Annotated in this window: 28 protein-coding genes and 4 pseudogenes (1 of these 32 cut by a window edge); 22 read left to right on the top strand and 10 right to left on the bottom strand. The window is 61.9% G+C overall.

Annotated features, from left to right (window positions below):
* From RT21_RS08365 to RT21_RS08375, 4 genes and pseudogenes are all read left to right on the top strand, one after another.
* Nucleotides 1-28: the 3' portion of a DMT family transporter gene (locus RT21_RS08365; protein WP_046162361.1), read on the top strand. 872 nt of this gene lie to the left of the window's left edge; 28 of the gene's 900 nt are visible here — the last part of the coding sequence; its start codon lies off the left edge, out of view; the stop codon is at nucleotides 26-28.
* 471 nt (nucleotides 29-499) lie between these two features.
* A pseudogene (locus RT21_RS24390) lies at nucleotides 500-1,603 on the top strand (cache domain-containing protein); the annotation flags it as partial.
* A 345-nt stretch (nucleotides 1,604-1,948) separates the two neighbouring features.
* A pseudogene (locus tag RT21_RS24395) lies at nucleotides 1,949-2,467 on the top strand (methyl-accepting chemotaxis protein); the annotation flags it as partial.
* 188 nt (nucleotides 2,468-2,655) lie between these two features.
* A complete protein-coding gene (locus tag RT21_RS08375; RefSeq protein ID WP_045425545.1) occupies nucleotides 2,656-3,003 on the top strand; it encodes a cupin domain-containing protein in 348 nt (115 codons plus the stop codon).
* A gap of 212 nt (nucleotides 3,004-3,215) precedes the next feature.
* Here the strand turns inward: RT21_RS08375 and katG are convergent, their stop codons facing one another.
* Nucleotides 3,216-5,447, bottom strand: coding sequence for a catalase/peroxidase HPI (katG, locus tag RT21_RS08380; RefSeq protein ID WP_046162363.1), 2,232 nt, complete (start codon nucleotides 5,445-5,447; stop codon nucleotides 3,216-3,218).
* Nucleotides 5,448-5,761: 314 nt separating this feature from the next.
* Between katG and RT21_RS08385 the strand changes: the two genes are divergently transcribed.
* Entirely contained in the window at nucleotides 5,762-6,457 is a 696-nt protein-coding gene (locus RT21_RS08385) for a GNAT family N-acetyltransferase (protein WP_046162364.1), read from the top strand.
* A 278-nt stretch (nucleotides 6,458-6,735) separates the two neighbouring features.
* Nucleotides 6,736-7,179, top strand: a complete 444-nt coding sequence (locus tag RT21_RS08390) for a DUF2846 domain-containing protein (protein ID WP_046162365.1) — start codon at nucleotides 6,736-6,738, stop codon at nucleotides 7,177-7,179.
* Between the two features lie 201 nt (nucleotides 7,180-7,380).
* On the opposite strand, the gene RT21_RS08395 is transcribed toward RT21_RS08390, so the two are convergent.
* Both RT21_RS08395 and RT21_RS08400 read right to left on the bottom strand, forming a co-directional pair.
* Nucleotides 7,381-8,124, bottom strand: coding sequence for a class I SAM-dependent DNA methyltransferase (locus RT21_RS08395; RefSeq protein ID WP_046162366.1), 744 nt, complete (start codon nucleotides 8,122-8,124; stop codon nucleotides 7,381-7,383).
* A 172-nt stretch (nucleotides 8,125-8,296) separates the two neighbouring features.
* Nucleotides 8,297-8,929, bottom strand: a complete 633-nt coding sequence (locus RT21_RS08400; protein ID WP_046162367.1) for a TetR/AcrR family transcriptional regulator — start codon at nucleotides 8,927-8,929, stop codon at nucleotides 8,297-8,299.
* Between the two features lie 73 nt (nucleotides 8,930-9,002).
* On the opposite strand from RT21_RS08400, the gene RT21_RS08405 reads away from it, so the two are divergent.
* Both RT21_RS08405 and RT21_RS08410 read left to right on the top strand, forming a co-directional pair.
* Nucleotides 9,003-10,106, top strand: a complete 1,104-nt coding sequence (locus RT21_RS08405) for a DUF2855 family protein (RefSeq protein ID WP_046162402.1) — start codon at nucleotides 9,003-9,005, stop codon at nucleotides 10,104-10,106.
* A 110-nt stretch (nucleotides 10,107-10,216) separates the two neighbouring features.
* On the top strand, nucleotides 10,217-10,603 hold the full coding sequence (locus RT21_RS08410; RefSeq protein ID WP_046162368.1) for an ester cyclase: 387 nt from the start codon (nucleotides 10,217-10,219) through the stop codon (nucleotides 10,601-10,603).
* Between the two features lie 95 nt (nucleotides 10,604-10,698).
* Here the strand turns inward: RT21_RS08410 and RT21_RS08415 are convergent, their stop codons facing one another.
* Together RT21_RS08415 and RT21_RS08420 are read right to left on the bottom strand one after the other, a co-directional pair.
* A complete protein-coding gene (locus RT21_RS08415; RefSeq protein ID WP_046162403.1) occupies nucleotides 10,699-11,472 on the bottom strand; it encodes a type IV pili methyl-accepting chemotaxis transducer N-terminal domain-containing protein in 774 nt (257 codons plus the stop codon).
* Between the two features lie 253 nt (nucleotides 11,473-11,725).
* A complete protein-coding gene (locus RT21_RS08420) occupies nucleotides 11,726-12,109 on the bottom strand; it encodes a winged helix-turn-helix transcriptional regulator (protein ID WP_046162369.1) in 384 nt (127 codons plus the stop codon).
* Nucleotides 12,110-12,197: 88 nt separating this feature from the next.
* Here RT21_RS08420 and RT21_RS08425 point away from each other — a divergent pair, with 88 nt between their 5' ends.
* Nucleotides 12,198-13,259 (top strand): SDR family oxidoreductase, encoded by a 1,062-nt coding sequence (locus RT21_RS08425; protein WP_046162370.1) that lies wholly within the window; start codon nucleotides 12,198-12,200, stop codon nucleotides 13,257-13,259.
* A 78-nt stretch (nucleotides 13,260-13,337) separates the two neighbouring features.
* The gene (locus RT21_RS08430; RefSeq protein ID WP_046162371.1) at nucleotides 13,338-13,829 is read left to right on the top strand and encodes an RNA methyltransferase; all 492 of its coding nucleotides are present in this window, start codon (nucleotides 13,338-13,340) and stop codon (nucleotides 13,827-13,829) included.
* Between the two features lie 87 nt (nucleotides 13,830-13,916).
* Here the strand turns inward: RT21_RS08430 and RT21_RS24120 are convergent, their stop codons facing one another.
* From RT21_RS24120 to RT21_RS08435, 3 genes are all read right to left on the bottom strand, one after another.
* A complete protein-coding gene (locus RT21_RS24120; protein ID WP_254981026.1) occupies nucleotides 13,917-14,045 on the bottom strand; it encodes a hypothetical protein in 129 nt (42 codons plus the stop codon).
* 148 nt (nucleotides 14,046-14,193) lie between these two features.
* Entirely contained in the window at nucleotides 14,194-14,343 is a 150-nt protein-coding gene (locus RT21_RS23800) for a hypothetical protein (protein ID WP_164863223.1), read from the bottom strand.
* 144 nt (nucleotides 14,344-14,487) lie between these two features.
* Nucleotides 14,488-15,336, bottom strand: coding sequence for a CAP domain-containing protein (locus RT21_RS08435; RefSeq protein ID WP_046162372.1), 849 nt, complete (start codon nucleotides 15,334-15,336; stop codon nucleotides 14,488-14,490).
* A 160-nt stretch (nucleotides 15,337-15,496) separates the two neighbouring features.
* On the opposite strand from RT21_RS08435, the gene RT21_RS08440 reads away from it, so the two are divergent.
* The 7 genes from RT21_RS08440 to RT21_RS08470 all read left to right on the top strand — a co-directional run bounded on the left by RT21_RS08440 (nucleotide 15,497) and on the right by RT21_RS08470 (nucleotide 30,891).
* Nucleotides 15,497-16,198: a response regulator transcription factor gene (locus RT21_RS08440; protein ID WP_046162373.1), complete on the top strand. Its 702-nt coding sequence runs from the start codon at nucleotides 15,497-15,499 to the stop codon at nucleotides 16,196-16,198.
* Entirely contained in the window at nucleotides 16,198-17,529 is a 1,332-nt protein-coding gene (locus RT21_RS08445; RefSeq protein ID WP_046162374.1) for a HAMP domain-containing sensor histidine kinase, read from the top strand. The genes RT21_RS08440 and RT21_RS08445 overlap by 1 nt, the downstream gene beginning before the upstream one ends.
* Before the next feature lie 137 nt (nucleotides 17,530-17,666).
* A complete protein-coding gene (locus RT21_RS08450) occupies nucleotides 17,667-19,640 on the top strand; it encodes a ligand-gated channel protein (protein ID WP_046162375.1) in 1,974 nt (657 codons plus the stop codon).
* 189 nt (nucleotides 19,641-19,829) lie between these two features.
* Nucleotides 19,830-20,132, top strand: a complete 303-nt coding sequence (locus RT21_RS08455) for an iron transporter (protein ID WP_082082134.1) — start codon at nucleotides 19,830-19,832, stop codon at nucleotides 20,130-20,132.
* The gene (locus RT21_RS08460; protein ID WP_046162376.1) at nucleotides 20,129-21,697 is read left to right on the top strand and encodes a PepSY-associated TM helix domain-containing protein; all 1,569 of its coding nucleotides are present in this window, start codon (nucleotides 20,129-20,131) and stop codon (nucleotides 21,695-21,697) included. Before RT21_RS08455 ends, RT21_RS08460 begins: the two co-directional genes overlap by 4 nt.
* On the top strand, nucleotides 21,694-22,029 hold the full coding sequence (locus tag RT21_RS08465; protein ID WP_046162377.1) for a DUF3325 domain-containing protein: 336 nt from the start codon (nucleotides 21,694-21,696) through the stop codon (nucleotides 22,027-22,029). Before RT21_RS08460 ends, RT21_RS08465 begins: the two co-directional genes overlap by 4 nt.
* 315 nt (nucleotides 22,030-22,344) lie before the next feature.
* Nucleotides 22,345-30,891, top strand: coding sequence for a glycoside hydrolase family 94 protein (locus RT21_RS08470; protein WP_046162378.1), 8,547 nt, complete (start codon nucleotides 22,345-22,347; stop codon nucleotides 30,889-30,891).
* A gap of 366 nt (nucleotides 30,892-31,257) precedes the next feature.
* On the opposite strand, the gene RT21_RS08475 is transcribed toward RT21_RS08470, so the two are convergent.
* Nucleotides 31,258-33,381, bottom strand: a complete 2,124-nt coding sequence (locus tag RT21_RS08475) for a TonB-dependent siderophore receptor (RefSeq protein WP_046162379.1) — start codon at nucleotides 33,379-33,381, stop codon at nucleotides 31,258-31,260.
* Between the two features lie 335 nt (nucleotides 33,382-33,716).
* Between RT21_RS08475 and RT21_RS08480 the strand changes: the two genes are divergently transcribed.
* The 5 genes and pseudogenes from RT21_RS08480 to RT21_RS24405 form a co-directional block, all read left to right on the top strand.
* Nucleotides 33,717-35,717: a peptidase U32 family protein gene (locus tag RT21_RS08480; RefSeq protein ID WP_046162380.1), complete on the top strand. Its 2,001-nt coding sequence runs from the start codon at nucleotides 33,717-33,719 to the stop codon at nucleotides 35,715-35,717.
* Between the two features lie 162 nt (nucleotides 35,718-35,879).
* On the top strand, nucleotides 35,880-36,656 hold the full coding sequence (locus RT21_RS08485; protein WP_046162381.1) for a transporter substrate-binding domain-containing protein: 777 nt from the start codon (nucleotides 35,880-35,882) through the stop codon (nucleotides 36,654-36,656).
* Between the two features lie 209 nt (nucleotides 36,657-36,865).
* Complete coding sequence (locus RT21_RS08490) at nucleotides 36,866-37,276, top strand: septal ring lytic transglycosylase RlpA family protein (protein ID WP_046162382.1); 411 nt, start codon at nucleotides 36,866-36,868, stop codon at nucleotides 37,274-37,276.
* Between the two features lie 86 nt (nucleotides 37,277-37,362).
* Nucleotides 37,363-38,139, top strand: a pseudogene (locus tag RT21_RS24400) (PAS domain-containing protein); the annotation flags it as partial.
* A 99-nt stretch (nucleotides 38,140-38,238) separates the two neighbouring features.
* Nucleotides 38,239-38,676, top strand: a pseudogene (locus RT21_RS24405) (methyl-accepting chemotaxis protein); the annotation flags it as partial.
* A 159-nt stretch (nucleotides 38,677-38,835) separates the two neighbouring features.
* Here RT21_RS24405 and RT21_RS08500 read toward each other — a convergent pair.
* Complete coding sequence (locus RT21_RS08500) at nucleotides 38,836-40,026, bottom strand: sugar transporter (RefSeq protein WP_046162384.1); 1,191 nt, start codon at nucleotides 40,024-40,026, stop codon at nucleotides 38,836-38,838.
* Nucleotides 40,027-40,804: the final 778 nt, after the last annotated feature.

A 40,804-nucleotide genomic window follows, 5' to 3' on the forward strand; every position in this document is an offset into this window, starting at 1 on the left:
GAAGCCTTGCCTGGTAGCGGACAAGTGACCGGCAAGGGAGACGCCATAAGCGCCGGGTGCCGCCTTTAAGTCGCTGCGGGACCGCGACCACTCCGGCCGCAGATCAGCCGCAGATCAGCCGCCGATAAGCGCCGAAGCGCGGAAGACTGAGCAGCGACAGCGGATCAAGACTTCACAGACCGATACCACCGCCCCTGCAGAACTGCCAATGGCGTTTGGCTGATCGCCCGTGAGGTGACGTGCCTCGAAACACCCGGTGTCCCTGTAACCCGCGTCCTTGCGCAATAAAGCGCATTGGTCGGAAAAGTACGGGGCCACCTCAAGGCTTGACAGACCCGTGCCGATAACGTCTTGCCGGCCGCGACTCGCCAGCGATCGATTCGACGAGGAATCGGGCGTGCGCGGCCGCGAAGCGCACTGGATTGCGCGAGGGTTCCCCGAGGGACGAAGCGCAGGTCGGCGTGGACGTCTTGATGAACTGGCCAGAGGCCGTTTAACGATGAAAATAAAACACAAACTGCTAGCAAGCTTTCTGGTCGCGACGCTCGTTCCGGTCCTTGTCGTCGCCCTGTTCACCATCCGCAACGTAACCGAGGAGGCCAAGGTCCAGTTTCAGGAAAGCAGCAGCCTGGACGTCCAGCTGGTGAACAATACCTTCGTGACCCTGTTCGATTCGGTCAGCCATACCGTGTCGGCCATGGCCGACTTTGCCGCCGTCCGGGACACCGAGGCTGGCGAGCTGACCACCTACTTCGGGTCACCCAGCAAACCCGGCGCCACCGCCACGGCTAACGGCGGCCGCGAAAAACAGATCTTCGATTACTTCTCCGGTATCGGTAACAACAACCCGAACTTCGGCTACGTCTACATGGGCGACGCCCAGGGTGGCTACGTAGAGTGGCCGGGCACCGCAGACTACGGAGACTGGGACCCACGCGGACGTCCCTGGTTTACCCTGGGCAAGGACGCCAATTTCCAGCTGACGCGCCTGGATGGCTATTACTGGGAACCGGACGACGCCGTCTACGTGTCGGTGATTAAAGCGTTCAAAGACCAGGCTGGTAACTTCGCTGGGGTCGTGGCGACGGACGTGTCGCTCAAGGCACTGACCGACATGGTCCAGAAAACCCGCTTCGGCGAGACCGGTTTCTTCATGCTTGTCGAGAACAGCGGAACCTTGCTGGTCGACGGCCACCAACCCGAGAACAACTTCAAGAAGCTCAGCGAGCTGCCAGGCGATTACGTCGCGAACATCGCGAACACAGAGAACGGCCTGATCGAGGTAAACATCGATGGCGTCGACTATCTGGCCAACGTCTTCACCTCGCCGACCCTGGGCTGGAAATTCATCGGCTTCATGCAGGTCGACGAAATCCTGGCCGGCGCGCACAGGCTGGCCTGGCTGACGCTGGTGGCGTGCGCCGTGCTGGTGGTGTTGTTCGGTATCGCCGGGGTGGTATTTGCGAACCGCATCGTCACCCCGATCAATCTGGTCAAGGACGGGCTGCGCACAATCGCCCAGGGCGAAGGTGATCTGACCCACCGCCTCCCCGTGCTGGCGCGGGACGAAACCGGGGAACTGGCCAAGTGGTTCAACCAGTTCATCGAGTCGACGCAGTCGATGATCACCGTCATCAAGGACAACGCGGTGAGCATCGACAGCGTTTCAAGCCAGACCAACGAGCGCACCACCGCCATGTCGGACAGCTTGCAGCGCCAGTCGAGCGCGGTGGAGCAAATCGTCACCGCCGTCACCGAGATGGCCTCGGCGGCCAACGAGGTGGCGCATAACTGTGTCAAGACGGCGGAAGTCTCCGCGCAGGGTCTGGACGCAACGCGCAATGGCAAGGAGGTGATCGCTCGCAGTACCGTAGGGGTGAACGATCTTGGCGCCAGCATTCAGAGTTCGAGCAAGGTGATTCGAGAGCTCGAGCGCGAAACGGTGAGCATCAACACCATCCTGTCGAGCATCCAGCAGATCGCCGAACAGACCAACCTGCTGGCGCTCAACGCGGCCATCGAAGCGGCACGTGCCGGCGAACAGGGACGCGGCTTCGCCGTGGTGGCCGACGAGGTGCGTAATCTGGCCAAGCGCACTCAGGATTCAACCGGCGAAATCAACAAGATCCTCAACCTGCTGGTCAGCCGCATCAGCGAGGTGACCGCGAGCATGGATCGCAGCCTGACCGAATCGAGCAAAGCCATCGAGCTGTCCGGTGAGGTCATGGGAGCGTTCGAAGAGATCGAGAATGCAGTCGAGATGATCCGTGACATGACCACGCAGGTCGCCACTGCCACCGAGGAACAGCATCTGGTCACCGAGGACATCAACCGGAACGTGGTGGCCATCAGCGACGCGGTTGCCCAAGTGTCGAGCCAGGCCTCGGAGGTCGAAAGCTACTCCCAGCAGCAGCGGCAACTCAGCAGCGCACTCCGGCAGCTGGTCGGGCGCTTCCGCACGCAGTAACGCTTGAAGCGGCCAGCCCTTCGGGGCTGCCCCGCTCGGATGTGACAGGGTTACGCGTTGGCAGAAGACGACCGCGTGCCCAACGACGCTCCTTGCGCTGATGGGCATCCCGGCGTCGACCCCAGACAACCGGCAAAGGCAGCGGCGCCCTATGGTAAGCGCCCGATCACGTCTTACCCGGAGCGCCCATGGCCAACCCACCGATCACCGTACTGCGCGATACCCAGCCCATGCCTGTCGTCGATGCCTGCAAATGGGAGCGAATCGAAGGCGAGCCGCACACCGTCAACCTCAATGCCTACACCTCCGATGATGGCAGCAAAATCATGGGGACTTGGATTTGCACGCCCGGCAAATGGCGCGTGGAATACGTCAAATGGGAGTACTGCCACTTCCAGGAAGGCTACTGCATCATCACGCCCGACGGCATGGCGCCCATCCACCTCAAGGCGGGTGACATCTTCGTGGTGGAACCCGGCATGACCGGCACCTGGGAAGTCGTCGAGACCGTCCGCAAGTACTTCGTGTTTGCCTGAATGACCGTGCGCAGGACGCGCATCGACTCGGTGCTACGGCAGCGTCGGCCGAACAGCTGAGCCGTCCGCCAGCTGCGCGATGGGCGGGCCAGGACTGGACCGCCGGAAGGATCAAAAGAAGCCGCTCGCCGCAGGCAACCATTACAGTCGCCCGCTCTGCGTCGCGGTGCATGACAGCGTCGGCGGCGCCTCGAAGGCGTCGCCTTATTGCCTTACGCTGAGAGCTTCTGGCTGAAATTATCGGCAGGTTTGCCGATGTCGAGCCGGTCCGCGTTCATCACCTTGTCCCAGGCTTTGACGAAGTCCTGCACGAACTTCTCGTTGCCGTCCGCCATGCCGTAAACCTCGGCCTGCGCACGCAGCTCCGATTGCGCGCCGAAGATCAGGTCCACGCGGGTGGCGGTCCAGGTGGGCTGACGGGTTTTGCGGTCGAGCCCCTGATAGCGGTTCTTGTGCTCGGTTGCGACCCACTCGTTCTGCATGCCCAGCAGATTGACGAAGAAGTCATTGGACAGTGTCCCCACGCGGTTGGTGAAGACGCCCTCCTGGCCGCCGTCCGCATTGGTGCCCAATACCCGCATGCCGCCCACCAGCGCAGTCATTTCCGGCGCGCTGAGGCGAAGCAGGTGCGCCTTGTCGACCAGCGCTTCCTCGGGCGCCATGAAATGCGACTCGTGGTAGTAGTTGCGGAAGCCATCGGCGACCGGGCGTAGCGCTTCGAAGGATTGCGCATCGGTCCACTCTTCCGAGGCATCCATCCGACCCGGTGTAAACGGCACGGTGACGTTCACACCGCCATCCTGAGCCGCTTTTTCGATCGCGGCGCAGCCGGCCAGCACGATCAGATCAGCTATGGAGACCCTCTTGCCACCGGTTGCCGACGCGTTGAACTCGGTCTGGACCTCGGTCAGTTTTTCCAGCACACGAGCCAGCAGGGCCGGGTTGTTGGTTTCCCAATCTTTCTGCGGTGCGAAGCGGATACGCGCGCCATTGGCGCCGCCGCGCTTGTCCGAGCCGCGATAGGTCGATGCCGAAGCCCAGGCCACCGACACCAGTTCAGACACGGAAAAGCCCAATCCCAGAATCTTCTGCTTCAGCGCAGCGATATCGGCTTCATTGATCAGAGGATGGTCACACTCGGGAATCGGGTCCTGCCAGATCTGCGTTTCCTGCGGCACCAGCGGGCCGAGGTAGCGGCCAATAGGCCCCATGTCGCGGTGGGTCAGCTTGAACCAGGCCTTGGCGAACGCATCGGCGAATTCCTCCGGGTTCTCCAGGAAGTGCCGCGAGATCGGTTCGTAGATTGGATCGAAACGCAGTGCCAGGTCGGAGGTGAGCATGGTCGGCTTGCGCTTCTTGTTCGGATCGAACGGGTCCGGCATGACCTCCGGTGCGTCCTTGGCGACCCACTGGTGCGCGCCGGCCGGGCTCTTGGTCAGCTCCCATTCGAAGTTGAACAGGTTTTCGAAGAAGTAGTTGGACCACTGGGTCGGCGTCTGGCTCCAAATGACTTCGAGGCCGGAGGTGATGGCGTCTGCGCCCGCTCCGGTCTGGAACCGACTGCGCCAGCCCAAGCCCTGATCTTCGATCACAGCGCCTTCCGGGTCCGGGCCCAGCAGCGAGGGGTCGCCAGCACCGTGGGTCTTGCCGAAGGTGTGACCACCGGCGATCAGCGCGACGGTTTCGTAATCGTCCATCGCCATGCGGGCGAAGGTTTCACGAATGTCGATCGCCGAGGCTTTCGGGTCCGGGTTGCCGTTCGGGCCTTCCGGGTTCACGTAGATCAAACCCATTTGTACGGCGCCGAGACCCGGGTGCAACTGGCGTTCGCCGCTGTAGCGCTCGTCGCCCAGCCAGGTGCCTTCCGGCCCCCAGAAGAGTTCTTCCGGCTCCCAGGTGTCGGCACGGCCGCCAGCGAAGCCAAAGGTTTTGAAGCCCATGGATTCCAGCGCCACGTTACCGGTGAGCACGTAGAGGTCGGCCCACGAGAGGTTGCGCCCGTATTTCTGCTTGATTGGCCACAGCAGGCGCCGGGCCTTGTCCAGCGAAGCGTTGTCGGGCCAGCTGTTGAGCGGGGCGAAACGCTGTTGGCCACCGCCAGCGCCGCCGCGGCCATCGGTGATCCGGTAGGTACCGGCGCTATGCCAGGCGAGCCGGATGAACAGGCCGCCGTAGTGGCCGAAATCTGCAGGCCACCAGTCCTGAGAGTCAGTCATCAGGGAATGCAGGTCAGCGATCACCGCATCAAGATCGAGGGATTTAAACGCGGCCGCGTAGTCGAAATCGCCACCATAAGGATTGGAGCGCGGCGAGTGCTGGTTGAGGGAATTGAGGCTCAGTGCCTCGGGCCACCAGTCTTTATTACTCGGGCGTTTGCGTGGCGCACCAGCGCCGTGGCCGAACGGGCAGCCACCACCAGTGTTTTCTCCAGTTTCAGCATTCATATTCTGCTCCTTAGGGTTGTCGTTGACGCGTTCGAGCGCCGCTGAACAGAACTTAGCAAACAGCCCCAGGCAGTCTGAACGACATAATTAACGGATATTGTCGCCATAATCGTTAAAGCGCTTTGAACATGCTGCTATCAAGCGGCCTCATAGCGCGCCGCGACATGCAAAGCGGTGAACAGCATATTTGCCTATCGCCACGATAGGTTTGCCCTCTATGTCACTGCGGATAAGTGGGAATCCTTCTTCTGCGTCGTCGTTCACCTGTGACGCCCGGTACAATTCGGCGTTCCACCCCGTCCGGAGCCAAGCCTATGTTCACCCTCGCCCACCTGGATACCCCACCGCCGGAATCGATGGAGAGCCAGCTGCTGCAGATGGTGGTGGACTATCTCAGCGACATAAGCCCGGTTTCGCTTCCATCCAGCAACCCGCTGTATCAGCTGTACCAATACGTGGTGGGCTTCGAGGTGCATCGCTATCTGGACAGCATGGACGGCGCGCAGAACGGCAAGCCCGAACTGATCATGGCGCTGGACGCCGAAGACCCGGCGCGTCTGCTCGGCTTTGCGCTCTATCTGCCTTACGTGGACGACCCAGAGGCCAGTACGCTGCTCTATCTGGCGGTGCAATCGAGCCATCGCCGACAGGGCATCGGGCGGGCCATGGTCGAGGCGATGCTGGCGCGTTATCCGCATGGAGAAGTGGCGTGCGTGGCGAGCAAGGTGCCGTACTTTCAATCGCTGGGCTTTCAGCCGTTGGCGGCCCGTGGCCCTCAGGTCGTCATGAACACCCGGAGCCAGGCGTCCAGCGGTCTGGTGGCGGTGCAGGACCTGGTGCCCATTTTCCAGTCAGAGGAAGTTCGCCAGATTCATAACTATCTGGTCAAACAACACGGCGCCGAAGCCATGAGCGACGCGGAAAAAAGCCGCGATCAATTACTCGATGAGCTGGCTCAACAGGCGATTCATCTGACGCAGACGTCCTCGACGGCCAATCGTCTGCATTGATTTGAATGTGCATGCAAACCCATTTGCCGTACGGCTGTTTACTTTCCATCCGATGCACCTGACAGATGCTTTTTTAGAGGCTGGAATTAATTCCGGCCGCGGTCACTGTGCATCCCTCGCTGACTGGTTCACCGCCTATCCGGTCCCTCTGGAAAAACGTGATCCACAGCACCAAATCGATTTGCAAGCCTTGTCCGTATAACTTCCAAGGTTAATGTGCGCGCGCTGGCAATTTAATAGCTAACCAGCTTCAGCCTTACACTCAGGAACGAGTACATATGTTCAAGCACCTCATGATGAGCGCCGCAGCGCTGAGCTTCGCCGTACTGACCGGCTGCGCGTCGGTACCGATGGAATCCCCCGAGAAGGACCAGGCGTTCAAATCCTTCCCGGCACCACCGAAAGATCAGGCCGGTCTGTATATATTCCGTGACTCAATGCTCGGAGCCGCGCTCAAGAAGTCAGTGAAGATAGACGGAGAAGTCATCGGCGAAACCGCAGCAAACACTTACTTCTACCGCCTCGTCTCGCCGGGCCCGCATACGCTTGCCACCGAATCGGAATTCAGTGACAACCTGCTGGAGCTGAACGCGCAAGGCGGCAAGAACCACTATGTTCGCCAGTCAATCAAAATGGGAGTGTTCGTCGGCGGTGCCAAGCTGACCGAAGTAGCTGAAAGCGAAGGCCAGAAGGCCGTGGCGAATACCGAACTCGCTCGCTGACAGCCCCTATGAACGGTACGCAGGTGATTCAGTTTTCGACTTAGACAATCGATGAAAGCAGATGTAAAAGGCCCCGCAAATGCGGGGCTTTTTATTGTTGATATACAAGCATCGCGCGTTCCGAAAACTAGATGAACAGCTCCATCGTTGCAAAGCCTAACTTGGGTGCTAAACGGTAAACCTCACGTCAATGCCAGCCCGTTACGTCTTCACACAGGCAAAGATCGCGTTGCCGGACGTCCCGTTCCAGGGAAGGATCTTTTCGTAATCGTGCTCCAGCACATGCACGTCGAAGTACGGCTGCAACAGCTCGCTCAGCTCGGCGAAACTCACCGCCACCATGCGGTGCTCGTCGTGCCATGTCTGACTTTGCCCTGCTGTCGTTCTTTCGATCCGCAGTTTCAACAGCTGTTGCTCGCCCGCCCCAGCGTAGTGCCAACCCGAGCTGAAGCTGAACAACCCATCGGGGTGGTTCGCGTCGTGCGCTACGAATGACGCGTTGTCGATGGTGTGCTTGTCGACGGCGTTGAAGCAAAACAGCCCACCGGTTGCCAATGCGCCATGCACGCTGGCGATGCAGGCCTGCAATCGTGCGATTTCGGCACTGTAGTGAATTGAATACAAGAAGCAGGTGATCAGATCGGCTGGCTGAGCCACGGTGAAGCCGCACATGTCCTGACGTGAAAACTCAGCTTCCGGGCAGCGGACGGCCGCCCTGTCCAGCATGGGCTGATTGATGTCGAGCCCACTGCTCTGATAGCCAGCATCAAGAAAGTGCCGTACATGCGGACCTGTGCCACAGGCGAGATCCAGGTGACGGTTGCCGCCATTGCCGAGCAACTTTTGCAGACGATGAACACAGTGGCTTTGCGCGCGGTAGTCGATATCGGCGCACATGAGGTCGTAGTAACCCGACAGGTCGGTATAGATGGCGGTGCCGGGCATGATGGCCTGAGATGCGAGGGCTGGATGGGGCGCGCATATTATCCCGGCCGAATGGAAATCGCCTGGCAATTACGCACGAGCTGGCACGGCGGCCTCCCCGCCCTGCCGACGGCCAGCGCGCCCCGTTTGATTCCCCTTCAGTAAGTTTGCCCGGTCCAATGATCGATAGAGTTCAGACCGGGGCGACCGGCCCCGCGAGCCTGTCCAGGCACAGCTGTTCCATGCAGCGGGCCCAATCGCTCATCCGATCCGCTTCGAGCTGCACCAGCATCGCGTAGCGGCGTCCGCCCCATACCGAAAGATGAAGCGCTTCCAGGGTTGCAGCAGACGGGCGCGCCGGCAGGTCGGTCGCCGCGTCGATGACGCGTTGCCAGGCGCCCAATAGATCCTCATAGACCCGGCGCTGGTGCTTGGGCTCAGCCACCAGCGTTTCCAGTTCGAGCATGTCCGGGTGGAACCAGGGCAGCTGAGGCTCGGCCCCGGCCAAGGTGCGCACCAAGCGCCGGATGCGCTCGGGCCAGGCAAGGGCGACTGGCGCTACGGCTTGCGCCTCGATGGACTCCAGCAACTGCTCGACGCAATAGCGCACGTAGCCTGAGTGCAGCGCGTGTTTGCTGGGGAAATAGTCGTACAGGGTGCCGATGGCCACACCGGCTTCCAGGGCGACCGCCCGGGTCGTCAATCGAGACCAGCCGTCGCGCTGCCATATCCGAACATAGCTGTCGAAAATCGCCTGAACGGTGACCTTGGCGCGCTGCTGAGTGGGCCGTTTGAGCGGCTTGGCGCTTGGCAATCGTGTGTTCATGAAATCCGAACCCGGCGGAGAAACGAAAGGGCTACAGTCAATGCCGTCCATTTACGAACCCAAGGTGCCATCGATGAGCGTCATCCGCCAGTTGCAGAACAACAAGAAAAACATGGAGCAGACTCGCCTTCAGACCCTGGCGATGCCTGACCTGAAACCCGGCGAAGCCCTGCTGCGCATCAGCCGACTGGCGCTGACGACGAACAATGTCACTTACGCCGCATTCGGCGAAACCCCTCACCTGCGCTACTGGGACTTCTTCCCGACGGGCGATGCCGAGTGGTTTCACATGCCTGCCTGGGGGTTCGCCGAGGTCGTGGAGAGCACCGTCGATGGCCTGGCGAAGGGCGAGCGCTTCTATGGCTTCTGGCCGATCGCCAGCCATCTGGTCATGCAACCGGTGCGGGTCTCCGAGCGCGGATTCTACGACGGTGCCGAGCATCGTCTTGAACTCACGTCAGCCTACAACCAGTACCAGCGCATCAGCAGCGATGACGCCTATCGCGCCGAGAGCGAGAACTACCAGATGTTGTTGCGCCCGCTGTTCATCACCTCGTTCATGCTGGCCGACTTTCTCGATGACAACGCCTTCTTCGGTGCGCGCCAGATCCTGGTCTCCAGTGCCTCGAGCAAGACGGCGTACGGGACTGCGTTCTGCCTACAGGACAATCCAGCCGTACAGCTGATCGGCCTCACCTCTCCGGGCAATATCGATTTCGTACAACGCCTGGGCTGCTACCGCCAGGCGCTTGGCTACGACCAGCTCGCCTCGCTGGACCCGAGCGTGCCCACGCTGTACGTGGACTTCTCGGGTAGCGCCAGCCTTCGCCAGCAGATCCATGGACATTTCAAAGACGCTCTGGTGTACGACTGCTACGCCGGGTCTGCCCAAAGTCATGAATACAGCAAACGTGACCAGACGTTGGCCGGACCGCAACCACAGCCCTATTTCGCGCCTTACCAGATCAAGAAACGCAACGCCGACTGGGGGCCAGCCGAGGTGACACGCCGCTTCAACGAAGCGCAGCTGGCCTTTATCGCTCGGGTGAGCGATGCGCAGCAGCCCTGGATGCAGGTGAACGAGCACGCCGGCCTTGAAGCGGCACAAACGCTGGCCGAGTCCTTGATCAAAGGCGATATCAATCCATTGGATGGCCACGCCGTGGTTCTCGACTGACCCTCTAACAATGCCGTTTATGGCGTGCCAGCCGAACGTATTGAGCGTGCGGCTGGCGTCCATTGCGCAAGTCGCTAGCCTGACTATCAGACTGGCTCTGAGGAGCAATGATGACTGGCGCCGAGATCACCGATTGCTACCAAGGCTACATCGCCTGTTTGAACAGCCAGAACTGGCCGGAGCTGGGACACTTCGTCCATGACGAGGTGCATTACAACGGCAAGTTCGTGGGGCTGGACGGCTCTCGCCGGATGCTTGAAGCGGACTTCCGAGCGATTCCCGATTTGCAGTTCACGATTGGCCTGCTCATCGCCGAACCGCCCCACGTGGCGGCGCAGCTGCTGTTCGACTGCACGCCCATAGCGGAGTTGTTCGGCTTTGCAGTAAATGGAAAACGGGTGGCCTTCACCGAAAACGTGTTCTACGCGTTCAGCGAGGGAAAGATCCGGAACGTCTGGTCCGTGATCGACAAGGCCGCTGTTGGCGACCAACTCTGATCGAGTGGACCGTCAGAATGCGCTGCGATTGACAGACTGGGCCGGTGCTGGCGATTCCCGGCGCACCTGATCGTCAAACGCACCGGGAGCAGGATTCAAAGCCGGTTGTCGTGCAGCCCGGCGTAGAGGCGGGTCATTTCGTTGAGCTGACGGAACATCGACTCGGCATTCACCGCCACGATGGTGGGCACGAACTGCTTGGAGGTGAATGCCTTGCTCGCGAACTTCCAGCGGGCGTCGGTCTTGCGCAGGGCTTCGGCGATTTCCGCGTTGGGCGCATCGGCTGTCTGCAGCTCAGCCATGATGACGCCGAACTCTTCAACCGAAGCTGCAAACTCCTTTTCAAGATCCGGATCCTGCACGCCCCAGGCACGGGCCATGTAGAACATGGCGGTGCGCTGGGTCAGCACACGGTTCCAGCCACTGCGGTTGATCGAATGCGACGCGGCATCGCCATTGTGTTGCTCGAACAGATCGGTGACTTGCTGGGTCTGGCGAACCAGCTCTTCGGCCTTCGCCAGTACGAGCGGAGCCTGGGCCTTGTCCGGCGTACTGGCCGCCAGAGCGCGGTAATCGCCCCAGGTGCGCTCCACGTCGTTCAACGCAACGCGAATGGCGTCACTCGGCGCAGCCGCCTTGAGCTGGGCATGGTGATTTTCGAACAAGGCCAGGCTTGCGGCACGTTGTTTGGTGGCTTCGTCCACTTTCACCCCGGCGCCGATCATGAGGTAATCCTTGGCGACGATCTGTCCCAGGCTGCGCTGCAGACCGGCCATGTTCATGATTTCCAAAGGTGCCATATCCGCCCAGCACGTCGCACTCAGCAGGCTGCAACCCAATAGCAGCGCGCGCAGAGATTTCTTGATCAACACGGTAAGTCCTTTCTGGTTTTGAAGATGAGCGCAGGCCGCTTGTGCGGTCAGCGCCTGAGCCCCGCCACGAATAATCGCGTTGAAGCGCCGCTCAGGGCGCTATTGGATTCGCGCTACCTTTCTCGAACCTTGCAGTGCGCGAAATCGGCAGCGTTGGATGCTGGAAGTGTGAAGCGATGCGCCATAAAACAGCGGTGCCGGGTGCCTGTAGAAAGGCGAGCGCTGGCTGCAACGCATCGGCTGTACGGCTTCAGCCCCGCCTGCGCGACGTGCTTCTCGGCTGCAGCTGATCCAGCGCGCTGGAGTTTTGCCTCGCCCAGTCGTAGATCATTTCGATAGGTTGGACCATCAGCTTGCCGAGCGGCGAGAGCGCGTAGCTCACCGCTGGCGGGACGGAGTCGAGCGTGTGGCGTTCGATCAAGCCGCTGGTCTCCAGCTCTCGCAGCGTTTGCACCAACATCTTTTTGGAGATTCCCGGCAAGCTGCGATGCAGCGCACCGCTACGCGCCACGCCGTCGTGGCGGGCATGCAGAGTGTGCAGAATCATGCTGGTCCACTTGGTGGAGAAGATCTCGAGCACGCGTCTTGGGGCGCAATCTTCACGCCATTGTTCTTCGTCAGAGCCGGGTTGCATGGGGGCTGGTTACCATTTGGTGCCGACTTGGATCGGCATTTTCGAGTGAGTAAGGTGCAGGCCTGTTTCGCTTTGTGGGGTTTTGAACATGACAAATCAAGCACTGGTGGTCGGCTCGAGTGGGATCGTTGGCAGCGCGGTGTCTCGCCTGTTGGCCAAGGAAGGCTGGGCAGTCGCCGGCCTCGCCCGTCGCCCAAGTCAGGAATCGGGCGTCACCCCGATAAGCGCGGATCTGCTGGACCCGGCCTCGCTGGCGTCCAAGCTTGGCAGCGTCGCACCGACCCATGTGTTTCTCACCACCTGGGCGCGTCAGGCCAACGAGGCGGAGAATATCCGCGTCAATGCACTGATGATTCGCAATGTGCTCGAAGCCGTTCGAGCTTCAGGCTCGGTTCGCCATGTGGCGCTGGTTACCGGCCTTAAACACTACCTCGGCCCATTCGAAGCCTACGGCAAGGGCACGCTGCCACAGACGCCGTTTCGTGAGGAACAAGGGCGGCTCGACGTCGAGAATTTCTACTACGCCCAGGAAGACGAGGTATTTGCGGCGGCCGAACGCGATGGCTTCACTTGGAGCGTTCACCGCCCCCACACCGTCACCGGAATTGCAGTCGGCAACGCGATGAACATGGCAACTACGCTGGCCGTGTACGCCTCGATCTGTCGTCAGACCGGTCGGCCCTTCCGCTTTCCGGGCTCCGAAGTCCAGTGGAACAGCCTGACCGACATGACCGATGCGGGCCAGCTGGCCCGGCACCTGCACTGGGCTTCGACTACACCGGCCGCCGCCAACCAGGCCTTCAACATCGTCAACGGTGACGTGTTCCGCTGGAAGTGGATGTGGTCGCGAATTGCCGAGTGGTTCGACATCGAAGCGGCCCCCTTCGATGGCCAGCCCGCTCCGCTGGAACAGCAGATGGCAAACGATGCCGAGGTCTGGGCAAAGATGGCCAAGCAGTTCGGTTTGGCTGAAGCGTATATCGGCAAGCTCATCTCGCCATGGCACACCGATGCCGACCTGGGTCGGCCTATCGAGGTGGTGACAGACATGTCGAAGAGCCGAAAGCTCGGGTTTCTGGACTATCAGGCAAGTGACGACGCGTTTTTCGACGTGTTCACCAAGCTGCGCGCCAGCAAACTCATCCCCTGATTGGAGCCGGGTATTCCGGGCCCACCGACGATTGGGCTGTCCCGTATACTCGCGCGTTTTCCGCGCGAGTCTTTTCCAGTGAGCAACAAACGATACGCCTGCATCGGCCTGAGCAACCCGAAATCGCCATCCAACGTTGGCGCGATCATGCGAGCGGCCGGTTGCTATGGTGCGGCTTCGGTGTTCTACACCGGGACTCGCTATGACCGCGCCAGGGATTTCGTCACCGACACCAAGAAAGTCCATCAGGACATCCCACTGATAAACATCGATGACCTGCGCAAGATCCTGCCACTCGGCTGCGTGCCGGTCGCGGTGGAGTTAGTCGAGGGTGCTCGCGCCCTACCCGAGTACACCCATCCGGATCGCGCGCTGTATATCTTCGGCGCCGAAGATGGCTCGCTGAGCAAAGAGATCCGCGACTGGTGTGAAGACGTCGTTTACATCCCCACCAATGGCTGCATGAATTTGGCGGCGACGGTCAACGTGGTGCTCTACGACCGCCTGGCCAAGGGCAACAACACCCGCTCGGGCCCTGGATTTGGACGTCAAGCTCAACAAAGCACTTAATCGAATGCTAGGGGCACGGTTGGGCGAGCCATAGACCGCAGTGACCTGCGGGCGAACCGGCAGGTCGCAAGGATAAGCCGAGCTAAGTCACGCCGGCTTCATCATCACCAGAATGAAGCCGGCGACGATACCGGCCACGGCAATTGCCCAGCCGATCCGATGCGCACGGTTCTTTTCTGCTTGCCGAACAGGGTCTACTGGCTTTTTCTTTCTCACGATCTACCTGCTTTTGAAAAAAACACGACTGCTGACTAGCACGTTGCTACCGAGCTTGAGGCGCGTCTTTTTAGGCTGGGCCGATCGAATTGTCCAGCATGCTGCTTGGCGAAGGATCCTCTGCAACCAATGGAACAGGTGCCGCCGGCTATCCGAGCGGGCTCTCTCCAGCATTCGGCTCGTCTTTGGGCTCTACCGTTTCCTCCGGATCGTTTTCGCCCGAATCAGGCGCGTCGCCATATTCGTCATAGTCCGGTGGGGTCAGGCCATCCTTGAGTGGATCGTTAGGGTCGGTCATGTCAGTGCTCCTGATCTGTTACGTGAAAGATGAACAGCTCAGTTGTTCGAACGCTCCTCTCAACTAAATGTTCGCAGGCGACCGATCAGGATCCGAAAATACTCGCCATCGTTTAGGTCAGGCGTTGCGTTCGTGCGGCACCGGCTAGGGCGCACCGAAGAGTGCGACCCAGTAGATGCCCGCATCGCTCTGCGGATCCACCGCATAGGCCGCGCCCAGCTCACTGAATTGCGGGTTCATCAGATTGGCGCAATGCCCCGGATTCGCCAGCCAACCTTCGACGATCTGCCGCGGTCGATCCAGCGCGGCAGCGATGTTCTGGGCGACCGGCGCACCGGGATAACCGGCCAGCTCCGCCCTGTCGCCCGGCGTACGTCCATCCCGATCCAGGTGGCTGAAGAAGTTGCCGTTGGCCATAGCTCGGCTGTGGGCCTCGGAGAGGCCGGCAAGCGTTGTGTTCCAGTTAAGCGGAGCGGCTGCAGCGAAGGGTTTGCCAGCACACTGGCGCGCGCTGGCACGCACGCGATTGATTTCGTCGAGTAGCGCCTGCCCTTCTGCCTGCGCGTCTTTCAAATGCCCGCCGAGCATCGGCCGCGCCAGCACGATGCGCCAGTCGCGCCCCTCGCGACTGACGCCGATGTCGGCGTATTGCGGATCGAGCACCACGCGACAGAAGCTTTCGCGCAGCGCCTGCATCGCGGCTTGCGCATCACGCGGCCCGGACAGGCTGACGGCCTGAACGTTGGCCATCGGATAACCGTTGCGGGCCAATGAGCCCTGCAGATCACCGGCGCCAGTGGCAGGCAACACCAGGCGCGGGTCGGACGAAAGGGCCGTCAGCTCCTCACTCGCCCGGTCTTCGCAACGCTGCACTTCGCTGCGGTAGGCGTTGATCGTCTCGATCAATTGCGCCTCCTCCGCTGCGCTGGCCGCAATCGCCATAGCGCTGCCGGTGAGCGTTACCAAAAGCAGTGAGAGGGAAAGCAGGCGCATGAAGATCTCCAGATAGCACGGATGCGGACGCTGAAGATGCACCGGGCACGCCCCGGAAGTCGAGCCCATGTGGCGAACCAACCCCTTGAACCAAGGACCATGCTTGGCGTTCCGTACCTCCCGCAATCTATAATCGTTCTTATTTGCACCGGAACTCTGCATGACCTCCTGCGCAGCTCGTCAGATACTGGCGATCGAAGACGACCCGATCCTCGGCCCTCACCTGAAAACCTCTCTGGAACATCGTGGCTTTCACGTCACCCTCGCCGATGACGGCCCGACCGGCCTCGCATTGGCCAGCGAAGCGACGTATGACCTGATCCTGCTGGATGTGATGCTGCCTGAGCTCAGCGGCATGGAGTTGCTGACCCGGTTACGCGAGCAACGCCGCACACCTGTGCTGATGATGTCCGCGTTGGGCAACGAGGCGCACCGCATCCAGGGCTTCGACAGCGGCGCCGATGACTACCTGCCCAAGCCGTTCAGCATCGAGGAGTTGCAGGTGCGCATCGCGGCGATCCTGCGGCGGGTGGCCTATGAGCGCAGCGTACCGGCAGCGCCGAATCAGGATGCGGTGCGCTTCGATGACCAACGCAGCGACCTGCTGTACGAAGGCCGATGGGTCGGCCTGACGGCAACCGAATATCGACTGATGAAGGTCCTGCACGACGCCGCTGGCGAAGTGCTGAGCAAGCCGTTTCTCTACCAGCAGGCGCTGCGCCGCGGCTATTCACAGCATGATCGCAGCCTGGACATGCACATCAGCAATATCCGCCGCAAGCTGGCGCGCGAACAGGTGGCAACCCTGCGCCTGGAGTCCGTGTGGGGCAAAGGCTACGTGCTGGAACTGCAGGCGAGCTGATGCCCAATCGTCATTCGTTGTTCTGGCGCCTGGTAGTGCTGGTTGCCGGGTTCTGTCTGTCGATGATCTGGGCCAGCGGCTATGTGAGCCGTTATATCGATAGGACCAGTTCATTTCTGTCTGAACAGGCGCGCGACACCCTCAGCGGCTATGCGAACGAAGCTCAAGCCGCTCTGCAAGCGGGTCCAGAAGCGATGGCGCAATGGCTGGCGGTGATGAAGGACCGTGAGCCGACTTGGCTGGTGGTGGTGGACGAACAGCTGCAACCTCTCGGCGGTCAGTCCTTGAGCGACGAGGAACGGCAGAGGCTCACGTTTGTGCGGCATTACGACTGGCCTATGAGCAGACGCTATGACGGCCTGCCCCTGGTGTCCGTACCGCTGGAGAGCACCGGTGCCAAGCTGATCATCCAGCTGCCGGAACGATTCCGCCCCTGGCGTAACCATGCGTTGCTGACTGCGGGCGGTGTGTATCTGCCGCTGGTGTTGCTGTCACTGCTGTTCTGCTGGCTGCTTTATCGAATGCTGGTTTCACCGTTGGACCGCCTGCGCCGGCAGGCCAACGCATTACGCGGCAACCGCCTCGACTCGTTGCTTCCGCCCTCCATTGCGCGGCGCAACGATGAGCTGGGGGAGCTGGGCCGTTCACTGGAGTACCTCACGCAGCGCCTGCGCGATTCGGTCGCCCAGCAGCAACAGCTGTTACGCGATCTGTCCCACGAGCTGCGCACACCACTGAGCCGGCTGCGTGTCGCCTGCGAGAGCGAGCTGAGCGCCGGAGACATGCGCAACCGCACCGAGCGTGAAATCAACAGCATGCAGCAACTGGTCGATAACACCCTGGAGTTCGCCTGGCTGGACAGCGAGCAGCCCCGCTTCGAGTGCCAGCCTGTGGACGTGGCGGCGCTCTGGGACCTGCTATGCGAGAACGCTTGTTTCGAGGCCGGCTGGCCGTGTGAACGCATCCAGGCGCAGATACCGGAAGGCTGCCAGGTGCTCGGCAACCTCAACGCATTGGCACAAGCCATGGAAAATATCCTGCGCAATGCCATTCGCTATTCCCCCGCGCACGGCGTGGTTTGCCTCACGGCCGCTCGAGACGGCGACAGCTGGCGTCTGCGCATTCAAGACCAGGGCCCAGGCGTGCCAGAGGCGAAACTGGCCGTCATCTTCAGGCCCTTCGCGCGACTCAGCGCCGCCCGCCCGGGAGGTGACGGCTTCGGGCTGGGCCTTGCCATCGCCCGCAGTATGGTGGTGATGCAAGGCGGTGCGATCTGGGCCGAGAACAGCCAACCCGGCCTGCGCCTGACCATTCGGTTGAAAACTGTATAGATTGTAAATGCGCTTTACTCTCAAATGAGAATACTTAGCATTGCGGTCGGCTTGCGGCTCGCACCGCGGCTCACATGCATGCGCCATGTCGTTCATGGCCGCAGATGACGTAAGTTTTCTCAGGGAGATGGCAGTACATGGTGACTTTCAATCGGCATCGGCTGGCTTGCGCGATCGCATTAGCAACCTGGACGAGCTTGCCAGCCAACGCTGCAGAACCAGTCGAATTATCGAACGTCGTCGTGACCGCGTCAGGTTTCGAGCAACAGATCAAGCAGGCCCCCGCCTCCATCTCCGTCGTCACGCGGGAAGAACTGGAAAACAAATCCTATCGCGACGTCACCGATGCCCTGCGGGACATCCCGGGTGTCGTTGTCACCGGCGGCGCTAGCTCCAGCGATATCAGCATTCGCGGCATGGCGTCCAAGTACACCCTGATCCTCATCGACGGCAAACGTATGGAGTCGCGCGCGACGCGCCCCAACAGCGATGGCCCAGGCATCGAGCAAGGCTGGACGCCGCCCCTGGAAGCCATCGAGCGCATCGAGGTGGTGCGTGGGCCGATGTCCTCCCTGTATGGCTCCGACGCCATGGGCGGCGTGATCAACATCATCACGCGCAAGGTGGCCGACACCTGGCGCGGCGGCGTGCGGACCGAAAAGACCTTCCAGGACCGCTCCGATTCCGGTGATTACCACACCCTTAACGGCTATCTCTCCGGGCCCCTGGTCGACGGCCTGCTAGGGCTCCAGGTCTATGGACAGACGTCTCGCCGAGACGAAGATGACATCCCTCGCGGGTTCAACGAGCAGAAAACCGACAGCGCAACGGCAAAATTGTCGTTCACGCCGAACGAGGCCAACGACATCGTTCTGGAAATGGGCAAGACCGAGCAGGAACGCAACGCCAGCGTAGGCCGGTCCGGTACGGGTGACAGCGATTCGCTATCGGATTACGACCGTACTCATTACTCGATCAGCCATACCGGGCGCTGGGATTCGGGCCAGTCGGAAAGCTACGTGCAGCAGGAGCGCATCGAGAACCCGGGGCGCGAGATGGAGCTGGAGAACAGCGTCTTCAATACGCAGACCTCGCTCTTCCTGGGTGACCACATCGCCACGCTCGGCGGCCAGTACAAATACGAGGATCTCTCGGACAAGGGCAACCAGTTGGCTGGCGCCGAAGACGTGACCCAACTGACACGCTGGTCCTGGGCGCTTTTCGCCGAAGACGAGTGGAGCCTGACCGACAGCTTCGCACTCACCACCGGCCTGCGTATGGATCGCGATGAAAACTACGGAACTCATTGGTCGCCGCGCGTTTATGGCGTATGGCAAGCGGCCGAGCAATGGACAGTAAAAGGCGGCGTATCCAGCGGCTATCGCTCGCCGGATATTCGCGCCGCGGTGGATAACTGGGGGCAGATCACCGGTGGTGGCCGGGGCGACCCGGCCGTGATTGTGGGCAACTCGGCGCTCAAGCCAGAGGAAAGCCTGAGCCAGGAAATCGGCGTGCTGTGGGACAGCCTGAACGGTTTGTCGGCCGGCGTGACACTGTTCAACACCGACTTCGAAGACAAGATCACCGAGCTTCGCCGTTGCTCGGACACCACCGGCAATGCGTCGGGCCAGTGCGTCGTCAATGGCGAGGCGTACCGCTTTATCAGCGATCGCGTAAACGTCGACGAAGCACGCATGCGCGGCGTCGAGGCGACCTTCGATTGGGCGATCACCGAAACCATATCCCTGGGCGCCAACTACACCTATACCGAATCGGAACAGCGCAGCGGCGACTTCCGCGGCGAGCCGCTGAACAAGATGCCCAAACACATGTTCAACACCATGCTGGACTGGCAAGCCAGCGACCGCCTCGGCACCTGGGCGCGACTCAATTACCGCAGCGAAACCTCCGAGTACCTGTCACGTACCAGCATGGCGGAAAGCACCCCTTCTTACACGCTGGTTGACCTGGGTGGTACCTATGACGTGAACCGCAACGTCAAGCTGCTTGCTGGCGTCTACAACATTTTCAACGAGCAGATTGAATACGACAGCTACGAAACCGTGCTCGACGGGCGTCGATACACGGTCGGGATGAACGTTTCGTTCTGAGGCGTGATGGATGAAAGAGCCGCCCTGCCCGCGCAAGGCGGCTCGCTTCGCTCCAGTCTCGCACTAACCATCGCCAATTTGGGCCGAGCGTATGGGTGATACCCGTCTCGGTTCATCACAGCATCTGTGCCCGGCCGACTCTTGTGACGGTTGGGCCTTTTTTCGTACGACCTTGCTCGGAATCCCGTCGTGACCCGTTCTGCCATTCAATCGCGAAGCGCCTGGCCTGCCATCGCGGCCCGCACCGCACTGGCCCTTCTCGGCGGTTACGCCTTCACCTACGCCTTTACTGCCGCGCTGGCGCGACTATTGCCGCTCGACCCGGTGGACGCCGTCACCGCTGCTTCGCTGCTGTCGTTCGTGGTGTATCTGGTGTTCATCCTCTGGGCGTTCGCGTCAGCCTCGCTGCGGCGGGTGCTGGTGGGCGCAGGGATCGCGATCCCCTTGGCCATCGTAGGCTTCTGGCCGCAGCTGATGGAGGTGCTGGGATGAAAGGCAGCCTGACGCAATCCATGTCCTGGCTGCATACCTGGTGCGGGCTGCTACTCGGCTGGATGCTCTTCGCCATCTTTCTCACCGGCACCCTGGCGGTGTTCGACAAGGAGATCAACTGGTGGATGCAGCCGGAGCTGACCGACCGGGCACCGTCACCTGCCACTGCAGCCAATGTGGCGCAGCGCTGGCTGGCAGAGCGTCACCCCGGCGAAACGAACTGGAACATCAGCCTGCCGACCGCGCGTGCGCCTGACCTAGTCGTCTCGGTCGGTGAACGGCGCCGTGGCGGTGGCGGCGGTGTGACCCACCTCGACCCGTTGAGCGGGAAGACTGTCGAGCCGCGGGAAACCATCGGCGGCAACTTCTTCTTCCATTTCCATTACACCTTGCACCTGCCGCGCACGCTGGGCGTATGGGTGGTGGGGTTCGCGGCCATGGCGATGCTGGTGGCGCTGATCAGCGGCATCATCATCCACAAGAAGATCTTCAAGGAGTTCTTCACCTTCCGCCCCGCCAAAGGCCAGCGATCCTGGCTCGACGCGCATAACGCCAGCGCCGTGCTGCTGTTGCCGTTTCACCTGATGATCACCTACACGGGGCTGGCGATCTTCTTTCTGCTCTATATGCCAGCGGCGGTGAACGCCCTGTACGACGGTGATCGCCAAGCCTATTTCCGCGATGCGCAATCGGGCCGAGCAGCCGAGCAGGCGCCGCGAGTCAAAGGCCGTGGCCGCAAGGCCGTCTCGGCACCGGCGGCACCGCTGCTCCCGCTGAGCGAGATTGTCGGCCGGGCCGAGGCCCACTACGGCCAAGGCATGATCGGCAGCCTGGCGGTGAGCAATCCCGGCCGAGCCAATGCCCAGGTCACGGCGCGCCCCGTGCTGGGCAACCGCATCGAACTGACCAAGGGCGAAGGCATGGTATTCGACGGCGTCAGCGGCAAACTGATCCAGGCGCCGGAGCCGTCACGCACCAGCCAGCTGACCCAACGGGTGATGGCGGGCCTGCACTTCGCGCAATTCGGCGGCTATCCGATGCGCTGGCTGTACTTCATCTGTGGCCTGGTCAGCTGCGCCATGATCGGCACAGGCCTCGTGCTCTACGCGGTCAAACAGCGCAAGCAGGCCAAGACCAACCCGCAATTCCTGCGCGTAGTAGAGAGCCTCAACGTAGCGGTAGTCGCCGGGCTTTTGCTGGCCTGTATCACGCTGTTGTGGGCCAACCGGCTGCTACCGACAGAACTGGCCGCACGTCAGAACTGGGAGCTGCGGCTGTTCTTCGGCGTATGGGCACTCAGTTGGCTGCACGGCTGGCTGCGCAAGCCGTTGTCAGCTTGGCGCGAACAGCTCATGGCCGCTGCACTCCTGGCTTTAGCCCTGCCGGCGCTGGACCTGTGGAGCGCCCAGAGCGCGCCGGACGTCATGCGACTGTCCCTGCTAGCAAGCGTGGCTTCGATGGGCCTGCTGCTGGGCTGGACCGTTTGGAAAATCCCGACGGTCATCGCCGCCCGAAATGCCCGTTCGGCTCGCCTTGATCGTCCCGCTGCCGGAGCCTCCTCATGAACGCTTCCGCGCTGTTCGCCAGCCTTCTGCTCGCTTACGCCGGCATGCTTGGCTTTTGCCTGGGTAAGGAGCGTCACTGGAAACAGTTGGTCAATCCGCACGCGCCAACCTGGCTTCGTCGGCTATGCGCGCCATTGGGCGGGCTTCTGCTCGGGCTCGCGATATATGCGTCCTGCCAGGTCTGGCCCGGCGGCATGGCGGTGGTTGGCTGGTTCGGCCTTATCTCACTGGCTGGCTTTGCCTTGCTGTTATTACTTCCCTACGCGCCGCGCCTGGCCGTGAGCCTGCCGCTGTTGGGAGGACTGGTTTGGGCAGCCGCAGCCCTCACCTGACCACCGGACAAAATCGCCTCTCAACCAAGCACCGACAATAAAACCGACGTTGCTGTATCGTGAGTCCATTGCTGCGACAGCATTCTTCCTGCAAGCGGGGCGGCGTTTACGCCCTCCGCTTGCATGGCTCGCCGAATCTTGACGCCTCTGCCACACCGCCATGCGGTATGGCGTATTCACGAGGCCGTACGGCGATTTGGCAGAAACCGGCAATCGGTTTCCCGTTGTTCCGAAAGCTTGCCGCCGTGGTTCCTCTCGACAGGATCCGGCGCCTCTACGCCTGCTCCCCTATATCCGCTAGTCGGACAGGCGCACATGACCTCAGTTTTCCGTCACATTCTCGGACGCCACAAGCGCTCGCCCCTCTGGAACGACCGTGCGCCCGTGCGCGACGAGCTGTTCGGTATCGAACGGCTGGAACACCACGCCCGTAGCCTGGCCGCAGCCCAGCCCGTCACCGACAGCCCACCCGCCGTCATGCCACTGCACGCTCGGCTGAACGACAACGCGGCGGTCTTGCTGGCAGCTTACCGCGCCAGTGCCGCGGAGCTGGAAAGTGGGCGCAGCGTGGTACCCGCCGCAGAATGGCTGCTGGACAACTATCACCTGGTCGAAGCGCAGATCCGCGAGATTCGTGACGACTTGCCACCGGGCTTCTACCGCCAGTTACCGAAGCTGGCCGAAGGCCCCTTCACCGGCTATCCCCGTGTATTCGGCATCGCCTGGGCGTTCGTCGCCCATACCGACAGCCATTTCGACCCCGAGACGCTGCGCCGCTTCATCAGCGCCTACCAGCAGGTCCAGCCGCTGAGCATCGGTGAGTTGTGGGCGGTGGCGATCACCCTGCGCATCGTACTGATCGAGAATCTGCGGCGCCTGAGCGACCAGATCACCGATGGCCGCGCCACCCGTGCTGCGGCCGATGACATGGCCAACCGGTTGCTGTCGGCCGTCTCTGCGAAAAAAGCGCTGGAGGATGAAATTGCCTCGCGTGGTAGCGCGCCGATGTCCGAAGTGTTCGCGGCGGAGCTGGCCAAACGGCTACGCGACCAGGACCCGAATACCACACCTGCTCTGGGCTGGCTGGAAGAGCTACTGGGCCAGCAGGACAGCTCCATCGATCAGGTGGTGCAGCATTCGCAGCAACGCCAGGGCGCGTCCAACGTCAGTGTGCGCAACGTGATGACCAGCATGCGGCTGATCTCGGATATCGATTGGACCGAACTGTTCGAGAGCGTCAGCCTGGTCGACGAGCGACTGCGCGCCGGCAGCGCTTTCGCCATCATGGATTTCCCCACACGCAACCTGTACCGCAGCGCTATCGAACAACTGGCGCGCGGCTCCAGCGCGACCGAGCTGGACGTCGCCAGCGCCGCACTCAGCGCCGCAGCGGCTGCCCCCACGCACGATCTCGCGCAGGACGAGCGCGTGGGCGATCCGGGCTATCACCTGATCGGCGAGGGCCGCCTGGCCCTAGAACGCAGCATCGGTTTCAGTCCGCCGTTGGGATTGCGCCTGAGCCGATTCCATATACAGCTCGGGATCGTCGGCTATGTCGGCTCGATTCTGCTGGTGACCGCGCTGCTGGCGTCGGTCGGCCTGCAAGCGCTGACCAGCGTCGGCGTTGGTGCCGGATGGCTCGCACTGCTGGCCGTGGTCGCATTCCTGCCGATTACCGATGTGGCCACCACGCTGGTCAACCGTGTGGTGACCTGGCGTTTCGGTGCCATGACCCTGCCCGGGCTGGACCTGACCACCGGCGTGCCACAATCGCTACGCACTCTGGTCGCCGTGCCCACGTTGCTGACCAACGAAGCGGACCTGCTGGAGCAGATCGAACGCATCGAAGTGCATCACTTGGCGGGCGCTGGTGGTGACCTCACCTTTGCGCTGCTGACCGATGGGCTGGATGCCGAGTCGGAAACCATGCCTGGCGATGCGCATCTGCTCGCCGTCGCCGTTGGCGCCATTGCCGCCCTCAACGAACGCTATGGCCCGGCACCTGGCGGCAGCCGCTTTCTGATCTTGCACCGCCGACGCCAGTTCAATCCCAGTGAGGGACGCTGGATGGGCTGGGAGCGCAAGCGCGGCAAGCTGCATGAGTTGAACCAGCTGCTGCGCGGCGCCACCGACACCAGCTATATGCCGTTGGCCGGTTGCACGCAGCAGGTGCCCACCGATGTGCGTTATGTGATCACGTTGGACGCCGACACCCGGCTGCCGCGCGATGCCGCCATGCGCCTGATCGGAAAGATGGCGCACCCGCTCAATCGCCCGCGCTTCAGCGCTTCCGAACAACGGGTGGTCAACGGGTACGCGATCCTTCAACCACGGGTCACGCCATCGCTACCGGTGGGTCGTGAAGGCTCGTTCTATCAGCGCGTTTTCTCCAGCCCTGGTGGCATGGACCCCTACGCCGCGGCTGTCTCCGATGTCTATCAGGACCTATTCGGTGAAGGCTCGTACACCGGCAAGGGCATCTATGACATTGATGCGTTCGAGGCAGCACTCGCCGGTCGGGTACCGGAAAACACCATGCTCAGTCACGACCTGTTCGAGGGCGTCTTTGCCCGTGCAGGGCTGGCTACGGATGTGGAGGTGGTCGAGGAGTTTCCGTCACGCTATGACGTCTCCGGTAAGCGCCAGCACCGCTGGACCCGTGGCGACTGGCAGCTATTGCCGTGGATATGCGGCGCCCGCAGCGGCACTCAGGCGCTGCCGGATATTGGCCGCTTCAAAATGCTCGACAACCTGCGCCGTTCATTGGTCGCACCGCTCACCCTGCTCGCATTGACGCTGTGCTGGCTGCTGCCTCTCCCGGCCGCGCTTGTCGGCACCTTGCTCATACTCGCGACGATGGCCATTCCCGCCGTACTGCCGATCTGCTTTGCACTGCTGCCCGCTCGCAGCGGCATCTGCATGCAAAGCCACCTGCGAAGGCTGCGCGACGACCTGCGCCTGGCTGCCTCGCAAACAGGGTTGAACCTGGTCTTTTTGCCGGACCAGGCCTGGCGCATGGTCGATGCCATCGTGCGGACGCTGTCTCGCCTATCGTCCCGACGCAATCTGCTGGAATGGACCACTGCCGCCCAATCGGCCATCAGCCCGCGCCTGAAGCTCAGCGGTTTCTATTGCGGCATGGCCGGCGGCACGGCCTTGGGCGTTGGCGCTGCGCTCTTCGCGCTGCTGATCGCTCCCGGCTCTTGGCCCGTGGTGCTGCCCTTCGCCCTGCTCTGGCTGGGCGCACCCGCCATCGCCCTGTGGGCCAGCCGCTCACCGCGCATCGCGCCCCGGCAGACGCTCGCCGAACCGGACGCCGAGGAGCTGCGCCTGATCGCTCGACGCACCTGGCGCTTCTTCGAAACCTTCGTCACGCCGGCCGACAACATGCTGCCGCCGGACAATTTTCAGGAAGACCCCAAGCCGGTCGTCGCCCGCCGGACCTCGCCCACCAACATGGGCCTTTACCTGCTCTCGGCCATCACCGCGCGTGATTTCGGCTGGGCCGGCACCCTGCAGACTCTCGACCGTCTCGAAGCAACGCTGGAGAGCATGAGCCGTCTGCAGCGCCACCGCGGCCACTTCTTCAACTGGTACGCCACCGAAGACATGCGGGCGCTAGAGCCGCCTTATGTATCGGCCGTGGACAGCGGCAACCTGGCCGGCCACCTGATCGCGCTCGCCAATGCCTGCGAGGAATGGCTCGACGCACCCACCGCACCGAATGCACGCGCGGGCCTGCAGGACACCCTGGTATTGATTCGCCAGGCTATGACCGCGCTGCCGTCCGCCAGTGGCGAGCGTGGCCGTCCTCTGTCCGAGCTGCTCGACGAGATCAGCGCGCAGCTCGACGAGGAGCAGGCGCTCGATACGCTGTCGGCGACGCTCCAGCAACGGGCCGAAAAGGCCGCTCGCCTGGGCCTGGAACTCTGCCCGCCGGGTGAAGACGACGAGTCATCCGACCTGCGATTCTGGATCGACGCATTGGGCCAGACCCTGGCCGAGCACGCTCGCGACCGCCAGCTACAAGGCGAAACGCTCAGCGATACGCAGAACCGCCTGCGCGAGCTTTCGCGCAGCACCCGGCAGATGGCGCTGGAAATGGACTTCGCCTTTCTGCTCGACCCCGAACGCAAGCTGTTGTCGATCGGCTATGGACTGGCCGAAAACAGCCTCGACCCCAGTTGCTACGACTTGCTCGCATCGGAAGCGCGTCTGGCCAGCCTGTTCGCCATCGCCAAGGGTGACGTGACCACCCGTCACTGGTTCCGTCTGGGTCGCACCGCGACGCCCCTGGGCAACGGCTCAGCGTTGATTTCCTGGTCGGGCTCGATGTTCGAATACCTGATGCCCTCGCTGGTCATGCGTGCGCCGGCAGGCAGTCTGCTGGAGCAGACCAACAGCCTGGTGGTGCAGCGCCAGCAAGATTACGGCAACGACCGCAACGTCCCATGGGGCGTGTCGGAGTCGGCGTATCACGCCCGCGACATGGAATTCACCTATCAGTATTCCAACTTCGGCGTGCCGGGCTTGGGCCTCAAGCGCGGGCTGGCGGAGAACCTGGTCATCGCGCCCTACGCCACCGGCCTTGCCACCATGGTCGACGCTCCGGGCGCGCAAGCCAATTTCCGCCGCATGGCAGAGATGGGCGCGGTCGGCCGCTACGGTTTCTACGAGGCACTGGACTTCACCCCGGCGCGACTGCCGGATGGCCAGTCCTTCGTCATCGTGCGCAACTACATGGCCCACCACCAAGGCATGACCATCGTCGCCATCGCCAACACCCTGCTGGACGGACAGATGCGCGCCCGCTTCCATCGCGAGCCGATGATCCAGGCCTGTGAACTGCTCCTGCAGGAGCGCATGCCGCGTGACGTGGCCATCGCCCATCCGCGCGCCGAAGAAGTGAAGATCCGTGCTGTCGAGGGCAGCGGCGATCCGCAAGCCCTGCGCCGGCTCAACGCGGCCGCCGCCGGAGCCGCCCCTGTCACCCACCTGCTCAGCAACGGCCGTTACGCCGTGATGCTCACCGCCGCCGGCGCAGGTTACAGCCGCTGGCGCGATATCGCGGTCACCCGCTGGCGTGAAGATGCCAGCCGTGATGATTACGGCTCGTTCATCTTCCTTCGTGATACGGCAGACGGCCGCGTCTGGCCGGCAGGCGGGCAGCCCATCGGCAGCGATGCGCTGAGCCATGAGGTGATATTTGGCGAGGATCGTGCCGAGTTCATTCGTCACGACAAGGATCTGTCCACCATCCTCGATGTGCTGGTGTCTGGTGAGGATGACGGCGAAGTACGCCGCGTCTCGCTCGCCAACAGCGGCCCTGACGCTCGTGAGATCGAGCTGACCTCCTACAGCGAAGTGGTGCTTACGACGCCATCCACCGACAACGCGCACCCGGCCTTCGCCAAGCTCTTCGTGGTCACCGAATACCTGCCAGAGTTCGGCGCGCTGCTGGCCACCCGACGCCTGCGCAGCGAGGGCGAGCGCCCGATCTGGGCCGCACATTTTGTCGTGGCCGAAGGTGAAGTCGTGGCCGATCCGCAGTATGAAACCGACCGGGCCCGTTTCATCGGCCAGCGGCCAAGCGTTGCCGCTGCCGCGGTGGTTGCCGAAGGGCTGCCACTGTCGAATACGGTGGGCACCGTGCTCGACCCGATCTTCGCGCTCAAATACCGGGTCAAGGTCGCACCGGGCAAGGTAGCCCGCGTTGCCTTCTGGACCCTGGTTGCGGAGTCGCGGGATGAGCTGCTCAACCTGATCGAGAAACACCACGACCGCAGCGCCTACGACCGCGCCAAAACCCTGGCCTGGACCCAGGCGCAGGTTCAGCTGCGCCATCTGGACATCAAGCCGGCCGAAGCCGCCGACTTCCAGCGCCTAGCCGCGCCGATCCTCTATGCCGATCCGCAGTTTCGTGCGCCCTCGGCGGCCATTATCGAGGGCGCTGGCGCTCAGTCCGGTCTCTGGCCGCACGCGATCTCCGGTGACCTGCCCATCGTCTTGCTGCGCATCGACGACATTCAGGACATCGCCCAGGTTCGCCAGCTGCTGCGTGCCCATGAGTACTGGCGCATGAAGCGCCTCGCGGTGGATCTGGTGATTCTCAACGAGCACGCCAGTTCCTACCTGCAGGACTTGCAGATCGCTATCGAAACCGCCGTGCGAAGCAGCCAGTCGCGCCCGCGTTTTGGTGCCGAACTTGCTCAAGGCACGGTGTACATGCTGCGCGCCGACCTGCTGAGCACCGAGGCGCGTGCGTTGCTGCGCAGCGTGGCTCGCGTCTCCCTGATCGCTCGCCGCGGGCCGATCGCCAATCAGCTGACCAACCAACTGGTTGCGTCTCAGGCACCGGTCATCCCGCCACGTCCTGCCGACCGGCGATCGACTGGAATGGCTACGTCAGCTGCTGCAGGTCCATCGGCTGCGGAGATTTCCCAGCACCTGGAATGCTTCAACGGGCTGGGCGGTTTCGACAAGGATGGCCGCGAGTACGTGACGCTGCTGGAAGCGGACGCCAACACACCCGCGCCCTGGATCAACGTGATCGCCAATCCGCAGTTCGGCTTTCAGGTATCGGCGCAGGGCAGCGGCTACACCTGGGCCGAGAACAGCCGGGAAAACCAGCTCACGCCCTGGTCCAACGACCCGGTTACGGACCCCTGTGGCGAAGCCTTCTATGTGCGCGACGAGGACAGCGGTGCACTATTCAGCCCGACCGCACAGCCGATTCGTGATGGCGGGCTGTACGTCGCACGGCATGGACATGGCTACAGCCGCTTCGAACACCAGGCCGATGGCATCGCCATGGACCTGCTGGAGTACGTGCCGCTGGCCGATCCCATCAAGATTTCCCGCCTGACCCTGCGCAACCTGTCGGCCGTGCCGCGCCGGTTGTCGGTCACTCGCTACAGCGAGTGGGTGCTCGGTACGGCGCGCGGCGCCAACGCGCCCTTCATCATCACCGGGCACGATGACAGCAACGGCATGCTTCTCGCCCGCAACCCCTGGAGCAGCGCCTTCCCTGGCCGCATAGCCTTTGCCGACCTTGGCGGTAGGCAAACCGGCTGGACCGCCAATCGCCGCGAATTCCTCGGCCGCAACAGCGGACCCGCAACGCCAGCAGCGCTTCTCGCGGGTGCGCCGCTGTCGGGTATCACGGGCGCCGGCATGGACCCCTGCGGGGCCTTGCAGACAAGCGTCGAACTGGCTGCCGGCGAAAGCATTGAAATCGTCGCCTTTATCGGTCAATGCCCATCGGCAGAGGCTGCGCGGGCACTGGTCGAGCGTTATCGCCAAGCGGATCTGGATGCCGTGCTGCTGGAGGTCACCGAGCATTGGCGTACCGCCCTGGGCGCGGTACAGGTGAAAACCCCGGACCGCACGATGGACATCATGCTCAACGGCTGGCTGCTGTATCAGACCCTCGCCTGCCGCATCTGGGCGCGCTCGGCGTTCTATCAGGCCAGCGGCGCCTACGGCTTCCGCGACCAGTTGCAGGACGGCATGGCGCTGACCTTCTCCCGGCCCGAGGCCACCCGCAGCCACATTCTGCGCGCGGCCAGCCGCCAGTTCGCCGAGGGCGACGTACAACACTGGTGGCTGCCGCACTCCGGTCAGGGCGTGCGTACGCGCATTTCCGATGACCGTGTCTGGCTATCGTTCGCCACGGCGACCTATATCCAGGTCGCGGGCGATCTGGCGATTCTCGACGAGCCAGTCACCTTCCTCGAAGGGCCGCTGCTCAAGCCTGGCGAGCACGATGCCTTCTTCCAACCGATGATGGCTGGCGATGCCGCACCGCTGTTCGAGCATTGCGCGCGCGGCCTCGACCAGTGCTTGGAACTGCACGGCGAACTCGGCCTGCCGCTGATTGGCGGCGGCGACTGGAACGACGGGATGAACCGCGTCGGCGAACACGGCAAGGGCGAAAGCGTCTGGCTCGGCTGGCTGCTCCTGCGCACCATTGAACTCTTCGCGCCACTGGCCGATGGGCGCGGCACCGTGGCTGACGCCCAACGCGCCGAGCGCTGGCGTGAACACGCCGTGGCGCTTACTGATTCGCTGGAAGAAAAGGCGTGGGATGGCGAGTGGTATCGCCGCGCAACCTTCGACGACGGCACCTGGCTCGGTTCCAAAGACAGTGACGAGTGCCGCATCGACTCCATCGCCCAGTCCTGGGCCGTGCTGTCCGGCGCGGCAGACCCCGCCCGTGCGAAGCAAGCCATGGCTTCGGTGCGCAAGCACCTGATCCGTGAGGACGACGGGCTGGCGCTGCTGTTCACGCCACCATTCGACAAGACCGACAAGGAGCCGGGTTACATCAAGGGCTATCCAGCGGGCCTGCGCGAAAACGGCGGGCAATACAGCCACGCGGCAATGTGGGCCATGCTCGCCTTCGCCAAGCTCGGCGACGGTGATGCCGCGTGCCGCATGTTCAAGCTACTCAACCCGATCAACCACGCGCTGACGCCTGAAGAAAGCCGACGCTACAAAGTAGAACCTTATGTGGTGGCAGCGGATGTCTACGGCGTTGCTCCGCATAACGGCCGCGGCGGCTGGACCTGGTACACCGGTGCAGCCGGCTGGATGCACCGCGCCGGCGTCGAGGGCATCCTCGGTATCCGTCGTGAAGGCGAATGGTTGATCGTCGATCCATGCATCAGCAGTCAGTGGCCCGGATTCGAAGCCACCATCAACCTGGGCGAGACCCGCTACGCCATTCGGGTGGAAAACCCAGCCCAGGCCAATAACGGCATCAAGACGGCCCTATTGGATGAGCAGGCACTCGACTGTGCCGACGGGTATGTACGGCTTGCGCTGGATGGGGAGCGGCATCAGGTGGTGTTAACGCTGTAGAACGCAAGAATGTACCGGACTCGATGCTTCCCCTGATCCTCACCCGATAAATGTAGGGATCATCGGGCGGGGGCCGACCGAGCCGCAAGGTATTGGCGCCGAGCACGGAGTAACGCTTGGAGGGACGTTTCAGAGGAGCGTAACGGCCAGATAGTTTCGCTTCATCGGCAACGTGCAGCTCGATCGTCTGCAAGCTGGCTTTACCGAGAAGTGGGCAATAAGCCCTGGAAGGGATCGGCTCGCAACCAAACGATGCGACAAGCTATCTGATACTTCCCAACTCTGCTGCTCACCGGGGCGGCAAGCAGCAAGGTCTACGTAAGTCCTGCCTGGCCGACGTTGGAGCTGCCAGACAGGACTTGTCGTTTACCAGTTATAGCTGACCTTGGCCGTGATCTCGCGGCCAGGGTTGTAGTAGTCCGCGGTGCCCGAGCCGACCACGTGCTGCTCATCGAGCAGGTTGCTGACGTTGATGGCCAGATCGGTGTCTCTGTAGATCTGGTAGTTAAAGGCTGCGTCGAAAAGCGTGGTTGCGTCGCTCTTGGCGGTATTAGCCAGATCGAAGTAATAAGCCCCGACGTAACGAGCTCCCAGGCCAACGCTCATATCCGTTCCCGGCAAGCTGTAGTAGCTCCACAGTGACGCGGTATGCTTCGGCGCAACATCGAACTCATTGCCCTCTCGCGTTACGTCGATGTCGCGGATCACCTCCGACTCTAGATAGGAATAGGCGCCCAGGAGGCTGAGGTTGCTAGTGATCTCAGCCTTGGCTTCCAGATCTAAACCACGCGTCCGCGTTTCGCCAATGGCTTGCTGCTCGATAACTCCGCTGGGCAGCGTGACGGAGAAGGTGACATCGTCCTGGGTCAGGTCGTAGATCGCTGCAGTGAACAACGCGTTCATGCCCACGGGCGCATATTTAACGCCGAGCTCGTACTGTTTGCCGCGCTTGGGCGTAACGCCTACTTCTGGCGGTGCCACGGACTCCACCATGCTCACATAGGTGGAAACCTCGTCTGTGACCATGTAGGTCAGCGCACCGCGATAGGATGTTTCCGAAACGCTATCGCTCTTATCGAAGGCCGTTCCGAACAATGCGCCTTTGTCCGCCAGATCCATGGAATCGTTACGAACCCCGGCGCTGACGATAAAGCGCTCGTAAAAGGAGAGACTTTGCTGCAGGAACGCGGACTTGGTGGTGTATTCCTGATCGCTTGTGCGGTAGATCGAGAGGCTCGATGGAGCGCCGCTACGCACCGGGTTTGCGATGTTGATTGGCGTCGCCCCCCCATAGACAGAGGTTTCCTGGGTGGAGGCATCGCGATACTCGACCCCCATCAAGGTGCTGCTGTCGATGCTCTCGAAGCGGGCATCGTATTGCAGCATCATGTTGCCAATCAGCTCATCCGCCTCGCTGTCGGTGCCGAAGTAGTCGCGACCGACGGAAGTCCCTACCCGACGTGAAGGCGCATCGTTGATATAGACATAGCCGAAGTCATCGGTCAGCTCGCTGTAACGCAGGTTGCCGCGCAGCACGAAACCATTGTCGAAATCGTGCGTGACGGTGCTGGTGATACTGGAGCGCTCCGTTTCCTGGAAATTGAAGCCCGGCTCGCCATAGAAATCGCTGCGGTCGTATTCCCTGTCCAGCGGATAACCACCACTGTTCGGCGTGCTGTCACGCTTGAGGTGATCCAGGATAAGCGTGGCTGAGGTAAAGGCTGTCGGTGCCCAGGTCAGACCGCCCATCAGAAACTTGTCATCGTCCTGGGAATGGTCGTACTCGCGATCGCTGTCCTGGATCTTGCCGGTCAGGCGGTAGGCCAGCGTCTGGTCCTCGTTCAACGAGTCACCGACATCGATACCGGTTTCAACATGATTGAAGGAACCGTAGGTCACATAGCCCTGGCCAAACTTATCGAAGCGCGGCTTCTTGCTGACGAAATTAACGGAGCCGCCCGGATCAGCAGGCCCGAACAGCGTGGAGTTGGCACCACGCAGAATCTCGATGCGCTCATAGGCGAAGGGCTCTTCGCGGACGCCGCGCATGGAGCCGAGGGTCAGCCCATCACGGTAAGTCGTGGCCTGGAAGCCGCGGATCTTGAAGTAATCGTTGCGGTCATCTGTACCGTAAAAGTCGGTGATGACGCCCGGTGTGTATTGCAGCACCTCTTCTGTGGTGCTGGCACTGCGCTGCTCGATTTCCTTTTGGGTGACCACCGAAACCGAAGCTGGCGTGTTGAGAATGCTGGTAGGAACCTTACCGCCGACCCACAGCTCCTGAGCAACGACCGTACTGGAGTCGTCACCCGCAGATGCATTGGCGTTAACGATGATGGGCGCCAGGCGAAACGGCTCTTCAGTATCCGTGCGGGCCGACTCTTGCGCGCTAACGCTCAAGGGAGCGGCTACCGCACAGCACAGAAACGCGGTGGTGGTACGTCGCCAAGGTGTCTGCGCCTTGTAAAGCCCGGCCTTACTACCAGTCATGCTTGAGGTCCTCTGTATTTAGTGGGTGGCAGCCGCATCTTCTGATTGTTGTTACATCAGGTCACATTGAGTCGCGGGCAACGGATAATAATCAATCGCGAATGAGATAAGTAATCATTTATTTAGCTAAACGAAAAACTTTCTCGTCCACATCACTAAAACTGGTGGATTTACTTGGTTAGGTAGCCACCTCTCGCCGTAGCGCGAATCGCCGAGTCAGTGGCGTTCATCATCGCAATCGATATCCGGGCCTCGATCACTCGCCCGGCGGCCAGTCCCAAATGGCCCGTAAGTCTTTACAATGCGCGGCTTCCATCTGCACCCGGTCCGCGCTCATGTCCTTGCCCCAACATCACCTCGAACTGCTCTCCCCTGCCCGGGACACGACCATTGCTCGCGAAGCCATCCTGCATGGCGCCGATGCGGTGTACATCGGCGGGCCGAGTTTCGGGGCGCGGCACAACGCCGAGAACAGCGTGGCGGACATTGCCGAGCTGGTGAAATTTGCGCACCTGTTCCACGCACGGGTATTCGTCACGATCAACACCATCCTCCATGACGACGAGTTGGAAGCGGCGCGGGCGCTGATCTGGCAGCTCTACGAGATCGGTGTCGATGCGCTGATCGTGCAGGACATGGGCGTGATGGAAATGGACATCCCGCCGATCGAACTGCACGCCAGAACCCAGACCGACATCCGCACCCTGGAACGCGCCACCTTTCTCGACAAGGCCGGCTTCTCGCAGCTGGTGCTGGCCCGCGAGCTGAATCTGCAGGAAATCCGTGCGATCAGCGATGCGACCGATGCGACGATCGAGTTCTTCATTCACGGCGCCCTGTGCGTGGCGTTTTCCGGGCAGTGCAACATTTCCCATGCGCAAAACGGCCGCAGCGCCAACCGTGGCGATTGCTCCCAAGCGTGCCGCTTGCCCTACACGCTCAAGGATGACCAGGGCCGCGTCGTTGCCTTCGACAAGCATCTGCTGTCGATGAAGGACAACAACCAGAGCGCCAACCTGCGCGCGCTGGTCGATGCCGGCGTGCGTTCGTTCAAGATCGAAGGGCGCTACAAGGATGTGAGTTACGTGAAGAACATCACCGCTTACTACCGCCAGCGACTCGACGAGATTCTCGAAGACCGCCCTGATCTAGCCCGCGCCTCCAGCGGCCGCACCGATCATTTTTTCGTGCCGGACCCGGACAAGACCTTCCATCGCGGCAGCACCGATTACTTCGTGACCGACCGCAAGATCGACATTGGCGCCTTCGACTCGCCGACCTTCACCGGTCTCGCCGTGGGTGAAGTGCTCAAGGTCAGCAAGCATGACCTGACCGTGCAGACCCGTGAGCCGCTGTCCAACGGCGACGGCCTCAATGTGCTGATCAAGCGTGAGGTGGTGGGCTTCCGCGCCAGCGTGGTCGAGCCGTTGAAGCAATTCGAGGAAGACGGTCAGTCGCTCTGGCAATACCGCGTGGAGCCTAACGAGATGCCCGACGCGATCCGCCAGCTACGCCCGAACCATCCGCTGAACCGCAACCTGGACCACAACTGGCAGAACGCGCTGCTGAAGACTTCCTCCGAGCGCCGCATCGGCGTGCGTTGGCTGGCCAAGCTGCGTGCCGATGAGCTGGAGTTGCATGTCACCAGCGAAGAAGGCGCCTATGCCAGCGTCTCGCTGGTCGGCCCATTCGGCGAAGCGAAGAAGCCGGAACAAGTGCCTGGCCAGATCGCCGACCTACTGAGCCAGCTGGGCACCACGATCTACCACGCCGAAGAAGTGGACGTGGATGCGCCGCAGGCCTTCTTCATCCCCAACTCGCAGCTAAAGGCGCTGCGCCGCGAAGCCATCGAGGCACTGAGCGAAGCCCGCGAAGCGATTCGGCCGTTAGGCAGCCGCAAGGCGGTCAGCGTACCGCCGCCGGTCTACCCGGAAGCGCACCTGTCGTTCCTCTATAACGTCTACAACGAAAAAGCGCGTGCCTTCTATCACCGCTACGGTGTGCAACTGATCGATGCGGCCTACGAGGCCCATGAGGAGACCGGCGAAGTGCCGGTGATGATCACCAAGCACTGCCTGCGCTTCTCCTTCAACCTCTGCCCGAAACAGGCCAAGGGCGTGACGGGCGTGCGCACCAAGGTTGCGCCGATGCAGCTGATTCACGGCGATGAAGTCCTGACGCTGAAGTTCGACTGCAAGCCCTGCGAGATGCACGTGATCGGCAAGATCAAGGGCAACATCCTCAACCTGCCGCAGCCGGGCAGCGCCAGCAGCGTGGTCGGCCACATCACCCCGGCCGACTTGATGAAGACCATCCGTAGCAAGCCGCACGCCTGAGGTAGATCATCCGCGGTTGCCGACGTCGAGCCGTGGCAACTCTCCACTCAGTTAAACCTTGTGAGGCCGGTCTGCAGTCCGGTACGTTCGACATGCCCACTCCAACTGACGGGCCAGAACAATAACCGCGGCCACCCAGGCATGCCCTTGCAAGGAAACACCATGAGATCTCTGATTGCGGCTGGCATCTTGCTGGCCAGCGGCACGGCCTTCGCCGCGCCCTCCTCCTCAGTGCTCGATGAAGCCCAACAGCGCGGTACGCTGAAGGTCTGCACGACTGGCGACTACAAGCCCTACACCTTTCTGCGCGACGACAAGCGCTACGAGGGCATCGACATCGCCCTCGCCGAGTCACTGGCGAAGTCCTTGGGCGTCAAGATCGAATGGGTACCGACCACATGGAAGACGTTGATGCCAGACTTCCTCGCTCAATGCGACATGGCCGTGGGCGGCGTCTCCATTTCACTCGAGCGGCAAAAGAAGGCCTTCTTCAGCAATCCGATCACCGTGGACGGCAAGATCCCCTTCGTCCGCTGTGATGAAGTCGAGAAGTACCAGACCATCGAGCAGCTCAACCAGCCCTCGGTGCGCCTGATCGAGCCGCCAGGCGGCACCAACGAAGCCTTCGTGCGTCGCGAGCTGCCCAAGGCGCAGCTGGAGCTATTCCACGACAACACCGTGATCTTCAAATCCGTCGCCGACAACAAGGCCGACGTGATGATCACCGACTCGTCGGAGGCGCAGTATCAACAGCGCAACTACCCGACTCTGTGTGCGGTTAACCCCGACAAACCCCTGCAGTACAGCGAAAAGGCCTTCTTGCTTCCGCGCGGTGATGTGGCATTCAAGGCCTACGTCGATCAGTGGCTGCACCTGACCAAGGCCACTGGAGAATACCAACGCATCGCTGACGCCTGGTTGGCCAAACCGAGCGAGTAAGCGCGCCGGGGCGGACCCGAGCGATCGGGTCCGCTGTGCATTACACCGCTCGGCTTGCACCATCCCCGGTGCGCGAGCGCTGATCGCTGATCGCTGAAGCACGATTGACCTCGAAAACTTACTGGCACCGATACACTCTTAATGGCGCCGCGCCTTGCCGTTCCGTACGGCGCTGCCCGAATCCCTCATGACGAAGACAAGGATCGACGATGCTCATAAGGCCAGCCGTTTGGTTGTTCACCCTGCTTACGGTCGTAGCACTTGCAGGCTGTACCACTCCGCGATCGAAGACCCCCTCGCCGCAGGAAGCGCCCACCGAGACGGGCGCGCTGATCGGTTCAGGCAAGGCCTCGTATTACGGCAACCAGCACCACAACAAACTGACCGCCAGCGGCGAGCGCTTCGACCAAAATGTTCTGACAGCGGCTCATCGCACGCTGCCGTTCGGCACTCGGGTCCGGGTCACCAACACCCGTAACGGCCAAAGCGTCGTGGTGCGTATTAACGACCGCGGGCCGTTCGTCCGAGGGCGGATTATCGACCTGTCGAAAGCGGCGTTTGAGCGCATCGCCAGCACTCGCGCCGGCGTAATCCGGGTGCGCTTGGAGCGGGTCGACTGACGCACGCGCACCGAACGACGTTGGTCATCAAGTATGGAAGTGGCGTGCCGATAGAGAGGTACGTCCACTCAGCTTCCGGTGCTTTCATGTTCAACAGCCACCTCAAAAAACAAGTCGAAGACCAGGCTGTAGAACTGTCGCTGCTCCGGCAGCTTCGCGATCAAATGAACGCAACGATGCTGTCGATCACCCTCGACACCGAGTTTCGAATGGTGGCCGTCAACCAGAAATTCGCGCAGACGCTCGGCTACAAGGTCGAGCAACTGCTAGGCCGCGCCATGGCGGATATCGTCCCGGCCTATGTAAAAAGCCTGCCCTGCTTTCATAATTTCCGAGCGGCTGTGTCCAAGCTCGAACCCGTCAGCGACGACTATCGTTTTCTGCGCACCGACGGCAGCCTTGCCTGGTTGCACATCGATTGGTATCCGATCCTGAACGTCCAAGGCAAGTTGCTGCACATGAGCGGGTACGCCCGTGAAGTGACGAAAGAGCTGCAGCTGGCAAAGGAGAACGAAGCGTTCATTAAGGCGCTGCTGCGTTCTACCGCAGTCATTCAGTTCAATCTGGACGGCACCATAGTCTCGGCCAACGACCAGTTCCTGCAAGGCATGGGCTATTCGCTCAAGCAGATCGTGGGCAAGCACCACAGCATGTTCTGCACCCCGGAAGAAGCGTCTTCCCAGCAGTACAAGACCTTCTGGCAAACGCTAAATCGCGGCGAATTCGTTGCAAACCGCTTCAAGCGCATCGACAGCATGGGCCGGGACGTCTGGCTGGAAGCGACTTACAACCCCGTCTATGACACCGAAGGCAAGCTGTGCAAAGTGGTCAAGTTCGCCAGTGTGGTCAGCGATCAGGTCGCACGTGAGGAAGAGGTCCGGGAGGCGGCGAGCATCGCCTATGACGTGTCGCGCAAGACCGACACCAGTGCCGAGCGCGGCGCCGTGGTGGTCAAGGATACGGTTGCGACCATGAAACGCATCGCCGAGGAGGTCGAATCGGCCACCCAGGGTATCGAGGCGCTGGGCCAGCAATCGCACCTGATCAGCTCCATCGTCCAGACCATTGGCGGCATCGCTGCACAAACCAACCTGCTTGCACTCAACGCCGCCATCGAAGCCGCACGCGCCGGTGAACAGGGTCGCGGGTTTGCCGTAGTCGCGGACGAAGTTCGCCAACTGGCTGGCCGCACCAGCGCCGCTACCGAAGAGATCGTCAGTGTGGTGCAGAAGAACCAGGCGCTGGTCGACGAAGCCGTACGGGAAATGGCCAACAGCCGCGAGCAAGCAGCCCAAGGGCTGTCGCTGGCCAACCAGGCGGGCGAGGTCATTGTCGAGATCCAGGACGGTGCCAAACAGGTCGTGAGTGCGGTGGGTCGCTTCGCCAACGAACTGCATTGACCGGATGGCTGGCTACGGTACGCCAGCCCCCAGCATTGACGGCTGATACCGGAATCGACATCGCCAGGGATTGGCGTCAACGGAGCACCCAGCTCCTCGGCCAAGCCTAACCCGCGCTGCAACGAGGGATCACTGACCCGCTGACCCTGCCCCAGCGCGTCAGAGCGCGGCGCTGCCCACCGGCCTGGCGAAGCGATAGGTCGCAAAGCAGCACAGCACGACTCCGCTCAGGGCCAACAGACCGCCAACGATGCCAACATCGCTGAGGCCGAGATGAGCGGTGACCAAGCTGCCCAGCAGTGCGCCGCCGCCAATGCCGACGTTATAGATGCCTGAGAACAAGGCCATGGCGACATCCGTCGCATCGGAGGCGAGGTTCAGTACTTTCGCCTGTAGCGCCAGGCCAAAGCACATGCCGGCGATCCCCCATACCACCACCAGAGCAGCCAGCAGCGAGCTGTCGCGTGATGCGGGCAACAGCAGCAACAGGCACATAGCCATGATCGAAATCGCTGCGATCAGGAAGCCTTTCGGATAACGGTTGCTGTAACGGCTGAAGAGCACCGTCCCGAGAATGCCGGCCCCACCGAACAGCAGCAGCAGCGCCGTGGTCATGTTGCCACTCAGGTGCGCGATGGTTTGCACGAAGGGTTCGATATAGGTGTAGGCGGTGAACTGCGCGGTAATCACCAGCGCGGTCAGCACATAGGCTGCCACCAGCGCTGGCCGCTTGAACAGCATCGGCAAACTGCGCAGAGAACCGGAATTCTGGCTTGGAAGCAGCGGCAAGGTGCGCGCCAGGCAGAGCACGACCAATGCAGCGACCACCGCGATCGACAGGAAGGTGGTACGCCAGTCCAGCAGCTCGCCGACAACCCGCCCCAGCGGAATGCCCAGGACCATGGCCAGCGCGCTACCGGTTGCGAGCAAGCCGAGCGCCTGCGCCTGCTTGCCGGCAGGGGCGACACGCACCGCCAGCGACGCAGTAATCGACCAGAACACGGCGTGTGAAAGCGCGATGCCGATACGGCTGATCATCAGCATGCTGAAACTCGACGCTACGCTGGAGACCAGATGGCTGCCGATGAACACAACGAACACGAAGATAAGCAGGGTTCGTCGCTCGACATTGCGGGTCAGCAGCATCATCGGCAGCGACATCAGCGCGACCACCCAAGCGTAGATGGTCAACATCAGCCCGACCTGAGACGGCGGCATGTCGAACGAACGGCCAATGTCGCTAAGCAAGGCGACCGGGACGAATTCCGTCGTGTTGAAAATAAAAGCGGCCAGGGCCAGCGCGATAACGCTGAGCCAACTCCCGCCGTGGGAGCTTTGCGATTCGTTCATGTGGGCGACGTCTGAAAACTGCTGTTCACTCGGCAACCGCAACGCGCCAGGACGGCACAGTGCAGTGTGACGAAGAAGGTGTAAGGGATGGCCGTTCCATCACCTGCCACAACGCAGATCGCCCGCGGCGCAGGTAATGCACGCAGGATGGCAGCGTAAGCGTTGGAGGTGCGAAGAGGGACAGCTGGAGCGGCGCGGATTCTACGCCTGCAGTCGGTCGATGTCAGGCCGGAAAAGTATCTGGCGACCGGTGGCAGACCTGCAGCGAACTGTCCGCACCGGTACGACATGGACAAGCCGCGGATCAGGCTGTTGTAGGAGCCAGGTTGCTGGCGATCCACGCCTCTGCGGTGCCGAAAAGATCGCCAGCAAGCTGGCTCCTACAGGGGACAACGCCAGCGAAGGTAGTCGTGGCGCTGCGTGCGGATTTCTGCAGTCGGTCGCTGTTAGGCCGAGCAGGCATCTCGCGACCGGTGGCAGACTTGCCCCGTACCTGTAGCGAACTGCGCGAACCCGTACGACATGGACAAGCCGTGGATCACGCTGTTGTAGGAGCCAGGTTGCTGGCGATCCGCGCCTGCGCGGTGCCGAAAAGATCGCCAGCAAGCTGGCTCCTACAGGGGACAACGCCAGCGAAGGTAGTCGTGGCGCTGCGTGCGGATTTCTGCAGTCGGTCGCTGTTAGGCCGAGCAGGCATCTCGCGACCGGTCTCAGACCTGCCCCGTAGCTGTAGCGAACTGCGCGAATCCTTACGACATCACGCTTTTGTAGGAGCCAG

The sequence above is a fragment of the Pseudomonas sp. 10B238 genome (assembly GCF_000970615.1).
In the GTDB taxonomy this organism is placed as follows: Bacteria; Pseudomonadota; Gammaproteobacteria; order Pseudomonadales; family Pseudomonadaceae; genus Stutzerimonas.

Coding starts and splice junctions, on each gene's coding strand:
- RT21_RS08420 (WP_046162369.1), bottom strand. CDS start 12,109: ATGCAACCCGGCTCTGACGAAGAACAATGGCGTGAAGATTGCGCCCCA.
- RT21_RS08435 (WP_046162372.1), bottom strand. CDS start 15,336: ATGCGCCTGCTTTCCCTCTCACTGCTTTTGGTAACGCTCACCGGCAGC.
- RT21_RS08490 (WP_046162382.1), top strand. CDS start 36,866: ATGCTCATAAGGCCAGCCGTTTGGTTGTTCACCCTGCTTACGGTCGTA.
- RT21_RS08480 (WP_046162380.1), top strand. CDS start 33,717: ATGTCCTTGCCCCAACATCACCTCGAACTGCTCTCCCCTGCCCGGGAC.
- RT21_RS08425 (WP_046162370.1), top strand. CDS start 12,198: ATGACAAATCAAGCACTGGTGGTCGGCTCGAGTGGGATCGTTGGCAGC.
- RT21_RS08485 (WP_046162381.1), top strand. CDS start 35,880: ATGAGATCTCTGATTGCGGCTGGCATCTTGCTGGCCAGCGGCACGGCC.
- RT21_RS08500 (WP_046162384.1), bottom strand. CDS start 40,026: ATGAACGAATCGCAAAGCTCCCACGGCGGGAGTTGGCTCAGCGTTATC.
- katG (WP_046162363.1), bottom strand. CDS start 5,447: ATGAATGCTGAAACTGGAGAAAACACTGGTGGTGGCTGCCCGTTCGGC.
- RT21_RS08385 (WP_046162364.1), top strand. CDS start 5,762: ATGTTCACCCTCGCCCACCTGGATACCCCACCGCCGGAATCGATGGAG.
- RT21_RS08410 (WP_046162368.1), top strand. CDS start 10,217: ATGACTGGCGCCGAGATCACCGATTGCTACCAAGGCTACATCGCCTGT.
- RT21_RS08440 (WP_046162373.1), top strand. CDS start 15,497: ATGACCTCCTGCGCAGCTCGTCAGATACTGGCGATCGAAGACGACCCG.
- RT21_RS08470 (WP_046162378.1), top strand. CDS start 22,345: ATGACCTCAGTTTTCCGTCACATTCTCGGACGCCACAAGCGCTCGCCC.
- RT21_RS08395 (WP_046162366.1), bottom strand. CDS start 8,124: ATGCCCGGCACCGCCATCTATACCGACCTGTCGGGTTACTACGACCTC.
- RT21_RS08390 (WP_046162365.1), top strand. CDS start 6,736: ATGTTCAAGCACCTCATGATGAGCGCCGCAGCGCTGAGCTTCGCCGTA.
- RT21_RS23800 (WP_164863223.1), bottom strand. CDS start 14,343: ATGACCGACCCTAACGATCCACTCAAGGATGGCCTGACCCCACCGGAC.
- RT21_RS08450 (WP_046162375.1), top strand. CDS start 17,667: ATGGTGACTTTCAATCGGCATCGGCTGGCTTGCGCGATCGCATTAGCA.
- RT21_RS08405 (WP_046162402.1), top strand. CDS start 9,003: ATGAGCGTCATCCGCCAGTTGCAGAACAACAAGAAAAACATGGAGCAG.
- RT21_RS08475 (WP_046162379.1), bottom strand. CDS start 33,381: ATGACTGGTAGTAAGGCCGGGCTTTACAAGGCGCAGACACCTTGGCGA.
- RT21_RS08460 (WP_046162376.1), top strand. CDS start 20,129: ATGAAAGGCAGCCTGACGCAATCCATGTCCTGGCTGCATACCTGGTGC.
- RT21_RS08400 (WP_046162367.1), bottom strand. CDS start 8,929: ATGAACACACGATTGCCAAGCGCCAAGCCGCTCAAACGGCCCACTCAG.
- RT21_RS08375 (WP_045425545.1), top strand. CDS start 2,656: ATGGCCAACCCACCGATCACCGTACTGCGCGATACCCAGCCCATGCCT.
- RT21_RS08465 (WP_046162377.1), top strand. CDS start 21,694: ATGAACGCTTCCGCGCTGTTCGCCAGCCTTCTGCTCGCTTACGCCGGC.
- RT21_RS08445 (WP_046162374.1), top strand. CDS start 16,198: ATGCCCAATCGTCATTCGTTGTTCTGGCGCCTGGTAGTGCTGGTTGCC.